39 protein-coding genes (2 of these 39 running past the window's edge) are annotated in these 57,671 nt (G+C 33.5%); 18 read left to right on the top strand and 21 right to left on the bottom strand.

The window, feature by feature from the left end:
* The 4 genes from PQO00_RS09880 to PQO00_RS09865 form a co-directional block, all read right to left on the bottom strand.
* A protein-coding gene (locus PQO00_RS09880) for an N-acetylglucosamine kinase (protein WP_274184683.1) crosses the window boundary here: on the bottom strand, nt 1–616 show its 5' portion. It extends 245 nt beyond the left edge of the window; the window shows 616 of its 861 coding nt (coding positions 1–616); its start codon is at nt 614–616; its stop codon lies off the left edge, out of view.
* A gap of 69 nt (nt 617–685) precedes the next feature.
* Nucleotides 686–1,687: a type I glyceraldehyde-3-phosphate dehydrogenase gene (gap, locus tag PQO00_RS09875; RefSeq protein ID WP_274184682.1), complete on the bottom strand. Its 1,002-nt coding sequence runs from the start codon at nt 1,685–1,687 to the stop codon at nt 686–688.
* Nucleotides 1,688–1,704: 17 nt separating this feature from the next.
* Complete coding sequence (gene pfkA / locus PQO00_RS09870; protein WP_274184681.1) at nt 1,705–2,691, bottom strand: 6-phosphofructokinase; 987 nt, start codon at nt 2,689–2,691, stop codon at nt 1,705–1,707.
* A gap of 158 nt (nt 2,692–2,849) precedes the next feature.
* The gene (locus PQO00_RS09865; protein ID WP_274184680.1) at nt 2,850–7,247 is read right to left on the bottom strand and encodes a translocation/assembly module TamB domain-containing protein; all 4,398 of its coding nucleotides are present in this window, start codon (nt 7,245–7,247) and stop codon (nt 2,850–2,852) included.
* A 164-nt stretch (nt 7,248–7,411) separates the two neighbouring features.
* Here PQO00_RS09865 and tsaD point away from each other — a divergent pair, with 164 nt between their 5' ends.
* From tsaD to PQO00_RS09830, 7 genes are all read left to right on the top strand, one after another.
* Complete coding sequence (gene tsaD, locus PQO00_RS09860) at nt 7,412–8,434, top strand: tRNA (adenosine(37)-N6)-threonylcarbamoyltransferase complex transferase subunit TsaD (protein ID WP_274184679.1); 1,023 nt, start codon at nt 7,412–7,414, stop codon at nt 8,432–8,434.
* 330 nt (nt 8,435–8,764) lie between these two features.
* Nucleotides 8,765–9,472 carry a 16S rRNA (uracil(1498)-N(3))-methyltransferase gene (locus PQO00_RS09855; protein WP_274184678.1) on the top strand — a complete coding sequence of 236 codons (708 nt, stop codon included), beginning with the start codon at nt 8,765–8,767 and terminating at the stop codon, nt 9,470–9,472.
* Nucleotides 9,473–9,542: 70 nt separating this feature from the next.
* Entirely contained in the window at nt 9,543–10,160 is a 618-nt protein-coding gene (locus PQO00_RS09850) for a DUF4159 domain-containing protein (RefSeq protein WP_274184711.1), read from the top strand.
* A 503-nt stretch (nt 10,161–10,663) separates the two neighbouring features.
* Nucleotides 10,664–11,164, top strand: coding sequence for a TrmH family RNA methyltransferase (locus PQO00_RS09845; protein ID WP_274184677.1), 501 nt, complete (start codon nt 10,664–10,666; stop codon nt 11,162–11,164).
* Between the two features lie 116 nt (nt 11,165–11,280).
* On the top strand, nt 11,281–12,369 hold the full coding sequence (locus PQO00_RS09840; RefSeq protein WP_274184676.1) for an AI-2E family transporter: 1,089 nt from the start codon (nt 11,281–11,283) through the stop codon (nt 12,367–12,369).
* A 93-nt stretch (nt 12,370–12,462) separates the two neighbouring features.
* The gene (locus tag PQO00_RS09835) at nt 12,463–13,557 is read left to right on the top strand and encodes a class I SAM-dependent methyltransferase (protein ID WP_337992833.1); all 1,095 of its coding nucleotides are present in this window, start codon (nt 12,463–12,465) and stop codon (nt 13,555–13,557) included.
* 55 nt (nt 13,558–13,612) lie between these two features.
* A complete protein-coding gene (locus PQO00_RS09830; RefSeq protein ID WP_274184674.1) occupies nt 13,613–14,224 on the top strand; it encodes a hypothetical protein in 612 nt (203 codons plus the stop codon).
* 205 nt (nt 14,225–14,429) lie between these two features.
* Here PQO00_RS09830 and PQO00_RS09825 read toward each other — a convergent pair whose 3' ends face one another.
* Both PQO00_RS09825 and PQO00_RS09820 read right to left on the bottom strand, forming a co-directional pair.
* Complete coding sequence (locus PQO00_RS09825) at nt 14,430–15,731, bottom strand: type II toxin-antitoxin system HipA family toxin (RefSeq protein WP_274184673.1); 1,302 nt, start codon at nt 15,729–15,731, stop codon at nt 14,430–14,432.
* Nucleotides 15,725–16,078, bottom strand: a complete 354-nt coding sequence (locus tag PQO00_RS09820) for a helix-turn-helix domain-containing protein (RefSeq protein WP_274184672.1) — start codon at nt 16,076–16,078, stop codon at nt 15,725–15,727. The genes PQO00_RS09825 and PQO00_RS09820 overlap by 7 nt, the downstream gene beginning before the upstream one ends.
* A 193-nt stretch (nt 16,079–16,271) precedes the next feature.
* Here PQO00_RS09820 and PQO00_RS09815 point away from each other — a divergent pair, with 193 nt between their 5' ends.
* Nucleotides 16,272–16,358 carry a sigma factor-like helix-turn-helix DNA-binding protein gene (locus tag PQO00_RS09815; RefSeq protein ID WP_274184710.1) on the top strand — a complete coding sequence of 29 codons (87 nt, stop codon included), beginning with the start codon at nt 16,272–16,274 and terminating at the stop codon, nt 16,356–16,358.
* A gap of 901 nt (nt 16,359–17,259) precedes the next feature.
* Here PQO00_RS09815 and PQO00_RS09810 read toward each other — a convergent pair.
* A complete protein-coding gene (locus tag PQO00_RS09810) occupies nt 17,260–18,417 on the bottom strand; it encodes a hypothetical protein (RefSeq protein WP_274184671.1) in 1,158 nt (385 codons plus the stop codon).
* 204 nt (nt 18,418–18,621) lie between these two features.
* On the opposite strand from PQO00_RS09810, the gene PQO00_RS09805 reads away from it, so the two are divergent.
* The 8 genes from PQO00_RS09805 (at nt 18,622) to pckA (ending at nt 31,672) form a co-directional block, all read left to right on the top strand.
* Complete coding sequence (locus PQO00_RS09805; RefSeq protein WP_274184670.1) at nt 18,622–21,870, top strand: SusC/RagA family TonB-linked outer membrane protein; 3,249 nt, start codon at nt 18,622–18,624, stop codon at nt 21,868–21,870.
* Nucleotides 21,871–21,874: 4 nt separating this feature from the next.
* Nucleotides 21,875–23,365, top strand: a complete 1,491-nt coding sequence (locus PQO00_RS09800; protein WP_274184669.1) for a SusD/RagB family nutrient-binding outer membrane lipoprotein — start codon at nt 21,875–21,877, stop codon at nt 23,363–23,365.
* A gap of 16 nt (nt 23,366–23,381) precedes the next feature.
* Nucleotides 23,382–24,164, top strand: a complete 783-nt coding sequence (locus PQO00_RS09795; RefSeq protein ID WP_274184668.1) for a hypothetical protein — start codon at nt 23,382–23,384, stop codon at nt 24,162–24,164.
* Entirely contained in the window at nt 24,161–25,642 is a 1,482-nt protein-coding gene (locus PQO00_RS09790) for a DASS family sodium-coupled anion symporter (protein WP_274184667.1), read from the top strand. Before PQO00_RS09795 ends, PQO00_RS09790 begins: the two co-directional genes overlap by 4 nt.
* A 40-nt stretch (nt 25,643–25,682) precedes the next feature.
* Nucleotides 25,683–27,458 carry an Ig-like domain-containing protein gene (locus PQO00_RS09785; RefSeq protein ID WP_274184666.1) on the top strand — a complete coding sequence of 592 codons (1,776 nt, stop codon included), beginning with the start codon at nt 25,683–25,685 and terminating at the stop codon, nt 27,456–27,458.
* 63 nt (nt 27,459–27,521) lie between these two features.
* The gene (locus PQO00_RS09780) at nt 27,522–28,898 is read left to right on the top strand and encodes an Ig-like domain-containing protein (RefSeq protein ID WP_274184665.1); all 1,377 of its coding nucleotides are present in this window, start codon (nt 27,522–27,524) and stop codon (nt 28,896–28,898) included.
* 91 nt (nt 28,899–28,989) lie between these two features.
* Nucleotides 28,990–29,877, top strand: a complete 888-nt coding sequence (locus tag PQO00_RS09775; protein ID WP_274184664.1) for a T9SS type A sorting domain-containing protein — start codon at nt 28,990–28,992, stop codon at nt 29,875–29,877.
* Nucleotides 29,878–30,109: 232 nt separating this feature from the next.
* Nucleotides 30,110–31,672, top strand: coding sequence for a phosphoenolpyruvate carboxykinase (ATP) (pckA, locus tag PQO00_RS09770; protein WP_274184663.1), 1,563 nt, complete (start codon nt 30,110–30,112; stop codon nt 31,670–31,672).
* A 297-nt stretch (nt 31,673–31,969) separates the two neighbouring features.
* On the opposite strand, the gene PQO00_RS09765 is transcribed toward pckA, so the two are convergent.
* The 7 genes from PQO00_RS09765 to PQO00_RS09735 all read right to left on the bottom strand — a co-directional run bounded on the left by PQO00_RS09765 (nt 31,970) and on the right by PQO00_RS09735 (nt 45,173).
* A complete protein-coding gene (locus PQO00_RS09765) occupies nt 31,970–33,061 on the bottom strand; it encodes a glycoside hydrolase family 2 TIM barrel-domain containing protein (RefSeq protein WP_274184662.1) in 1,092 nt (363 codons plus the stop codon).
* Nucleotides 33,062–33,230: 169 nt separating this feature from the next.
* Nucleotides 33,231–33,371, bottom strand: a complete 141-nt coding sequence (locus PQO00_RS09760; RefSeq protein WP_274184661.1) for a hypothetical protein — start codon at nt 33,369–33,371, stop codon at nt 33,231–33,233.
* Nucleotides 33,368–34,351 carry a glycoside hydrolase family 43 protein gene (locus tag PQO00_RS09755; RefSeq protein ID WP_274184660.1) on the bottom strand — a complete coding sequence of 328 codons (984 nt, stop codon included), beginning with the start codon at nt 34,349–34,351 and terminating at the stop codon, nt 33,368–33,370. Before PQO00_RS09755 ends, PQO00_RS09760 begins: the two co-directional genes overlap by 4 nt.
* A gap of 328 nt (nt 34,352–34,679) precedes the next feature.
* Nucleotides 34,680–35,696: a glycoside hydrolase family 43 protein gene (locus PQO00_RS09750; RefSeq protein WP_274184659.1), complete on the bottom strand. Its 1,017-nt coding sequence runs from the start codon at nt 35,694–35,696 to the stop codon at nt 34,680–34,682.
* Nucleotides 35,697–35,925: 229 nt separating this feature from the next.
* A complete protein-coding gene (locus tag PQO00_RS09745) occupies nt 35,926–37,464 on the bottom strand; it encodes a RagB/SusD family nutrient uptake outer membrane protein (RefSeq protein WP_274184658.1) in 1,539 nt (512 codons plus the stop codon).
* A gap of 11 nt (nt 37,465–37,475) precedes the next feature.
* On the bottom strand, nt 37,476–40,490 hold the full coding sequence (locus tag PQO00_RS09740; protein WP_274184657.1) for a TonB-dependent receptor: 3,015 nt from the start codon (nt 40,488–40,490) through the stop codon (nt 37,476–37,478).
* A gap of 714 nt (nt 40,491–41,204) precedes the next feature.
* The gene (locus tag PQO00_RS09735; protein WP_274184656.1) at nt 41,205–45,173 is read right to left on the bottom strand and encodes a hybrid sensor histidine kinase/response regulator transcription factor; all 3,969 of its coding nucleotides are present in this window, start codon (nt 45,171–45,173) and stop codon (nt 41,205–41,207) included.
* A gap of 261 nt (nt 45,174–45,434) precedes the next feature.
* Here PQO00_RS09735 and PQO00_RS09730 point away from each other — a divergent pair, with 261 nt between their 5' ends.
* Together PQO00_RS09730 and PQO00_RS09725 are read left to right on the top strand one after the other, a co-directional pair.
* Nucleotides 45,435–46,610 carry a cellulase family glycosylhydrolase gene (locus tag PQO00_RS09730; protein ID WP_274184655.1) on the top strand — a complete coding sequence of 392 codons (1,176 nt, stop codon included), beginning with the start codon at nt 45,435–45,437 and terminating at the stop codon, nt 46,608–46,610.
* Between the two features lie 359 nt (nt 46,611–46,969).
* Nucleotides 46,970–48,721: a sugar-binding protein gene (locus tag PQO00_RS09725; RefSeq protein ID WP_274184654.1), complete on the top strand. Its 1,752-nt coding sequence runs from the start codon at nt 46,970–46,972 to the stop codon at nt 48,719–48,721.
* A gap of 426 nt (nt 48,722–49,147) precedes the next feature.
* On the opposite strand, the gene PQO00_RS09720 is transcribed toward PQO00_RS09725, so the two are convergent.
* The 7 genes from PQO00_RS09720 to PQO00_RS09690 all read right to left on the bottom strand — a co-directional run.
* A complete protein-coding gene (locus PQO00_RS09720) occupies nt 49,148–50,731 on the bottom strand; it encodes a sialate O-acetylesterase (RefSeq protein WP_274184653.1) in 1,584 nt (527 codons plus the stop codon).
* An 89-nt stretch (nt 50,732–50,820) separates the two neighbouring features.
* Nucleotides 50,821–52,164 carry a thioredoxin family protein gene (locus PQO00_RS09715; RefSeq protein WP_274184652.1) on the bottom strand — a complete coding sequence of 448 codons (1,344 nt, stop codon included), beginning with the start codon at nt 52,162–52,164 and terminating at the stop codon, nt 50,821–50,823.
* A gap of 156 nt (nt 52,165–52,320) precedes the next feature.
* Entirely contained in the window at nt 52,321–53,229 is a 909-nt protein-coding gene (locus PQO00_RS09710; protein WP_274184651.1) for an FISUMP domain-containing protein, read from the bottom strand.
* 43 nt (nt 53,230–53,272) lie between these two features.
* On the bottom strand, nt 53,273–54,112 hold the full coding sequence (locus tag PQO00_RS09705; RefSeq protein WP_274184650.1) for a T9SS type A sorting domain-containing protein: 840 nt from the start codon (nt 54,110–54,112) through the stop codon (nt 53,273–53,275).
* A 67-nt stretch (nt 54,113–54,179) separates the two neighbouring features.
* Nucleotides 54,180–55,508 carry a sugar porter family MFS transporter gene (locus tag PQO00_RS09700; RefSeq protein WP_274184649.1) on the bottom strand — a complete coding sequence of 443 codons (1,329 nt, stop codon included), beginning with the start codon at nt 55,506–55,508 and terminating at the stop codon, nt 54,180–54,182.
* A gap of 18 nt (nt 55,509–55,526) precedes the next feature.
* Nucleotides 55,527–56,201 carry a GDSL-type esterase/lipase family protein gene (locus PQO00_RS09695; RefSeq protein ID WP_274184648.1) on the bottom strand — a complete coding sequence of 225 codons (675 nt, stop codon included), beginning with the start codon at nt 56,199–56,201 and terminating at the stop codon, nt 55,527–55,529.
* A 23-nt stretch (nt 56,202–56,224) separates the two neighbouring features.
* Nucleotides 56,225–57,671, bottom strand: partial view of an endonuclease/exonuclease/phosphatase family protein gene (locus PQO00_RS09690; protein ID WP_274184647.1) — the 3' portion only. It continues 1,355 nt past the right edge of the window; the window shows 1,447 of its 2,802 coding nt (coding positions 1,356–2,802); its start codon lies off the right edge, out of view; it ends in the stop codon at nt 56,225–56,227.

The following is a 57,671-nucleotide window of genomic DNA, read 5'->3' as shown; positions in this document are numbered from 1 at the left end:
ACATAAACTCAGCAAAATTGGCTAGATAGGCATTAGGGTTAGGTTGTTTATATAAATTATATTTTATATAATCGGACTCCATATTAAATTTACTGCCTATAGCGATTTTAATATCTTCTGGCATATGATTAAAATAATAATCTCTAATCAATTGACGGCCATAGTAATTACCAGAGGCATCATCCATAATAGAATATCCTAAAGAAACAACGCGCTGATCTAATTTCTCGCCATCATAATAACTACAATTAGATCCAGTTCCCAGGATACAAACTACCGCTGCTTCTTTATCATGGTTAATAGTGGAATAAATGGCAGCCATGGTATCTTCATTGACTTCAACATGGGCGTTAACAAATACCTCCTCTAATACTTCTTTTAAAAGTGCTACTGGTTTCACGGTACCACAACCAGCTCCATAAAAGAAAACATGTGTGACACTTTTCTTATGTTCTTTTAATAAACTATTGGATTTAATTATTTTTTTTAATTTCTTTTTTGGCAAAATAGCTGGATTAAGCCCTTTAGTACGCATTTTTTCCAGTAATTTATTCCCATTACTATCTACCGCTATCCAATCAGATTTTGTAGAACCACTATCAACAATTAAGATCATAAGTTTTCACATAAAAAGTCCACAGAGTTACTTTATTAATAAAGTAACTCTGTGGACTAAATTAATAATTTATATTGAACCGATATGTTGTGCTAAATCAACCAATTTAGTTGAATAACCAAATTCATTATCGTACCATGATACTAATTTAACAAAATTATCATTCAATGCCATACTTGCGTTTGCATCAAATGTACTTGTTTTTGGTTCTGATACAAAATCTTGAGATACCACACCTTCTTCAGTGTATCCTAAAATACCCTTTAATTCATTTTCTGAAGCTTCTTTTAAAGCGGCTTTTATCTCTTCGAAAGAAGCACTTTTTTCTAAGCGACATGTTAAATCTACAACAGATACATCAACTGTAGGAACTCTAAAGGCCATACCTGTTAATTTACCATTTAATTCTGGAATTACCTTGCCTACTGCTTTTGCTGCTCCTGTAGATGCTGGTACAATGTTATTTAAAGAAGCTCTACCTAATCTGTAATCTTTCCTTGATGGACCATCAACAGTAAACTGTGTTGCTGTAGCAGCGTGAACTGTGGTCATTAAACCTTCAACAATACCAAATTTATCGTTAATTACCTTTGCTAAAGGTGCTAAACAGTTTGTTGTACAAGATGCATTAGATACAATCGTGTTCTCTGCAGTAATTTCGTTGTGATTAACACCCATTACAAACATTGGGGCATCTGCAGATGGTGCAGAGATAGCTACTTTTTTAGCACCAGCAGTAATATGCTTTTGAGCACCTTCTAAAGTAGTGAAGATACCTGTACAATCTAAAACAACTTCAGCTCCAACCGCATCCCATTTTAAATCCTCTGGGTTACGTTCTGCCGTAATTCTTATTTCATTACCGTTAACGACTAAGTTACCGTTGTTTGTATCTATAGTTCCATCAAACTGTCCGTGAACAGAATCGTATTTTAATAAATATGCTAAATGATCTACATCCAGTAAATCGTTTATTCCAACTACTTCAATATCTGGTCTAGAAGCTGCTACTCTAAAAGCAATTCTTCCAATTCTCCCAAATCCGTTAATTCCTAATTTTAATTTTGACATAATCTTGTTTATAAATGTTAGGTGCTCATGATGTCTGATACACGCAATAATTCTAAGTTAATTTTTGACTTTCCTTTTATGGCCTTTTCTAATGGTGTTAATTCTATTTGGTTGTTCAACAAACCTACCATATAATTAGTTTCGCCTTCTAATAAAGACTCTACCGCACTTACGCCCATTCTACTGGCTAAAACACGATCGAAACATGATGGCGCTCCGCCCCGTTGCATATGTCCTAAAACAGATACTCGAACATCATAACCTTCCATGTTTTCATCTACATAATCTTTTAGCTCGAATATGTTTTTACCAATTTTATCACCTTCTGCAACTATAACAATACTTGAGGTTTTTCCAGATTTCCTACTTCTGTTCAATGACTCTACTAATCTATCTAATCCTAAATCTTCCTCGGGAATTAAAATCTCTTCAGCACCACCAGCTATACCTGTATTTAAAGCTATATGTCCTACATCTCGTCCCATAACTTCTATAAAGAACAACCTGTTATGAGAACTCGCTGTATCACGAATCTTATCTATGGCATCTACTACGGTATTTAGAGCGGTATCGAATCCTAATGTATGGGATGTTCCATAAATGTCATTATCTATAGTCCCAGGTATTCCCATAACTGGAAAATCAAATTCTTGATTAAAAATTAATGCCCCAGTAAAAGAACCATCGCCACCAATCACAACCAATCCATCTACATTAGCATCCGCTAATTGTTTAAATGCCTTTTGTCTGCCTTCTACTGTTCTGAATTCCTTAGAGCGTGCAGATTTTAATATCGTGCCTCCTTTATTTATAATTCCTTTTACGCTACGGGCGTCCATTAACTTAAAGTCGCCATCTATCAAGCCTTCATAACCACGATAAACACCTACGCATTCTACATCATGATAAGCACATGTTCTAACTACCGAGCGAATAGCAGCATTCATTCCTGGAGAATCTCCTCCAGAAGTTAAAACGGCCAGTTTTTTAATTGCTTTTGGCATAAAATTTTTATTATTTATAGGTAAAATTAGTAAACAAAAAGCACATATCTATAGCATTTATCTTATTTTAATTATAGTTGTTAAACTATAACGTTTGAGTTAATAAAAAAAAACATTTTATTATGAAAACAGCTATAAATAAAGCAAAAAAAGACTGTTTATTTTTGTGTGGAAGGCTTCATTTTAATGAAATTTGGCAATGAATTAGCGTCTTTTTCTTCAGTTTTTTCTTGAGGGCCTATCGCTTCTTTTTTAGATTTCTTAAAGAAATTTTGAAGTAATTCCTTAAAGGTATCAAAATCGACACTGTATGAAAGTCCAACACCTTGGGTATACCCTATCGCCTCGCCAAAATTTCTTATACTATTTTCTCTATTGAACACTTTGGCCGTTAGTGTGCCTTCTTCATTTAACAGAAAATTAATTTCCACGTCTCCAGCAATAACGGTTTCGGTTGCTCCAGCTCCACCTACTGGCACCCCTACTTTACCATTTATAAGTACGCGATCACTAATTTGTGTTTGTATGGTGGCAACAACCCTGTCGTCTGTTTGATAATCTGGTCTGTTCTGACCTGCCTCATAGTTCACACCAAGATTAAGTTTACTATCGCCATTTGTAAAAATACCACTAATAATACCATTAAGCCTTTCTGCTATAGTGCCTGAAAAATTCAGTTCATTTAATCCTCTGGAAAAAGATCCTGTGGATATTAAATACAAGGCTTGATTTTGCTTATCATCTTCAGATTCCAATCGGTATTGAAGTTCTGATTTAATTGTTGAGCTTACATTAGGAAACTCAAAACTGAAATCCGGATCGGGTTTTTCTAAATTTCCTTTTAAACTAATATTTAATTCAACAGGAATACTTCTGTTTATAGGATTATCTAATAATGGTGAAGGATTTGCTTGTGTCTTGTATATAGCGCTTATGTTCATGATAGCATCTAATGGATCACCATCCCATGATAATGTACCACCAGGTTGTACAATAAATTCTTTTTGGATTAAACCACCATAAGCAAAATTATAAACACCTTCAAATACAGAGAAGTCCCCCCACATTTTAAATTTACCATTCGTATTGATTTCGACCAATAGCCCCCCTCGACCACGCCCCTTTAACGAATGTCCTGTATTTTTATCAATAATAATTTCAACCTCGGCTTCTTCGGTAAGATCTAAATCAAAATCCAATTCCAATCCTTTAATCTCATTAAAAACAACTTCTTCTCCTTTTTTTCTGGCTTCTTTCTCTTCTTTTGTTATAAAATGAATAAAGGAATTGTCTCCAAAAGATTCTGCATCACTAAGTGGTATTTTAAATACGGTTCCGTGTTTGGTTTCTCCTACCACGTCAATCACTAATTCCTCTGTTGGCCCAACAATGCTTGCCCTTCCTCCTATAAAGCCTGTCCCGTAATATAGAACATCTTCGTCCTCTTTAGTATCAAGTACTAATAATCGAGACGTTCTCAAGTCTAAACCTAAACGCCATTTAGAAAGGTTAGCATGGCTCAATACGCCATTAAGTTGCCCTTTAGAGTTAAATTTTGTATCTGTTAACTGAATATTATTAAAAATAAAGCTTTGATTTTTTAGGGTTACTGAAGCATTTTCGTTGAAACTGTAATCTACATTTAAATAAGGGATACCAAAACCAGAATTCGTTAATCTTAAATCGCCATTTATACTTGGTCTCTTAAGATTTCCCAGAACCTTAGCCTCTCCATATACCAGGCCTCTAATATTGTTTAACACCCCATCCAATAATGGGTTTAAAGGTTGTAAATTGAATTCGTTAAAGATTAAATCAACATCTATTTCAGGTAGATCATTACCAACATAAATATTCCCCTCTGCACTAAAAGAACTAGATTTATCACTCTTAATTTTTGCGTCTACAATATAATTTGTAAGGTTTTCATTTGCTGTAATGGTAGCATCAAAATCTCCTAAAAGAAAGTTATTGACCTTAAAATCATTTATAATGATTGTAGAATTTGGTAAATAACTCCCTTTTTGCTGAAGGATATCCAGCTTGCCATTCACATTGCCCGCTAAAGCAATACTATCTATATCTGGCGTTATTTTTGCTAAATCAACATTTTTAAAGTTTAGCTTTAAATCCTTTTCCGTAGAATCCCTTATAAAGCCCGAAAGCTTAATTTCTTCATTTTTATGATTAATTTTAAACTTATCGATATCTACATTTGTTAAGTCTTTATTAAATGAAATTTTATTAAATCTGTCTTTGTCTTCGTTGATAAACCATTTATTGTTTTTAATGGTAAAATCGGATTTTTTAAAACCTATGACGGATTTATTTTCTTTATCAATGGTATGGTAAAAGCTTAAATTATAACTATCATTATTATGTGTACCCCCTTTAAACTCAGAGCGCATAAACAAAGTATCATTTACAGTGACATTAATTAAATTGAATTTAGAAACATTATAATACTTTGTATTTAAACTATCTACTTCTACATAAGTATTGAAAAGCGGATTACTATTATCTACTTGCAACTCAACATGATTAGCAAAATTATCCAGTAATCTTATTTTTGGGGATCTAAATGTGAGCTTGAAGTTTTTCTCATCACTTTCAACACGCCCTCGTATGTAGGTATTTTTACCTAATTCAATTTCAGGGTAGATCACCTCAATAATCTTATTATAAATCTTAAAGTTAAAATCTATTCTTTGATTTGCAGCTACTTTATGTGGAACATAATTGGTATAAATATACCCTAATGAATTTTCGAAGAGTTTTCTTAAATCTTTAAATACAAAGCGCCCTTTTAGATCACCTTCAATAATATCTGGGGAATTAAATTCAATGAATCGTGTTTTACCTTCAAATCGGGAAAACACATCAAACTTATCAAAGTAATAATTATCATTTTGATTTTTATAAGATGTTTCCCTAAAAGAAATTTTACCATAAGCGTCATCATAACCACTTGCATTCATATTCATTTTAACCCGGCTTCTAAAGATGGAAATACTGTCTTTCTTTACAAAGTTTAACACCTTTAAATTCGCATATTCAACATTCGCATCGAAATCATACTTCTTAATAGCTTCAGAAAAATCAATGAGCCCGGCAAAACTTAATCTCAAATTACTGTCATTCACAGCCAGGTTTCCATCAAAAATTTTGTTTCTAACGTTTCCTGCTACCTTCACGTCTTTATAGTTGTAATTGTTATAATCAACTTTAAAAACATCTCCTTTTACTTGTGTATTAATATTCTCTGCAATAAACCCTTTTCCATTTACATCAAAATTTAGAGAGGCGTTACCAACTGCTGGATCATTAAGGAACGTCCCAAAATCAAATTCTTCAAAGATCACATTTCCTTTGTAAGAAGCGTTATCGATATCATTAATTCTTGATATTTCTAAATTCGAATCAACAAATCCCAGCTCTGTAACTATTTCTATATCTGCAATAACTTTAGAGGAAGTGACTTGTGAATTTCCAACAATGATAAACATGCCCAATCGATCAAGGGACGAGGGTATGGATTTCCCTAAAACATTTGGTAATAAACTTTTTAAATCTTTATATGTAGAAGACAGATTTCTAAAATTTCCGTTCATATAAAAATTGTCTTCTTCTTTATTAAATAAGTTTTTAAAGTTAATATCGCCATACACCCTGGTATTTCTACTTGTATTCAATTTTAAGTTTGTTGCTTGCAAATTGTTTAAAGTACCAGATAAATCAACACTAAACTCAGCAGATTGGTTCACTCCAAACTCATTATAAAAGGTGTTGAGTTCATTTAAAAACACCTTAGACTCTCTAAAACGTGCCGAAACCAAAACCTTATCTGTAAAGAACTGCAAATCTTTTCTATCGTAAGAAAACTTTAAGTCGCCATTTAAAACAGAATGTGGGGTTTTTACTTGAAGATTGGCAAAGGTCATATCTTTTAACGTATATGCAAAATCTGTCATTAGATTTTCCATAACCAAACCACGCCTGTCTTTAAGGGACAGTGTATTAATCCTAGCACTTACGTCACTCCCTTTAATTAAAAAATTGGTAGCATTAATATTTAAATTATTAAAATTCAGGACGTTTGTGTTCTCTTTATTTTCATCAGACAACCTAAAAATACCATTATAAATAGACACGTCACTAGAGGATAGTAAAAAGCTGGCATCGCCTTTGGTTGGATTGTCTCCCTCTAACTTCGCAACAAAAATATCCAGATTGGTATCTTTTGCCCCTTTATAGGTCTTTACATTGAAAACCAAATCTATAATATCGATATCTCCAAATTCTAATTTGCCATTGGATAGATTACCGTAATTTAAAATAGAAGTGTTTAATTCTGCTATATTTATAAGGGTATCTTTTTTGTAATCTTCTATATATATATTTTTAAGCTCAACATCGCCATTAAACTGCAAGCCAATTTTAGCAATACTTATATTAGTTCCAAAATCTTCATTTATTCTTTTTGTAGCATAATTACCTAAACTCGTTTGAATTGCGGGAATAGAAAGTACTAGCACCAAAATGATGAAAAGCAGCAAGATAATGCCTACTATTTTTGATACTATTTTTAAGAATTTTTTGATGCCTTTTTAAATTATAATTTGAATTAAGAATACCTTATTTTTGTACTTACGAATAAAAACGATGTGTTAGATTTTTATTCTGTTTCAAAATTAACAATTATTGTGCCTAATATTTACTAATGTCCTCACAAAATATTTACATTCTGGGAATTGAGTCATCATGCGATGATACAGCTGCATCTATAATACACAACGGTAAAATTTTAAGCAATGTTGTTGCGAGTCAAAAAATACACGAAGAATTTGGTGGTGTCGTACCAGAATTGGCCTCCAGAGCGCACCAACAAAATATCGTTCCCGTAGTGCATCAGGCATTGAAAATAGCAGGTATCACTAAAGATCAACTGCATGCTGTTGCCTTTACTCGTGGTCCGGGATTAATGGGCTCTTTATTAGTGGGAACTTCTTTTGCAAAATCTTTAGCTTATGGCTTAAATATTCCGTTAATTGATGTTAACCATATGCAAGCACATATTTTAGCACACTTTATAGATGAAGCGGGTTTTAATAAACCATCGTTTCCTTTTATTGCCATGACCATTTCTGGCGGACACACACAAATTGTTAAAGTGAAAAGCTATTTTGACATGACGGTCATTGGTGAAACCATTGACGATGCTGTAGGGGAAGCTTATGATAAAAGTGGCAAAATTCTTGGTTTGGGATATCCTGCGGGACCTGAAATTGATAAAAGAGCACAAATGGGAAACCCGAAAGCTTATCCGTTTACCAAACCAAAAGTAGACGGTTTAAACTTTAGTTTTTCTGGTTTAAAAACGGCTATTCTCTATTTTATACAAAGAGAAGTAAAGACAAATCCCAATTTTATTGAGGAAAACCTAAATGATATTTGTGCTTCTATACAATATACCATCATTGGTATTTTAATTGATAAGCTAAAGCTAGCTTCCAAACAAACTGGTATTAAACAAATTGCTATTGGTGGTGGCGTTTCTGCAAATTCCGGTATACGTAAAGCCTTAAAAGATGGTGAACAAAAGTTTGGCTGGACTACATATGTTCCAAAATTTGAATTTACTACAGACAATGCCGCTATGATAGCGATAGTAGGCTATTTAAAATATTTAGAAGGTGATTTTGCCGAACAGCATGTTACGGCTTCTGCTAGGCTTAAAATATAGTTGGCGGTGTTCGGTATTCAGTGTTCGGTGTTCGGTGTTCGGTGTTTGGTGTTTGGTGTTTAGTGTTCAAAAATCGTCAATCGTTAATCGCCAATCAGTAATCAGTCGTAGTTGTCAGTGTTCGGTGTTCAGTATTCAGTGTTCAATTTCAACTTCATTCTTTAACATCTTTGAGCCTTTGCGTCTCCACGAGAAACATATTTTCAGTGTTCAGTGTTCAATTTCAGCTTCAACTTCGATTTCAGTTTCGATTTCAGCTTCAATTTCAATTTCAGTTCAAAAATCGCAAATCTATAATCATAAATCGTAAATCATTTTTATCTTCGCTTTATGCAGTTATTTTACAACCCGGACATTACAGAAAGTACAACACAATTTTCTTTTCCTAAAGAAGAAAGCAAGCATATCGTAAAAGTATTGCGAAAAAATATTGGGAATACCTTGTATATTACAAATGGTCTGGGCTGGTTATTTACCGCAGAAATCACCATACCTAATATTAATAAGTGTATGGCTACGGTGGTTTCTAAATCGTTACAACCTAAAAAAGACTATCATTTACATTTAGCGGTTGCACCAACAAAAATGAACGACCGCTACGAATGGTTTTTAGAAAAAGCTACCGAAATAGGCATTGATAGCATCACACCAATTATTTGTGACCATAGCGAACGTAAAATCATTAAACCGGAACGTTTCGAGCGTATTTTACAATCGGCCATGAAACAATCCCTAAATTGCTATTTACCAAAATTAAATAATGCTGTTTCTTTTAAGGATTTCATTAAACAAGATTTTAATGGCGATTTGTTTATCGCTCATTGTGAAGAAACCGATAGAACATCTTTAAAAGAAGTCCTAAAAGCAAAACAAGACATGACGATTTTAATTGGACCTGAAGGTGATTTTTCTGTTAAAGAAATTGAGCAAGCACTTCAAAATAACTTTACCCCCGTGACTTTAGGAGCAACCCGGTTACGCACAGAAACAGCTGCCATTGTCGCTTGTCATTCGGTGGCTTTTATAAATGAATTATAATCTTATTTTTGAATCTATGATAGTTAACAGGGTGAAAACAAAAAATCTTATAAGAGTTCTGGTTATAAGTATGTACTTGATCACAGGCAATTGCATGGCTCAAGAATTGGCCATTTTAAAATATAAAGGAGGTGGTGATTGGTACGGTAATCCGACAGCATTACCAAATTTGATCGCTTTTTGTAATCAAAATATAAACACCAAAATAACACCCAAACCACAAACCGTAGAGGTTGATAGTCCTGATATTTTTCAATTTCCTTTATTGCATATGACAGGGCATGGCAATGTCTTTTTTAGCGAAGCTGATGCCGAAAACCTAAGAAACTACCTCATATCTGGCGGCTTTTTACATATAGACGACAACTACGGTATGGAGCCTTTTATAATTAAAGAGCTAAAAAAAGTATTCCCGGACAAAGATTTGATTGAACTCTCTACAAGTCATAAAATATTTAATTCGCCTTATAAATTCCCAAATGGCTTGCCTAAAATTCATGAGCACGATGGCAAGCGTCCACAAGCTTTTGGGGTCTTTCAAGAAGACCGATTGGTCTTGTTGTTTACTTACGAAAGTGATTTAGGCGATGGTTGGGAAGATGCCGAAGTTCATAACGATCCTGCAAATGTTAGGGAGAAAGCACTTAAAATGGGTGCTAATATTGTTAAATATGTTTTTGAAAATTGAAGTTGAAGTTGAAATTGAAGCTGAAATCGAAACTGAATACCGAACACTGAACACTGAACACCGAACACTGACAACTACGACTGATTACTGATTGGCGATTAACGATTGACGATTTTTGAACACTGAACACCGAACACTGAACACTGAATACTGAACACTGAATACTGAATACTGACAACTACGACTGATTACTGATTGGCGATTAACGATTTTTGAACACTGAACACCAAACACTGAACACTGAACACTGAATACTGAACACTGAACACTGAATACTGAACACTGAATACTGAATACTGACAACTACGACTGATTACTGATTGGCGATTAACGATTGACGATTTTTGAACACTGAACACTGAACACCGAACACTGAACACTGAACACTGACAACTACGACTGATTACTGATTGGCGATTAACGATTGACGATTTTTGAACACTGAACACTGAACACTGAACACTGAACACTGAACACTGAACACTGAACACTGAACACTAAAGATGCAACTCACCCACTACAATACAAATTTTACCAAGCACTCCTTCCCTATCACTTTAGTTTGTGATCATGTTACAAATGCTCCAAACATTGGGAGTCTGTTTAGAATTTCTGATGCTTTTGGGGTTGAAAAACTTATCCTTTGTGGTGATCATATACCGTTAGGACGAAAAATGACGAAAACTTCCAGGGCTACCGAAAAAGTGGTTGATTTTGAGGTTTTTGAATCCGCTTCAAAAAAGGTTGAGGATTTAAAATACAAAGGTTATCAAATCATTTCATTGGAAATTACAGATTCTAGTCAACCTATTCATAATTTTAAATTTTCAACAGAAAAGCCTATTGCTTTGATTATTGGTGATGAAAATTTTGGAGTTTCTGAAGCTATTTTAAATATGTCTGATGCCGTTATCCATATAGATATGTTCGGGCAAAACAGTAGTATGAATGTGGTGCAGGCAACTAACATTGCACTATACGAAATAACAAAACAACGTCTTTAATCAACACGTAAAAGCCGTCTTAAAAAAGTTTGTCATTTCAGTTCATAAGATTATTTCATTCCTTACAATGGGTGCAATAACAAATAATATTATATTTACTAAATGAATATATTCCTATGAATTCTAACACAATTTCTAAAGGTATCTTAAAAGCTATTGCTGTTGTTTTAGGTATTGCTTTATTACTGTTTTTTTTATATCAAATACAATCGGTTATTGGTTACATAGCGATTGCAGCAGTTATTTCGTTAATTGGAAGACCCATCGTTCTGTTTTTAGAACACCGATTAAAGTTTAAAAACACGATGGCTGTTATAGTCTCTATGGTAGTTCTTCTAGGATTATTTTTGGGCTTAGTTGGTTTATTTATTCCTTTGGTTACAAAGCAGGGCCAAAATTTATCACTATTAAACATTGAGGAACTACAGGTAAATATTGAAAATTTATACGCAGAGATTATTGGTTATTTCGATATACATCAGATAGATTTGGAGCAGTCCATTAAAGAATCCAATCTTTTATCTAAAATAGATTATTCATTGATTCCAAACTTCTTAAATTCGGTAGTTAGTGGTTTAGGAAGCTTTAGCATTGGTCTGTTTTCCGTGCTTTTTATTTCCTTTTTCTTTTTAAAGGATAGCCGATTATTTGAAAATGGCCTCTTAACCTTTATACCGGATAACAAAGAATCGCGTTGGAAAAGCTCATCAAATAAAATTAAGGATTTACTTTCCAGATACTTTGTAGGGCTCATTTTGCAAATATTAATTCTATTTATTATCTATACCATCGGCTTGCTTATTATTGGTGTTGAGAACGCCATCGTTATAGCATTCTTATGCGCCTTGTTAAACCTTATCCCCTATGTTGGCCCTTTAGTGGGGGCCTTATTAATGATCACATTAACCATGACGAGTCATCTTGGTGAATCTTTTAGTGAGGTTATTTTACCAAAAACATTCTGGGTATTTATTGTGTTTGCTATCGGACAGTTAGTTGACAATTTTGGAAGTCAGCCCATTATATTTTCAAAGAGTGTAAAATCACATCCTTTAGAAATATTTTTAGTGATCTTAATCACTGGTATTTTATTTGGCGTTATTGGCTTAATAATAGCTGTTCCTGCATACACGGCTATAAAAGTGATTTTAAAAGAGTTTTTATCTGAAAATAAGATTGTAAAAAAGCTCACAAAAGACTTATAACATTATTTGAACACCTCTATTTTAAATACTGAAATACAAGAATTTATAAATACTCATTTAAATTCTGATATAACCTCATTACTTCTAAAAGGCGTGACTTTTCCATTAGTTGAAGCTAAAGAGGTTATTGAACAAATTGAAGCAAAAAAACGCTGCGAAAAGAAATTACCAACATGGTTTAGTTGCAAAAAAATCTATTACCCAAATAAATTAAATATTGAGCAAACATCTTCTGAAATAACGGCCCTATATAAAGCTGGCTTAATTAACGGTGCAACTATTATAGATTTAACTGGTGGTTTTGGGGTAGACTGTTTTTATTTTTCAAGAGTATTTAAAACAGTAACTCATTGTGAAATCAATGAAAATCTATCAAAAATTGTAACCCACAATTACAAACAATTGGGCATAGCTAATATAGCCCTCCAAAACACCGATGGTATAGACTACCTAAAAGCTTCTAAAAAACAATTTGATTGGATTTATATAGATCCTTCCAGAAGACATGATAGCAAAGGAAAAGTCTTTTTTTTAAACGATTGCCTTCCCAATGTCCCGGAACATATTGATTTGCTTTTTACGCATGCACAAAACATCATGGTCAAAACATCTCCTTTACTTGATCTATCTGTGGGGATCAATGAATTAAAACATGTAAAAACAATTCATATCGTCGCTGTAAACAATGAGGTTAAAGAATTGCTTTGGGTTTTGGAAAATGGTTTTAAGGGGGACATATGTATTGAAACTGTAAATATAAAAAGGGAAGCAAAAGTATGCTTTCATTTTTCAATAGCCGATGAAAAAAAATCAGAATCAAAATACCACAAGCCCCTTGCCTATCTATACGAGCCCAATAGTGCTATTTTAAAAGCTGGCGCGTTTCATACTGTAAGCAATCAACTAAACATTTATAAACTTCATAAGCATTCGCATTTATATACAAGTGATTCGTACATTGATTTTCCTGGTAGGTCTTTTAAGATTGAAAGCATAGTGCCCTATAATAAAAAGGCATTAAAAAAGCTTGGTATCTCCAAAGCGAACATAACAGTCCGCAATTTTCCTGAAACGGTTCAACAAATTCGAAAAAAATTCAATATCAAGGAAGGTGGTAATCTGTATTTATTTTTTACCACTGAGACCGATGACAACAAAATTATATTAATGGCTTCAAAATTGGATTAAAATATAAAATGTCATATTTCCAATATCTACGACAATCTTCGTGTGTCTAATAAAGATGATTAAATACACGTTAAAATCTGGAACCATAATCACAAAATCAATATCCACAGTACCTCTAGTTGATTTTATGTCTTGCTTAATTGAATACATACACTCACAAACAAAGTATAATATGGAACACATTAAAGAAAATATACCTACGACCAAACAGCTACTCTTCATGGTTTCTATTACCATATTAATGGCAAGCTGTAACAACAAAAAAACAAATGACACCTCTTATGATTATGTGCATACTAAAATCAAAGCCGTTTCATCGTTAATTGGCGAATGGAAACTGGATTCGGTGGTTTTTATGAATGATAAAATAAGAGGAAAGCAACAAATACCATTTAGTACAACCACATGGTCGTTTACCGACAAAGGAGAATACATGGTAAAAATTCAACAAAACCAATACGATGTTACCATATTAGAAGATAGTATTGAAAGAAAAACATCACTTACAACAGAAATTCCTTATTCAGAAATGAAAGGCAACTATAAGCATTCAAACCAAGAACTAATCACAAATATTTTGGGAGGAAATACGAAGTACACCATTGTAGAACAATCTGATAGCCAACTTCAATTAAGTTCTCAACGCATACATATACCTCCTAATTAGCAAAGAGGATGCAGGCAAGTTGGCTGAACATTACTTTACTATTATAAAAAAACAGTCTCTGTTTTTTTGGTTCGTTAATATTTTCTGCATTTTCATTGTTAATAAATAAAGTGTCCCTTATTCATTAAAAAATGTAATCAATAGTGAAGTTATTTTTAAACTGGTTTTTATTAAATTTTATCTAACCCTCTCTAAAAACCCATTCTTAAAGTGTATTCAAATTTTCACTAATTCTACCTTTTAGGTCACTTCTTATTTTAGCCTCCTTTGCATATTTATCCCATAATTTAACAACACTATTTATTTTATTGATAATTTTTTCACCTTTCTTGATATTGTTATCCTTTGCTATAGTCATTAGATCATCCTTGGATATGTTAAGACGCTTTCCATTTACACTTAATGTTTGCTTACTTACCCAATGATTGCTTTCATCAAAAGAAAAACACAAATCGTATGCAGGTGCCAAAGACCAATTTTCATTTTTCTTTAAAAGAAATGAAAAGTTTTTAGTATGATCGTCATAATTGGTAGCCAACACATTAAAAACCATTCTACGAAACATCTCTTCTGCATCAGGATATGTTAAACGCATTAATCGCATGGTTTGAAATACTTGTTCGTAACTATAACCGTACATATCATTAAAGTCATAGTGTTGTAAACCACATAAGGATTGAATATGATGTTTTCTATTACCTTCTCGATCAAAACGTTTAGTCATAAAATGTGCACGACCATTTTCTTCTAGTAATTGGCAGTCGCTCATATGTATCCCACAATCTTTTGCCATAAGGTAATAGGCGTATTCTACACGGCCCCATCCCGAACTTTCTCCAAATTGCTCACCACTTACACCATCCAGCTTTATAAGCCAATGTTCAAATCCTTTTGGTACATTTCCTTGTCCAGAACGAATATCCCTGGTTTTTGGATTATAAGCGATCACTGCTTTAGGTCTCGCTCCTCCTGCAGAAGTTCCAATTTTAAGGATGTCCTGCATCGCTTTTTCTTCTTCTTTATCTATATTTATCAAAAATTCTTCTCTTTGGCTTAACATTTTTTTTGCCACTTCCACCAAACTATCTAGCTCTAAAGAAAAACTATTTTTACCAGCTCTAATTTGTGCAGGTTCAAATTCCAATGCGCCCATACCTCGTATTCCTATAAAGCATAGTTTCTCCACTGGATTCATACTGTTTTCTGGTCGACCTTGCCGTGCTAACCAAATATTAATTAAACGATTACCATATTTATCTGGCAAAGCATCCGATAACAATCCTGGAAGCCCTTTAAATGTATCTTCTGTTTCACCTCTTCCTTTTCTCAACTCTGGAAAACTGTAAATAACTGAACCGTTATCAATTGGCATTTTAATGGGTGACAAGTCCCATCCCTTTTCAATAAAATTAGGATCGTACTGAAAATACCCTAACTGCTGGTCTTGATCCCAACGTACTGCTCCAACCAATTCTCCCCATATTTTAACTTCAGAAACATCTACCATCCTAAATCTTCTTTATCCTCTTTATCGGTTGTCTTATTTCTAACACGTTCTTTATATTGTTTCTTTTTAAGCTTAGCATACTCTAAAGGACTAATTTCTTCAGAAAAACTAAATGCTTCTAATATGTAAAGCTGATCTAGTGCTCTTAATATTTGGATTAAACTAGAAAGCGTTATAGATTCACCATTCTCTATCTGACTTAATGTCCAGCGGTTTAGTCCCGATGCTTTAGCTACTTGTGCCTGGGTTTTATTTTGTTTAACCCTAGTATGTTTCACAAAACGACCTATTTGCTCTACGATACTAGCGTCTGACATTATTGAAAAATCAATGTTAGTTTTTCTCATCTTTAACACTATATATTTATGTTAATGTTAGTATTTCCTAACAAATATACTAAAAATATTTAATATAAATATGCTTGTCTGTTGGTTTTTACTTGCATTAAATTAGTAAAACAACCTTAGTGTTGGTTTTTACAAACATTATTGAATCAACTTTTAGTGTTTCATTACACTGCCTACCTTGGGTTCGGCACGGGTGGTTAATAAATATAATGGCTTAAAGTACAAAGAGATAGCTGATGACTTAAATATATCTGTTAAAACCGTAGAGTCGCAAATGTGAATCGCTTATCAAAAAATACGGGAAAAATGGAATTAATGTTAGTCTTCTTTGCATAAAAAAAGATATAATACCAAATAAACTTCAAAATAACTGGTTAAATCCGTTTAGCTCACTATCTTTTATTTTTATAATTGGTGTTCGTGAATCTTCGATTTCTATTTCCTTTATATTTCAATAAAAAACATATCCATAATTAGGCTATGCTTATGCTTTTTATCTCATCTAAAGAAAATATATTTCAAATTTATTACCAATCATTTTTAAATTCATTTGGTATAATGTTATTATTTTTGATTGTCCGTAATTTATCATAAACCAAAAATATATTGATTTTGTCATCCCGAGGCAACGAGGGGTCTCGAGGGATCTCATTGATTATCAACAGATTCTTCACTATAGCCTGTACTGAGCGTAGTCGAAGTATTCTGAATGACAAAAATAGCATTATGTATGATTACGGACATTCAGTATTATTTATACATAAAGTACATTTCAAGAAAAGAATACAAATAGGCATCAATTATTTTAGACTATTTGCCTATACATAAAGTTCCTTTATAGTATCTACGAATCCTTATACTAATTAGGTACATATTTGATACCTATAATATGGTGGGTAGTTCTATGCGTAAAACTATATAGCTAAATCAATATAAAACAACATGAACCTTCAGAGTAAAAAACCGAATTTATTCGTTAAAAATACTCGCCGTAACTAGGCTATGCCTACGCTTTTTGCCTTGAACTTCAATTTTTTATTTCTAAATATAGTTTGCCATTTTATAGCGACTTAGCTATAAATGTCACTTCTTTTTGTCAAATCAAATATAGTAACCAATAATACTAGAGTATGAAAATAGGCCGTGTTTTGCTGAAGGAACCATAAGTTTAGCCCAGCAATTTATCTACAATAATTATTAATATACTGATCGCTAAAAACATACGTTTTTTTATAATTCACTATAAAATTACCAATACTAAAATGACAATTAAAACTCATTTCATCCCCTTCCTCAATGAGGTTAAAATTAACATCAGGTGCTAAAGCTGGGTTACAAGTAATTGGCTTAGAATAATCTTCCAAACGATTTATAGAAATTGCTTTAATTTCATTTTTAATACTGTTTAAAGAATTTTCATTATTTAATTGGTCATTTAACACTTTATCATTTACAAATTCAATATCTCTACCAAGTGCTTTTCCTGTTCGTTGTATAAAACTACTATCTATTTTGAATTCTGTTCTAAAGAATGTATGAACGTAGGCTATTTTCACAAAGTTGTCATCTTCATCTAAATTTGAAAAATTATATAGTTCTCTTATTTGGGTATTGGAACCTTTGGTCAAAAAAGAATCTATGGGAAACTCTCTTTTATCATACCAAATTTCATGTTTTTGATATTCATAACCTTCAAAAGATTCACCCCTATCCCCTCTTTCGTCCATACATCTGGCATACATTATAGCTTCTTTTGCTACATAATGAAATCCGTTTCTTTCTCTGTAGAATGGAATCTTATATTCATTTTTTAAAATCCATTTACCTTGATATTTATAACATGGGTAATAACAATCATCCGGCAATTCTTTTAGCTTAACATAAGGTTGAATAAAGTTATTCTCAAAACTCCATTTTAGCATATCATATTTCGAATCACTGACTATGACTTTAGCCATTTTTGTAGAAAAATATTCTTTAAAATATAAAAATGATACTATTGCTAAAGAAACAATAACACCAGTAGCAACGATTAAAAAACGACGCTTTATAACTATCTTTTTTTTAGTGCTTTTCAAATCACTAGGCTTACTTGTTTTTAGCTTATCTAAATCAAGTAAGCGTTCAATATTACCTAAAGCTCTTTTAAATTCCCCTTCTGATGCAGTGCCATTAATCAATCTTGAAAACTGAGAATCACTATAAAATAAATCCCTTGCTATAATAGAGTTACTGGTAGATTCAAATTGGTTTCTTAAACCATCAAATGCACCATATCTTATTGAGAGTTTATCAATAAAACTTCTGTGCAGTTCTTCGGTGTTTTTATGACTTTCCACTTAAAATTGTAAAGAATTAAATTTAGTTAAAACTAATTAAAATTGATAAAAATTGATAAAAATTGCTAAAACATCAATAATTAATCAAAAAAACTATATAATTGACAAAAAATTACCTTTACGATTAGTAATTCATCACTAAGCTTCACATTCGACTAAAGGGTAATTTTAGCAGTAAAACTAAACTTTTAAAACTAAAACAAGATGAAATGTATAATTAAAACAATATTTTTTCTATTCCTCTTTTCATTTCAAACATTATTATCCCAAAATGTTATTACGGGTGTCGTAACAGATGAAAAAGGATTCCCTTTGGCTGGTGTCAGTATTATAGAGAGCAACGTATCTAACGGAGCCATAACAGATTTTGATGGGCTTTATTCCATATCACCAAAAACAGAAAATCCTAGTTTAACATTTAGCTTTATAGGTTTTAAGCCAGTAACCATAGATGTAGGCACGAAAAATGTTATCGATGTTATCATGGTGGAAGCTATTGAAGATTTAGATGCTGTTATTGTAAATGCTATAGGGTTTACTAAGAAAAAAGATAATTTAGGTTATGCCAGTTCTACCGTAAAAGGAGGAGCTGTTTCAGAATCTGGAGAGGCCAATGTTTTAAATGCGCTTTCGGGTAAATCATCTGGAGTTCGAATATCCAGAAATTCTGGCGATCCTGGAGCTGGATCATTTATCCAAATTAGAGGACTTTCGTCAATAACTAGAAATAGTCAACCATTAATCATTTTAGATGGCATCCCCATAAGTAATGATGTTCGTGGAAATAGTGATAGAGGTGGTGTTAGTCAAGAGTCAAGACTTAACGATATTAATCCTAACGACATAGAATCCATTACGGTTTTAAAAGGTGCCGCCGCTGCTGCTTTATGGGGAACACAAGCCTTAGGTGGTGTTATTAATATTACAACAAAAAGCGGTAAATACAATAGTAAGCTTAATATAAGTTTAAAATCTACGTATTCTTTAGATCAGATTAATGTGAAATACCCAGTTCAAACAAAATATGGGCAAGGAGACAATGGCGTTTATGACCAAAGGGCAAGAGACTCTTGGGGAGATTTAATATCTGATCGTTCGGGTGGTCATGATGACTTTGATACTTCAGGAGAATTTTATTTAGATCAGAACGGAAGCATTTATTATCCTATTTTAAATAAAAACTCACAAGCCATATACAACGATTCTAACTTTGACCAAGTTTTTGGCAATGGGCATTTTTTAGAAAATAATTTGAGCTTAAGCGGGGGAACTGCAAAAAGTACCATGTTTTTTAGTTTGAGTGATTTGGACCAGAAAGGAATTATAAAAAATAATTCCGATTACCGAAGATCTACAGTTCGGTTTAATGCAAAACAAAATTTTACTGAAGCTACGAGTTTAAAAATAAGCTCAACCTATACAAGAACCTCATCAAACCGTATTAGGTTAGGTGCCAATTCATCTGGGCTGTATTTAGGACTGCTCAGAAATCCAGCAGATTTTGATATTTCTGGTTATCGAGGCGATTACTACGCATCAAGTGATAGTTCTCCAATTCCTAATAGGCAAAGGTCTTACAGAGAACCATTGGGCGCAGATGGGTCCGCTACTTACAATAATCCGCTTTGGACCATTAATGAACAAGAAAATAAAGCAAAGGTAGATCGCTTTATCACAAATTTTGAGTTTATGACATCGCCAAATAGTTGGCTAACATTCATAGCAAGAGCTGGTGTAGACCATTACAACGAAACAAGATCTGAATTTATAACACCAGGATCTGCAGCAGGAGATTTTACAGCAGGTTTTATAGATCAATCTACAGCTTCGAATACCATTTTTAATACTGATTTTATAGCAAAAACCACTTTTAATTTAGAAAACATTGTTGACGGTTCTTTTCTCTTAGGATTTAACTATAATAGTAAATCTAGAACCGTTAATGGTGTTGAAGGCAATGGTTTTATTCAATTTTTAGATGTAGATAGTGGTATCCGGGATATTGATAATACGCTTATCGAAAATACCGTTGTAAGCAGTACGTTTGGACAAGAGCGAACAGCAGGATTATACTCCTCATTATCGTTTTCACTTTATGATATGTTTTATATTGACAGTACCATTAGAATTGAAAACGCATCTACATTTGGAGACAATTCAGACACCCCCTTTTTGTTTCCATCCACATCTTTAGCATGGCAATTCTCTCAATTAGATATATTTAAGGAAAGCAATATATTGTCCTTTGGTAAAATAAGAGCTTCTTATGCAGAAGTAGGTGTTCAACCTGCACGCTATAATACCTCTAATATTTTTGTGTCACCAACATACAGTGATGCTTTAGGCGGCGGTTTAAATTCTGGATTGTTTGGTAATGGCGCATTTGTGCCAAGTACTAACAGAGGAAATTCATCACTTAGACCAGAACGAAAAAAAGAATTTGAAATTGGGACAGATTTAAGGTTTTTTAATAATAAACTATCTTTTGGTTTAACCTATTTTGAAAATGTAACTGAAGATGTTCTTTTGGATTTCCCTGTAGCGAACTCAACTGGGTATTCTGCCATCTACACAAATGGCGCAGAAATAGAAAATAAAGGTCTAGAATTGGATTTAGGTTATAAAATATTAAATACCAATGATTTTTCTTGGTCTATTGATGCCAACTTTACAAAAGTAAAAAATGAAGTTACAGATTTAGCTGGTGCAGAATCCTTAAATTTAGGAGGATTGGCAGCGATAAGCTCCAGAGCTGTTGAGGGTCAGCCTTTAGGTGTTTTATGGGGCTCAAGAACACTTAGAAATGATGATGGATCTATAGTTTACGATGAATTTGGTTTCCCAGAACAAGATCAATTAGAAGGCGTTATTGGTGACCCAAATCCAGATTGGCAAGGTGGTATCACAAGTACATTTAAATATAAAAATTTCAGGTTATCTGTTTTATTCGAAACCTATCAAGGTGCCGATATTTATGCAGGAACAAAATCCGTAATGAGAGATTTAGGTACTTGGTACGATACTGGCAATGAAGTAACTGCCACAAGAAATTATTTTGAATCCAATGGCAACATCATAAATATTGGCGAAACCTTTCGTGGTAATATAGCCGATTTTGGAGCAGGGCCTGTAGCATTAACAGAAACTTGGTATAATGGTGAAGGAGGTTTTTTTGGTGCTGGTAATGATGAACTATACATCGAAGATGGCTCTTGGACAAGATTAAGAGAGCTTGCCCTATCTTACTTATGGAAGTCCGATTGGTTAAAAAAATCAACAAGTTTAAAGTCTATAGAATTTACTGCAACAGGAAGAAATTTATTTTTATGGACTGATTTTGAAGGAAATGACCCAGATACCAATTTATCTGGAGTTAGTGCAGCAAGAGGGTTAGATTACTTTAACAACCCTGGCACAAAGTCTTTTCTTTTTAGTGTAACATTAAACCTTTAGTACTATGAAAGCGTTATCACAAATTTTTGTCGCAAACACAAATGAAGGTAAAGCGACTTCATATAAAAAAACACATAATAAATATTTACTTATGAAATCATTTATTTTATTATCCCTTATACTTATTCTAACACAGTCTTGTAGTAAACTGGTAGAAGACCTCAATAATGATCCTAATAACCAAACTCAAAGTGCTTATCAAAATATTTTAACTGGGGCCGAGGTTGGCAATATGCTTTTCCAAACTGGAGAAAATGCTAGAAGGGCCAGTATTTTTGCGGGACAATACACAGGAATAGATAGACAACATCTTGGTTTTAGTCAATACTCAGTAACCACAAGTGATTTTGATGGCCTTTGGAATGATGGATTTAATGATGCATTAAGAAATGCCATTGTAGCAGAACAAACAGCACAAGATGATAATGCCGGAGCCATAACCATTGGAATTACACAAGTTTTACAAGCTCAAACTTTTGGAACGCTAGCTTCACTTTATGGAGACATTCCATATGATGAGGCCGTTAATGTAGAAATTCAAAACCCTATGTTCGAAAATCAGTCCCAAGTCTATTCTAAAGTACAAACGCTATTAGATAGCGCCATTTCAAATTTACAGCAAGGTTCGGGAAGGCCCGCAACTGGTTCTGATATTTATTTTGACGGTAATGCGCAAGCTTGGATTGAATGTGCATATACCTTAAAAGCTAGATTCTATATGCACATAAAAGATTATGGAAGCGCTTATGCTGCTGCGCAAAATGGCATTAGTTCATTAAACAATAGCATGCTCGGGCCTCATGGTACAGCTGCTGAAGATTCGAATTTAAATTATCAATTTTTTGCTATTGAAGTAAGACAAAGCGACCTTGTTGTATCAGATTTCATGGCTGGTTTAACAGACCCAGCAAGCTCTACGTACAGAGGAAATTCTAAAACCAATGAATTAGGAAGACATCATTTCTACTTTACAACAAACGCTTTAGGTGTTCAACCTAACATTACTAACGGATATGCTGCTCAATCTGCATCAGCAGATTTAGTAACATATCAAGAAAATCTTTTAATTTTAGCCGAAGCTGGGTTTAGAACAAATGGTTTTAATAATGGCTTATCCCACTTAAATAATTTTAGAGCCTTTATGGCTAGTGGGGGTTATTTAACGAATGCCAATACTTCTGATATTTTGTATGACGCCTATATTGGAGCAGATTTTGCTTCTGGTGGCATTGAAAACCCAGATAGCATTAGTGCTGATAACGCGCTTCTAAGAGAGATCCTTCAAGAGCGTTACGTTACCTTATTTGGACAGATAGAAGTGTTTAATGATACTCGAAGAACAGAAAGCGAGTCGATAGTTCGAGTCCCTATTACACCTAACACAGGAAGTACTTTACCTCAACGTTTTATTTATCCACAATCAGAAATTGATAGAAATAGTAATATTCCTAATCCCATACCCGACTTTTTTGAAAAAACACCAATAAACCAATAGATCCCATTTTAAGAATATGACACCATTTATAATTATAAAAAAGAATTTCCTTTTAATTATTGCAATAGTTTTGCTATTACCCTATTCTGCATTCTCACAAGAGGAAGCCCCCCTTAGAATACTATTTGTAGGAAACAGTTTTACCTATTTTTGGAACATGCCCCAATTGGTAAAAGCCATGGGAGAAACTCAAGATGTTTTACTTGATATTCATCAATCTACAGTTGGGGGCAGTAATCTTAAACAACATTGGAACGAGGAAAAAGGCACTGTTACAAGAAAACTTTTAAAAGAAGGTCATTGGGACTATGTCATTCTAGGAGATCATAGCATAAGCACCATAGACACACCAGAACGTTTTGAAGCATATGCGAAGAAATTTTCAGAATTAGTTCGCTCGCTTGGAGCTGAACCAATCTTTTATTTAACATGGGCATATAAATCAAATCCTTTAATGCAGCCTACTATTACAAAAGAATATTTAAAGTTAGCAAATGCGTTGAATACCAACGTTATTCCTGTTGGACCTATTTGGATGAAAGCTAGAGAATTAAGACCTGATTTAAATTTATATTTTGATGATAAACACCCATCTTCTGATGGTAGCTATTTAATAGCACTCATTGTTTATAAAACGCTAACTGGAAAATCAGTATCCGATATACCAAATAGGGTAACAACCACAGATAAAGACGGTGAGAAACTATATCTCTCTTTTGTTTTACCTGAAAATGCGGCCTTTTACAAACAACTCGTAGAAGCATCCCATATTGAATCCATTAATACAGAAAAGAAATGAAGTCCATACAAAAAAGTTTATTTCTAATTTCTGGACCTTTACTGTTTATTCTTCTACAGTGTTTTGATCCACCCGTTGGAATGCCAGATGCAGCTTACAACTTACTTACAATAACATTGTGGATGGCACTATGGTGGGTAACAGAATCTGTTCCAATAGCTGTTACTGCTTTACTACCTATTATATTATTTCCAATGACAGGAGCTGTCGACTTACAAACAACAACAGCATCTTACGGTCATAAATATATTTTCTTATATATGGGTGGCTTCATACTTGCCATTGCTATTGAAAAATGGAACTTACATAAGCGTATTGCCTTAAATATTATTAAAATAATAGGCACTAATGTTTCCAAAATTATTTTAGGGTTTATGGTAGCCACAGCATTTCTTTCTATGTGGATATCTAATACAGCTACAGCAGTAATGATGCTTCCCATAGGAATGTCTATAGTGGCACAGCTTCAAGATAACCCCAACACCATTGAGGATGAAAATTTAATTTTTGGCAAAGCACTTATGCTCAGTATTGCTTATAGTGCTTCCATAGGAGGTATGGCAACACTTATTGGCACACCGCCAAATTTGGTTTTTGCGGGGTACGTAGAAGAAATTTATGGCATTGATATTACCTTTTTACAATGGTTAAAATTTGGTTTACCTATAGCAATTCCGCTATTGATCATAGCATGGTTATTTTTAACCAAAGTGGCATTTAAGTTTAAGCAAAATGAATTTCCGGGAGGGAAACAAGAGATTAGTAGGTTGTTATTAGTGCTTGGACCGATGAAGAAAGAAGAAAAAATAGTATCGGTCATTTTTGTATTAACAGCCTTTTGTTGGATAACTCGATCCTTTATTTTGCAGCGTTTTTTCCCTTTTATTGATGACACCATTATAGCTATGGCTGCTGGTGTATTATTGTTTGTAGTACCAGCTAGCGATTTTAAAAAACGCATAATTACTTGGGAAGATGCCGTGAAATTACCCTGGGGCATTATCCTTTTATTTGGGGGAGGCATGGCACTTGCTGCTGGGTTTGAAATTACAGGATTGGCATCATGGTTAGGCTCTCAAATGACCATGCTTCAAGGGTTATCGTTAATCTTACTGATACTTGTAATTATAGCTTTGGTAAACTTTTTTACAGAGTTTACTTCTAACTTAGCAACAACAGCCATGTTATTACCCATTTTGGCTCCCATTGCTATATCATTAAACATAAATCCATACATACTTATGGTTTCTTGTACCATAGCAGCGTCTTGTGCTTTTATGATGCCAGTCGCCACACCACCAAATGCGGTTGTATTCGGGTCAGGTTATTTAAGAATCCCAGATATGATAAAAAGTGGTGTTTGGATGAACATCATATCGATTTTATTTTTAACCATTATGGTCTATTATTTTTTACCTACAGTTTGGGGCTTTGATTCTAGTGATTTTACTGAATTTATAAAACCAAAAAGCCCTTAAATCGAAAAGAAATATTAAAAAAACTAAAACTAAACATATCATGAAATTCATTAAAAAAATTACTTTTTACTTTCTTATCCCTTTGGGATTACTTTCTACGTTAATTGTAGGGTGTGAAGACGATGATACTACTACTATTGTTGACAATACCATAGCAGCGATGGCTAAAACCATTAATGGTGTAAAGTTTGTTAATGGCATAGAAAATGTAAATATAAACGCTACCATAGAAATTATTTTTTCACATACACTAAAAACCGATTTACTCTCATCTTCCCTAACATTTAGCTCAACTTCTGGAGCAGTAGATTACACTTTGGATTTTTCTAATACAAATTCAACAATTACAATAATTCCAACCAGTTCTTTGGATTATGAAACAACTTATACCTTAATGCTACCAGCTGGTGATTATGGTTTAACAGGAGAATCTTTAGAAGCATCTTTATCGCTTAGTTTTACAACAGCTGCTTTTGTACCACCAGTATTAAGTCTTTCAAGCGACGTAACAGATTTAGAGGAAGATGGCAGTACAGCAATTATAACAGCTGGTCTTGATAAAGTATCTCAAGATGATGTCACAGCAACTATTGTGTTAGGAGGAACGGCATCAGAAGCTTTAGATTATAATGTTAATGGCAGTCTGGATATCACTATCCCCGCAGGAAGCACATCTGCAACTATTTCTTTAACCACAATAGTGGATGGTGAAAATGAAGGAGATGAAACTATATCCTTATCGCTGAGTAGTGTGGTAAACGCAAATAGTGACTCCCAAGAGTTAACAATCCTATTAAAAGAGCAATTACCGGCAATATCATTAAAGGGTATTATGGCTTTAACTTGGGATGGATCGGGTAGTAATGACGGAAAAGCTATTCATTTAATTGTAAATCAAGATATTGCAGATTTGAGCATATATGGTTTGGGCGTTGCCAATAATGGCGGTGGTACTAATGGTATAGAGTATACTTTTCCTGCGCAATCAGTTTCTGCTGGAGACGATATTCTTGTAGCTAGGGAGCCTACATTGATTTCAGCTTATTTTGGTGGTTGTAATAGCGAATTTGAACATATACTCCAGGCAAATACATCCATTAGTCAAAACGGAGATGATGCTATAGAATTGTTCAGTGGCACTACGGTTATTGAAACCTATGGAGATGCCGATATTGATGGAACCGGTGAGGTATGGGAATATAGTGGCTCATGGGCCTATAAGTTTAATGGCACTTGGACTTATGGAGGCATAGATTGTTCAATAGGCTCTACAACCTCGCAGGGTTCTGCTTGTGTATACCCCATTTGTTCACCTGCATTAACACTTCAAGGTATAATGGCAATTTCCTGGGATGGAAGTGGTACTAATGGTGGTAAGGCTGTGCATTTAAAAGCACAAAAAAATATTGCAGATTTAAGCTTGTACAGTATAGGTGTTGCCAATAATGGCGGTGGAACCGATGGCATAGAATTCACTTTTCCTGTGATGTCCGTATCAGAGGGAGATGATATTCTTTTAGCAAGAGAACAAGCCACAATTGCTGGTTATTTTGGATCATGTATCAATAGTTTTGAGCATATCATTGAGACTGGCTCAATGAATCAAAATGGTGACGATGCCATAGAACTTTTTCAAGGTAATGATGTTATTGAAACCTATGGTGATGCGAATGTAGATGGCACAGGACAAAGTTGGGATTATGAAGGTTCTTGGGGCTATAAACTAAATGGTAATTGGATAACAGGCGGTATAGATTGTGCAGCTGGTTCAACAAGCACACAAAGTTCAGCATGTGTCTATCCTGCTTGTAATTAATTTGAATTATAAACTTAAGTCATGGTAACTAAATAGGGTTACATCTTATAAATAAAATACTTTATGAATACAACAAGAAATATTTTTAATAGGGTTCGTGTATTTTCATTCATTTTCTGCTTATCATTTTTGGTTGGCTGTAATGATGATGACAATAATTTGCTCTCATTGTCCGTTTTGTCCATCACTGCAAATGGCAATCCCCTTGAAGACGGTGCCATAAACATCCCCGTAAATTCAATTATAGAGATCGCCTTTTCCTCACAAATTGAACCTTCTAAATTTGAAGGATTACTTTCAATAACAGATGGATCTGTAGCGCTTGATTATACAATTTCATATTCGAATGCTACCACAAAGGCAACAATAATGCTTGCTCAAATGGAAGTTAATGCAATATATAATTTATCAATACCATCAGGTGATTTAGGTCCAAATGGAGAATTTTTTCAAAGTGGCATAGCACTATCTTATGTAACCAACTTAGGAAAAACACCCTGTTTAAACGGAAGCGATGCTTGTATACAATCGATGCCGTTAACTAATGGTTCTGGAGCAGAATTCGATTTTGACATGTATAGTAATTATGATTTTATAGATGATTCAGCTTTTACTTACAATTCAATAAACCAGCTCGTTATTGTTGTACATGGTCTACAAAGAAATGCAAACGATTATTTCTCATATATGGCTTCTTCCTTAAAAAGTCTTGATATGGAGGAAAACACATTATTTATATCGCCATATTTTAAAGATAGTTCAGCAGCAACCGGCAATGATTTATATTGGGATAATGGATGGAGAGAAGGTGCAAATTCGAGTAATCCCAGTGCTTCTATAAGTTCGTTCACAGTTATAGATGCTATCATTGAAAAGATAGTTGCTTCAGGTAATTTCCCAAATTTAACAACCATATTTGTAACAGGACATTCTTCTGGAGCAGCGTTTGTACAACATTATGCTTTGGCCAATAGAGCCGAAAATACCTATGCAGATATTAATTTTGAATACAGCATCGCTAATAATCAATATTTTTATTATCCAGATGGGTTAAGATATGATGAAAACTCACAACAATTTATAACACCTACAGGTTGTTCGGGGTATGATTTTTGGCCTTATGGATATGCATTTTCAATACCATATCTCGATGGTATTGAGCAGTCTGTAATAACTGAGCAACAAGTAACCAGAAAAACAACGTATTTATTGGGCAGTAATGACACCTCGACCGAGGGCTCATTGAACACAACAGATTGTCAAGCCACACTTTTAGGAGAAAACCGATTAAAACGAGGCGAAAACATTTACTTATATATGCAAACTTTTTATGGGGCAACAAATAACCATGAAAAAATCATTGTTAATAATGTAGGGCATGATGCCAATGGTATGTATAACTCCTCTGAGTTTAAACAATACTTAATTGATCGTCAATAATTTTTGAAGCTATAATCTTGTGAAGATAGATTGAAAGACAGCCTAATGTCCCTTATTTTTTTATAACCTATTAAACTTAAATTCAATTATTATGAAAAAACTTTGTTTTTTACTTTTTTTAATGTCATTTACGAGTTTTGCTCAAAAAAATGTCACTATAACTAAAATTATTGAAGCTGATTGTTCAGACCCGTTTGTTAAATCTGTAGAACTATATGTTGATGGGACTGTTGATTTTAGCACGGAAGTGGTTTTAAATTACATGTTAAATGGAGGTTTGTGGTCTGATAATCAAATAGACGTTTCAGGCTTTGGGGTAATTTCCAATAAATTTGTTTACATTATTAGGGACTTAGGTTTAATGCAGGCAGAATTCCCAGGTGTGGTTTTTGAAACTAATAGTGCTATGGCGGGTTTCAATACTATTTTAACCAGCACTTCTACAAATGGCGATGATGGATATCAAGTAGTTTTAAACGGCAATGTGGTAAGTCAATTTGGCAAAACAGATACCGATGCCGATGATGATACCATATGGGAGCATGATGATTCAGTAGTATCAAGAAAATCAGGTATGGAAGATGGCACATGGAACGAGAATCATTGGGATTATAGTGGAAAAAACTCCCTTGATGGATTAACAGCATGCCAAGGAGGAGCTGGAATAGAAGCTTTTTTAAACGGTTTGGGAGGCACTTATCCTCTAGGTTCTGGTTCTGGTTGGACACTATCTACCGAAACCTTTTCTAAACCAGAATTGACCATATACCCTAACCCTATAAATAATGGCATTGTAAATATTAGCTCTACTTTGTCTACAGTTAAAAATGTAGAGCTATTTGATGTCATGGGAAGAAATGTTTTGAATACGCAATTAAACTCCGATGTGCTGAACGTTAGTTCTGTTGGTTCTGGGCTGTACATATTAAAAGTTTCAATAAGTGGTCGTTCTTCAACCAATAAAATAATAATCAGGTAAAATTATTATAAAAGAGCCATTCATTTACATGCTTTCTAGGTCTTCAATATAAATTCCAAAAGGAAATGAATCTGTCTAAATCAACTTCAGTACTTTAAGATTATCAACTTTTATAAAAAGATAATACTCTACAACAGCTATACTTTTCAATGCAACATTTAAAATCACCTTAAGCTATAAAAGGTGGTTTTATTCCTCAAGGATTATACTAATATTTATAAATATATTCAAAATGAGTTTTTCTAAAAAACACCATTACCAAGAATCAGAAACAAATTTGATTAACCATAGTGTCAATAAGTTAAACGAAGACCTAACATATAACGGTGTTCTGGCCATTAAAACGGGCAGCTTTACGGGTAGATCCCCAAAGGATCGCTATATAGTTAAAGACTCCTTAACAAAAGATAAGGTTTGGTGGGGCGCTGTTAATATTCCCTTTTCAAGTTTACACTTCCATAACCTTAAAGTAGACATGTTAGATTATTTTAATGATAAGGAGGTATTCATAAGAGATTCTTTTTTAGGAGCAGACGCCAATTACCAAGTTTCTATAAAAACGTATGCTGAATATAGCTGGAGCGATTTATTTATTCGAAATATGTTTATAGAACCTACGGCTTCAGAGTTAGAAAATTTTAAAGCTGAATGGGTCATATATAATGCCCCTGGGTTTAAAGCCATTCCCGAAAAGCATGGCACAAGCAATGAAAATTTTTCAATCATTAATTTTACTGAAAAAATAATTTTAATTGGAGGTACTGGATATACAGGTGAAATTAAAAAAGGCATGTTTTCTGTTTTTAATTTTATACTTCCTATCCAAAAAAATGTGCTACCGATGCACTGTAGTGCCAATGTAGGCAACAATGGTGAAACGGCTATATTTTTTGGTTTGAGTGGTACAGGTAAAACCACGCTATCTACCGATGCAAAACGAAAACTAATTGGTGATGATGAACATGGCTGGACTCCCGAAAATAAAATTTTTAACTTTGAAGGAGGATGCTATGCAAAAGTAATTAATCTTGAAGCATCTAAAGAACCTGAGATTTTTGGTGCTATAAAAAAAGGAGCTTTATTAGAAAATGTCATCATAGACAATGAAGGCCATGTTGATTATTCCAATAGTGCCATTACAAAAAATACGAGAGTTAGCTACCCAATTTCCCATATCGAGAATATCCAAATACCATCCATTGGCAATAACCCAAAATACATCTTTTTTTTGACAGCAGATGCTTTTGGCGTTCTCCCTCCCATGTCCCAATTGACCCCAGAGCAAGCGGCCTATCATTTTATATCGGGCTATACAGCTAAAATCTCAGGAACGGAAGAAGGCATACAAGAACCGCAACCAGAGTTTTCAGCCTGTTTTGGAGCTCCATTTATGCCTTTACACCCATCTGTTTATGCAAATATGCTAAATAATAAAATTAAAGAGACAGGAGTTAAAGTATGGTTAATTAATACAGGTTGGACTGGTGGACCTTATGGAGTTGGCAAACGCATGGAGTTAAAATACACGAGAGCAATGATTAATGCCGTTTTGAGCGGGTATTTCCCTGATATTAATCCTAAAGATTATCATACCCATAGTGTCTTTAAAGTAGCCCAACCAAGAAAGTGTCCAAATGTTCCAGATAGTGTATTAAGTCCAAGACAAACTTGGAACAATGATGAAGCTTATTACAAAAAGGCTTATGAACTTGCTGGCGAATTTCAAAATAACTTTAAAAATTTTGAGTCTGAAACAAACCAAGCAATCATAAATGCAGGGCCTATTCGACATTAATTCGTTTGGATATACCTCAGTCCAAATAAGGTAACATAACGATTTCCTCTTTATTTGAAATTGATTTAATTGGATGTAGTTTGTACTAGTTACTTTCTGATGCAATAAGTGATGCACCGATGGCCCTCCATGGCAAAGACTTGCTGTCCAAAGAATAATCTTCGGCGTTTTTTTTGATGTCTTTTTGTCTCTAGAACCCCATAACCCTACCCCTAAAAATTCATATATCAAAACTGATGATAATTAGTTTCTCTATTTTTATAATTTTAAAAACATTTATTTTTGATTAAAATGAACTTATTTTAGAGTTAAGCTTTTGATTAAATCAACTTCTTCCTGTTTATAAGGTGTTCCATCTGGATGAAAAATTTCATGAAACCAAAGTTCCGGTTCACTGCCATCTGGAATTGGTTCATCCCAAGCATATTTTGTGTTTGATTTTCCTGCAACCAAGCCCCAATTAATTGCTCCTACATTTTCTTTGGCAAGTATGGGCATAATATTTTGAAATAAACTATTATTTCTTCTTGCCATATACTCGGTACATACAAGGGGTCGATTGTACTTTTTTAAACTATCAATAGCCTCTTGATGAGCTTTAGGCCCTCTATAATTATGATAAGTTATGATATCCGAATTTTCTATTTGAAATTTATTTAATTCGGTCAAGTCCTTTCTCCATACACCTGCAGAGATTGGTTGTGATGGACGTACTTCCCATGCCCATTTAAAAACATTACGAAGCAAGGGCATTGAACTATTTTTTAGATTGTTGTTTCCTGGCTCATTGTATAAATCCCAAAGAACGATTCTCTTGTCGTCTTTAAAAGTCGTTAAAATATCCTTTACATATTCTTCTAAAAGAGGCATCAGGTTTTCATCTAAAAAAATTAATTCACCTGGATCCCTCACCCAACCTGAATTATGCACACCAGGCTTTGGATCTGGTTGTTTTCCCGATTGATATGTAGGGTTCCAACAATCATCGAAAAACACAAAAATTGTTTTTATTTTATGACTATCCGCAATTTCCAAATACTTATTTATTCGTTTTTTTAAACCTTCTTTATCTACTTCCCATGCAAGGTGGTGGAGATAAACCCGCATGCAATTCAAACCTATATCCTCTGCCCAACCTAACTCTCTATTAATGGTCTCTGGGTCGAATGTCTCAGCTTGCCATGTATCTAATTGGTTAATAGCCGTGCTGGGGTTAAAATTACTACCTCGCAGCCATCCGTTTTCATTGTTCCAAGTTTGAGCTTGTTCTAGTGTCCAGATTTTTGGCTTTTCCTCTATAATGGTTTCAGTTTTCTTAACTTCTTTATCGGTTTTTGTATTACAGCTAACAAGGCATAAAACGGCAAGTAAATAGTATAAATTTTTCATGTCTTTTTTTAAAGGTTTATTAATAAATTAATTGTGTAATGATGTATTTAGCATCATGGTTTTTATTTTTAACGGTTTTATATGTGCTATGATATCAAGGTATTATTTCAGTGAAATCCAATCAATTTTTACTGTTAGGTTATCAAATAATGCAGTAGTCAGATTAGACCTAAAACCTACCTCCTCCCATGAAGGGAAATACATCTTCATACTCCAAAATAGCGTTTTCCATATCATCATCAAAAACACGAATCTTATTACCAATGACTTTTACTTTGAGGTGGTACAAATCTTCTAACAACGGCATCATTTTTTTACCAGTGCGGGTTTAATGACCGCATTCGATTTCACATTGAATTTATAGATACCTGTTTTTGCATCCCACGCCTTGATTACAGGAACTATTCGTGTTCTTCTAGGGCTTACCTGGTTTTCACTAAAGTGAACGTGATATACATAATACCATTGACCATCTAAGCCTTCGAAAAAATCACCATGACCAGAACCGTTTTCTCCAACAATGGATCTGTGAATAATCGGGCTATTTTTTTGCTTAGCCCATGGCCCGTATGGAGAATCAGAAACTGCATAACCAACAGAGTAATCGATATTCTTGAAGTGGTTGGCTGAATAAAACAAATAATATTTACCTCTTAATTTGATTACGGTCGGACCTTCCATAATTGGTGATGATTCAAAATTAGGGGTAGCTTCCCATGGCTCAGTCTGATCAAAACACTTCTTTAGCGTTTCGGGCTTGATGGCCCCCTTTTTCTGGTCGAACTCAGCCACCCATAAGTAATTTCCTTTATTAAATCGAACATGGTAGAGGTAAAATTTACCATCATCGTCTTTGAAAACATATGAGTCGATATTTTTTGTAGACCCATCTATAGGGAAAATCTCTTTTTGTCTATAGGTCCCCAATACAGACTTTGACTGAGCCAAAACGGTTTGCTCATTGGCTGTATATGATAGATAATAGGTGTTATCTTCTTTGTATATTTGTGGTGCCCAAAAGCCTCTCTCACCATAGGTATGATCTCCCTTGGTTAAAATCATATAAACCGAGTCATTTGCCACTTCGGGCACAGTCCAAGTTTTAAGGTCTTTGGATTCCAAAACAGAAAAACCCGATGGCCCACCTCTCCTTCCTCCAGTACCCGTTAAATAATACTTACCTCCATCGATATATATAGTTGGATCTGCATAAAATATTTCCTCTCTTTCCTGCGCAGCTATATGAATTGTAGAAAGTAAAATAATGGCATAGATAATAATAGATTTCATTCTCTTATAATTTAAAGGTTAAAATTTTTAAAGCTCTTTACGTTGAGTTTCATAAAAACATGGTTTAGCACCAAAAAGTATTAAGAGAAAACTCAGTAGATATTTTTTCTTCATATTATTATTTTAAACATACTATCAATTACATTATTGATTGACCGTAATATATCATAAACCTAAAAATATATTATTTTTGTCATCCCGAGGCAACGAGGGATCTCATTGATTATCAACAGATTCTTCACTATAGCCTGTACTGAGCGTAGTCGAAGTATTCTGAATGACAAAAATATCATTATGTATGATTACGGACATTCAGATTACATTTAATTTATTCCGAAATTCCAAATTTTTGTATCAATTGGTCATATTCCTGTTTTGATATAGTAATCATACAACCGTGGCGCACCTTTGCGGGCATCGTGTATTTATCCCAATCTGAAAAAAAGGTATATCCAGAAATTTGATACCATGGCCCTTTTAATTGACCCGCTACCGATAACCCATAAGACACCCCAGGATATTGCTCGTAGTATAAGTACCAAGCTTTGTTATTTGGAGAAGGAATCAACATTGGTGCTTCCCGAAAATTTGGACTTATAGGATCTGATAAATTATCATAAGGACCTAATAACTTATCAGAACTTGCTATTCTAATGGTTTTTCCAGTTACCCAATCCAATGTTGGATAGGTTTCGTCTTTTATGATTGTCCAATATTTACCTTCCTCTTTTCGTATTAATACATCAATCGTCCCCATATCCCATTCAAGCAAGCGATTAGGTGTTTCTGAAAATGTCTTCAAATCTTTAGAGGTAACATAAAGTGTTCTCTGGCTAGCCCAATATCTTTCAGGGTCTTCTTTGGTTCCTGGCAGATGCGGTGTATGCCACGTCATCACATATTGTTTGCTGGCATCATCATAAAAAAGTTTAGGAGCTCCTATTCTTTGCAAAGGACTATAGTTAGGTGTTTTTTTTAAATCAGGAGTAAATACACTGTGTTTAGTCCAAGTAATTAAATCTGCTGATGCCCAAATATTTATATCTGGAGCCCCGTCATCTTGATTTCCTACAATATAATATCTCCCATCGTGGCCTTTAACAATGTCTGGATGGCCATGATAATTCTCAAACACACGCTTTCCTTTATTAAGTTGCTTCCAATGCAACCCATCTAAACTCACCGTATAGTAAAGTTCGCCATAATCACCATGCATCATATGCGCAAAGAGGTAAGCTTCATTTACAGGTTTCTCTCCATCTTTTAATTGCCCTGGAGGATTAGGTTGTTGGGCCATCAAACTCACGGATACAACAAAAAAAGCTGTTAAAAATATATTCTTCATTTTTTGTACATTTTTCATAATTATTAAATCTATGTTTTCTAATTCCCTTTATAATATTATGACTGGATTTTATTGATGTCACATTTTATAAATGCCTTTCTAATGCATATTTTTTAATATTTAAAGTTTATCATTTTATTTAATTAAAAAATTTGGCAAACCACATGATATGATTTGCCAAATAAACCAAACTAACTCAAATAATTATTTAAAAATCGTTTGTAAATCATCAATATTCAGGATGTTGATCTAGGTTAGGATTGTTTTGCACTTCATCCTGCGGTATAGGTAATCTATGATGCTTGCCAACTACAAAATTGTTAAAATCAGGATCCCTTTGGGCTATTACGTTAACACTGGCTTGATTATCCAAATCCCCCCATCGTTTTAAGTCAGCCCAACGACCACTTTCTCCACAAAGCTCTAAAACTCTTTCCATTTTTAATCGATCTCTAAATGCTGTTTTATCATTGCCAATTGCTGGATAAGCACTTTGTAATGTTGCCATATTAGCTCTCGCTCTCACCCTGTTCACGTATTGATATGCATCTGATGTCATATCAAGTTCATTAAGTACTTCTGCATACATCAACAAAACATCGGCATATCTTATTAACCGATTATTTACCTCAGACCAGTTGCTTTCACTATCTCTATAATAGTCTCTTTGGTATTTTCTAAACCAAGCTTCTCCATCTTCCCATTGCCAAGTTCTACCATAAGTTAATAGTCCCCAATCTGCTTGCATATCATCGTAAATTAAGGAATAACGTAAACGCATATCCAAACCTCCATCTAAATTAGCTTCTTTTTTAAATTCATCAACTAACCAATAACGTGCTTGACCATCAGACCATCCAATACCACGTGGAGCAAAAAACTGTGATCTTTGTGTAGATACACTGGCTACGGCTGCTTCTCCCTGATCGCCTTGACGGTTAGGATCATCTGCGAATTGTATTTCAAAAACAGATTCTAAATTGTTCTCATTATCTCCTCTAAAATTATCTTGGAAATTTGCTACAAGATCATAATTACTGCTCCCAGCACCTGTAACCAACCAATCCAATGCTTGTTTAGCTTCAGTCCATTTGTGTTGTTGCATATATACTTTACCTAGCAATGCGTACGCTGCTCCTTTGGTTGCTCTTCCTTTATTATCAGCATCCCATTGAACTGGTAAATCGATAATGGCTTCAGTTAAATCTTTCTCGACTTGAGCAAAAATCTCTTGTTGGGTTCTTTGTTCTGGGATATCATTTGGTGAAGATGGTTCTAAAACCAGTGGTATATTTTCCCATAATATAGCGGCATAATAATAATGTAAAGCTCTAAAAAATTTAGCCTGAGACAGAATTTGATTTTTCTTTTCTTGACTAGTAAACTCAATATTTGGAACATTCGCTAAAACTTGATTACAACGAAATACGGCTTTATAAGTATCCCTCCATGTCTCACCATTACCCTCAAAGAAATTGTAGTTGATATAATTGAAACGCGTCCAATCAGCAAGCTCAATCCATGGACTTTTACTAAATCCCTCATCAGAGGTAAGGTCTAATCTAAAGTAAATCCATCGCGTCCATAATCCTGCTTTATAAAACATCGCATAAACAGAATTAATACCTAATTCAGCATCGTTTTCACTTACCCAAAATTCTTCTGTAGCTAACTGGTTTGGGTTTTTTTGAACCAATTCTTCCTCTGAACATGATACAAGTATTTGCATTATGAAAGGGAGTATTAATAATAAAACTATTTTTTTCATTTTTATTTTTTTTAGAAATTAAATTCAACTCCAAATGAGTAGGTCTTAAGATTAGGAAAAGCAAAACCATCGACGCCTCTTTCAAAAATATTCGGTCCACTAAACTCAGGATCTAACCCTTGGTAATCTGTTATAGTGATAATGTTTTGAGCTGACAATGTAAATCTTACACTATCAATACCAAATTTTTCAACAGCGTTAGAGTTTAAATTATATCCTAAACCTATATATTTTAACCTAATAAAATCACCATTCTCTAACCATCTATCTGTATCTCCTCTAGTATTCAATGTGGTTGATTTAACTATTCTTGGAAAATTTGTATTAGGATTTTCAGGTGTCCATGGTTGTACACCAGATCTGTAATTTGTATCATCGTCAAATCGATCTACAACACTTCTATAGCTATTAAATACAGTGGCTCCAAATGATCCAATCCAGTTCATTGAAAACTCAAAACCCTTATAAGAAGCACTTGAATTTAATCCCAAAGTAAAATCTGGCCATGGACTTCCCACTACCTCCTTATCTACATTATTTATTTGCCCATCATCATTGATGTCTTTAAATCTAATATCACCTGGTTGAGCCCCTGGCATTATTACCGTACCATCTGAACTTGTATAATTTTGAACCTCGGCATCAGATTGAAATAAACCATCTGTTTGCAAGACATACCACATACCAACCGGTTCTCCTACGGTTGTTATGGTATTTCCTGAAAAGAACTCATTCAAACCAGTACCTAATGAAATTAATTCATTACTTAAAGTTGTTACATTTATGGAACCATTAAATTTAAACTCATTCCAACTTTTATTATAGCCTAAAGATAATTCAAAGCCTTTGTTCTCTACTGTTGCAGCGTTAGATATTGGGTTCCCACCATCGTTTCCTGTAGATAATAATATGGGAGTTCCAAATAATACGTCTTCTGTTTTTGCTACAAAATACTCTGCTGTTATATTTACGGCATTATCAAATAAACTTAAATCAACACCTATATTTTTTTGAATAAGTCTTTCCCAACGTAATGTAGAATTAGCTAAACTGACTTGAGTAGCCGATGGATATGTTGTTTGATTAGTTCCAAAAACAGCTCCTCCAAATGTATTAATCACTCCCTGATAGTCATAAGGTCCAATATTTCCACTACCCAACTCACCATAACTAGCCCTTATTTTTAAATCACTAATAGCTTCTACATTGAAGAAAGATTCATTGCTTAATCTCCAACCCAATGATAAAGATGGAAAATTCCCCCATTTATTTAAATCATCAAATCTTGAAGATCCATCTCTACGAAAAACAGCATTCAATAAATACCTATTATCGTATTGATATTCTAAACGTCCGAGATAAGAAATAAGTGTTGTTGCATTTTTAAAGCCTCCAACAACCCCATCACCAGCTTGATCCAATACTTCGAAATATTCTCCCGTTGATGAATTAATACTAATATTAGTTTTACTACCATTTATTTGTGCATAATCACCCGATTGATACGTCTGTCCTACAAGTAACTTAACTTCATGTTTACCAAATTCTTTATCAAAACTTAGTGTGTTTTCAATAAGTTTCGATTGAGATCTTGCCCTATTTTCATTATAGTAAGGAAGGGCTATTGGTTGATTAAGTGTCCAACTACCTGCTTTTCTAAGTTCTGTTCTATTATCAAAACTTGTTTCATAACCAACGTTTAAACGATATTTTAAAGATGATATTGGATTAATTTCTGCCCAAAAATTCCCTCGGATTCTGAAGTTATTATTTCTTACATCTATTAAATTGTTTATAGCTACTGGGTTTGTACCAAAAGTATTTGCCACACCTTGCTCTCCATACCCATAACCTCCTGGATTATTTGGATTTAAAACAGGTATAGTTGGTAGCATACGGACAACATCTAGTATTGGATTACCAGAATATTCATCGACTTCAGCAAAAGTTAGAGCTATGTTTTCACCTACACTAAAAATACCTCGCTTTCCACTTGTATTTATACGAAATGATGTTCTATTAAATTCTGAGTCTATAACTGTTCCTTTATTACCAAAATAATTAGCGGACACAAAAAAGGTTGAATTATCTCCACCGCCAGAAAAACTCACATTATGATTCTGAATAAAACCAGTCCGGAACATTTCTTCTTGCCAATTTGTATTATTTTCCAACTGCAAATTAGGAGGTGTTTCTCCTGCATTTACATATGCCATAGTATTTAAAGCTGCAAATTCTTCTGTTTGTGCTAAATCATAACGTGGCAACTCAGTAATACTGGTATTGGAAGAAACTTCAATTTTCAATGGCCCTTTCTTACCTTTTTTAGTGGTCACTATAATAACTCCATTTGCGGCTCGTGACCCATATATTGCGGCGGCAGCTGCATCCTTGAGGATTTGAATGGATTCAATATCATTTGGATTAAAATCTCTATTAGCAGTTGTTATCAAACCATCAATAACATACAATGGATTTGCACTTTGTAAGTTTTTAAGCCCCCTTATTTCTATAGTAGCTTCTTGCCCCGGACGTCCACCACCTCTAACATTAACACCAGTTGCTAAACCTTGTAAGCTTTCAGCAAGCGTTGTTACTTGTCGCTTTTGAATTTCTTCAGATTTCACTACGGAAATGGCACTTGTTAAATTTTGTTTTCTTTGGGTTCCGTAACCCACAACAACAATTTCGTCCAGTTGGGCTAAATCTTCAGCCATTTGAATATTAATTGTAGATTGTCCATTTACCGAAATTTCTTTAGTAATAAAGCCTACATAGCTAAACACTAAAGTTGCATTAGCAGGAACACTTAAAGTGTAGATTCCATCAAAATCGGTTGCCGTACCATTGGTTGTACCTTTTTCTAATATAGTAACACCGGCCAAAGGGATATTGCCTTCAGTCGATTTCACTACTCCGGTAATATTCGTTTTGTTTTGCCCAATGATTTGATATGGACTCATAAAAACCATTAGCATTGGTAAAACGATATACCAATTGCCCAGTTTTTTTAGGAATTTTTTCATAAATTTTTAGTTTAATTGTTATTTAGTTATTTGACGATTTCAATTTGATATTTATCAAATAATGATGTCTTATTTTGATAAATATTCATTTTAGATGTATGAATATCTTCAAAGTGTTAAGATTCAAATGTAAATTGCTTAACACATGCGCAGCTTGAATATCGTTTCTTTTTTTCTTCAAAACATTTCAACTTGTCTCTTTTTTAGCTTTGATGCTTTTTTTGATGCTTTTTTAAAACAATATGTATAACCATGAACCAAATTGGTAAAATCAATTCAACTTACTTTTCAATGTTGCACGTAAATTTTATATTGAAAAAATCACTTTAAATATCAGTGACTTTGTTGTATTTAACATCTGCGATATTGAATCATGTAGCTTTGGTTCAAACTCAGAGTTGCGTGCTATTGCCAAAGTATATGCTTGTGATGGTATAAGAAGTTTGAGTCATCCTAAAATAGGTTAACAGTTAATATTAGAATAAATTAAGAGGTTATCTGAAAAGTAATATATTTTGTCATTCAGAGTACTTCGACTACGCTCAGTACAGGCTATAGCAAACAAACTTATTGTTTTATAAATCAATATATTATGTTTTCAAGAGATTCTTTACAGCTTCGCTGTTACCTTCTGAATGAACTTTTCAGACCTCTTTTGTTTTTGTAAATAGGCGCACTGTTTAGCTTGATATTATTGGATTCTAAGTTAGAACCTCATTCACTAATATGGAATGAATTCATGTACTCGGTAGGAGTCATCTTAAATTGCTTGCTAAAGCTTCTTCCAAAACTACTTTGAGATTTAAAACCAACACTTTCTGCAACCTCATATATTTTAAATTCTCCCGTAGAAAGCAATTCTGCCGCTTTTTTAAGTCTGGCTATGTTTATAAGATCATTTGGGCTTAAGTTTGATAGATCATTGATTTTTCGATAGAGGGTAGAACGACTCATGTTCATTATTTCTGCCAAAATATCAACGCTTAAATTATAATTTCCAATATTTTCAAAAATAACATCATCTAATTTTTTAATAAAGATCTCATCCGTTTTTGTATGTGCTATACTTCTAATGTGAGCCAAGGGCGAACTAGAATAATATTCCATAATATTTTTTCTGTTTTCCAATAAATTACCTATTTGTATTCTTAGGTATTCGACTGAAAAAGGTTTTTCAATATAAGCATCTGCTCCAGATTCCAACCCTTCAATTTTGGCATTCATTGTATTTTTTGCTGTTAATAGAATGATTGGGATATGGCTAGACTCTAATTTTGTTTTTATTGTTTTACACAATTCAAACCCATCCATTCCAGGCATCATAATATCACTTATAACAAGTTGTATTTTTTCTTCTGCAATTATTTGTAATGCTTTTTCTGCATTTATTGCCTTAAAAACAATATACTGCTCCTTTAAGTCTTTTGCAACAAAATCTAATAAATCAAGATTATCCTCTACCAACAATATAGTGTTTTTTTGACTTTCATCTTCTAAATTAAATACATCAGTATCTTTATCATTTGGCTCTAATATATCTATGGAATTGTTTTTGTAAAATTTAAATTCTTTTTCTTGATGTAGGGGCAGAGTTAAAATGAAGTTATTCATTTTCCCATCACTGGTATCAAGCTTTAAACTACCCTTATGCAGTTCAGCAAGAGAATATGCCAAAGACAATCCAATTCCGGTACCTGCTTGGTTTTCCATTTCAGGAGCTCTATAAAAGGGTTCGAATATCTTTTCTTTAATTGATGACGGAATAAGTGCTCCATCATTTTTAAAGCTAAGCTCTATTGATTCTTGATGGCTAACTAAATTTATAATAAATTGCTTATCTGAATATTTAATAGCATTATTAAATAAGTTACTCAGTATTTTCTTAATGGCTTCTAGGTCCACAAAAGCATAAACATCCTCTTGTCCTAAATTTAAACTAAAATTAAGATTCTTTTCTTTTATGGATTGGCTAAATCTGATAAATGTATTTCTAGTTAATTCTGAAATATTAACCTCGGTAAAAGTTAGGGAAATACTTTCCATTTCTGTTTTTCTAAAATCTAATAATTGATTTACCAAATCCAAAAGTCGTGAAGTATTCTTTTCCATTATAGAAAGATTATCATGAAGACCTGTGATATGATTGAACTTATTTATGATTTTTTCTAAAGGACTTATTATTAAAGTTAAAGGTGTTCTTACTTCATGGGCCACATTGGTAAAAAACTCTATTTTAGCTTGATATATTTCTTTTTCTTTTTGATTGTTTAGTTGCTTTATGGTTTGATTGTTTTTTTCTTCGTTTTTTAAGTGGTAATATTTCAATCCAAAGAAAACCAGCAAAACACATAACGCACAATATATAAAATAAGCCGTATTAGTTGCCCAAAAACCTGGTAGTACTTCAATTTCCAATGAGGCTTCCTCGCTCCAAACATCATTACTGTTTAAAGATTTAACTTTAAAATTATAATTTCCAGGTGGCAGCTCGGTAAAATATACTTTATGGTTTTTTCTTAAATTTATCCAGTTATCATTTAACCCTTCTAATTTATACCAATATTCGATCATCTTGGGAGCACTAAAACTTAAGGCAGCAAAATCTAAATTAAACGAGGATTCTTGATTTGATAATTTAATCTTATCTGCTAAAATTATAGATTTCTTTAAGGGAGATTTTTCCTTATTTACTAGAACTTCTTGATTGTTTATTTGCAACCCAGTAATCAACATGGGAGCTTTGAATGTGTTTTTTTTAAAATTCTCTGGGTTAAAACTAATCATTCCCTTTGTGCTTCCAAAATACATATTGCCAATAGAATCCTTATAAGCCGAATTGTAGTTAAATTGGTCACTTAAAATGCCATTAGCTTTTGTATAAACTTTAATTTTTTTTGAGTTTGGATGAAATTCAACTAATCCTTTTGAAGTGCTGATCCATAAATAATTTTGCTTATCTTCTAATATGGAGTACGTTACGTTACTTGGGAAACCATCATTGGTTGAAAAGGATTGAAATCCATTATTTTGCTTGTCATATAGGTTAAAACCGTTCTCTGTTGTAACCCATATGTTTTTGTTGGCGTCTTGAAATATACCATTAATAGAGCTACTACTAATGCTAAGCGTATCTTGAAGGTTTTCTTTGAAAACTAGTTTTTCTTTTGTCTTTGGGTTATAAAAATACAAACCGTCCCTGTAAGTTCCAGCCCATAAATTACAATTAGTATCTTCAAGAAATGCTGTGTAGTGATAATTTTTTGGAAAGCCCTCTAAAAACTTAAAATTATTATGTTCAGCATCATAATACTGAATGCCACGGGTAGTAAGAATTATAATTTTTTTGGACACGGTCTCGTGCAAAGCATAAATAAAATTGCTGCTCAATGACCCCTCTCTTTCATTTGTACTAAAGTGCTTTGCAATTTTACCAGTCTTTATATCCATTATATCAAGACCTCGTTCAAAGGTCCCAATCCATAATTCATTACCTTTTGGTAATAAGGCATGTATATTATAATGAGAGAGTGACCCCGAAGATTTATTAGGTTGGTAATTTGTAAATACTCCGGTCTTTATGTTGAATTTATTAAGCCCAGCATCTTCTGTGCCTATCCATAAATTCTCAAATTTTCCTTTTTGAATCTCTCTTACAGCGTTTCCGCTAATAGAATTTTCACCTATTTTTTGATAGTATTTTTTAAATGGTGTATATTTTTTGGCCAGGTAATTAACGCCTCCAAAATATGTGCCTATCCATACACCTTCATCACTGTCTACAGCAATAGAATATACTGCGTTGTCTGAAAGTGAATACGGATCATTATGTTTTTTTTCCAGCACTTGATATTTTCCACTTTTTATGTTGTACGTATATACTCCAGATTCTGTTGCAATCCAAATTTCATTTTCTGATTTCTTAACAAAATTTCTTACAAAAACAGGCTGTGTTTTATTGGCAAAAACTTTTGTGGATTTTTGACTTTCAATATTATAAGATATAACGCCAAGATTTTGTGTTCCAATTAAAAGCGTGGTATTATTTACAATAAATATTTTGTTAATTAATAATGATTTTTCATCAATAGACTCAAGGTTTAATTCAAATTTCTTAAATGAATTACTTTTAGGTAAATATCTATAAATTTGATTTGAGGAAGATACCCAAACCATTTTATTGCTTGCAGAAATTGAGTTGGCTTCAAAAAAATGAGCTTGTTCGTAGGTATTAATTTCTTTTGTCTCTACCTTATATTTGGAAAGTGTTGCTCTTGCTATAAACCACAGGTTGCCCACTTCATCACTTTCTATTTCTGTAACTGGAGCTTCATTTCCAAAAGTATTATTAAAGTTTTCATATTTAGCATCATAGCTGTAAAGCCCTCTATCTGTTCCTACCCACATCACACCATCATATTCGTGAAGGGCGTGTATAAAGTTATTACCTATACTCGTGGAGTCTTTTGGATTATTTTGAAAGAGTTTAAAATTATAACCATCAAAACGATTTAATCCATCTTTAGTGCCAAACCACATAAACCCAAAATTATCCTGTAAAATACTAGACACCGTGTTGTGCGATAACCCATTTTCAACTTGATAGTGCTCAAAATAGTAATCTTGTGCAAAGGTCATGTTTAAGGAACAAACAAATAAAACAAGTGCAACTAAATAATTTCTCAAAATCTCAATATTTAATTTTTAAAATTAACAATTATACTTTGACAAAATAAGTTATCATTCGACAAATAGGTTCAATAGTTGCCAACTATCAAACTCCATTGGGAAATTTGAACAATTAAAACCAATTAAAGGAACAAATTGCCAAGTTGGTATTTGGGGTAATTCTAGAAATTTGCGATGGTAGCGTTTGATACTATTTTATCACTTGAATCAGACTCACCAGTTTAAATTCAAGATTTTTTTAAACAAAATAAATTCACAATGAACAAGACACCACTAAAAATAGTTTTTTTGATGCTTAGCGTTTTTATGCTAAACTGCAATAATGCACCTAAAAAAGATGCCGTTTCTAAAACAGAGACACCAAATTTAAGTGAAGAAAGAAAAGTTTGGAGCGTAGAACGAGCCAACGATTGGTATGACAATCAACCTTGGTTAATAGGTGCCAATTTTAATCCAAGTACAAGCATCAACCAACTAGAAATGTGGCAAGCAACAACCTTTGATGTTGAAACAATTGATAAAGAATTAGGATGGGCAGAAGCTATTGGCATGAACTCTATGCGTGTTTATCTTCATGACCTATTATTTATGCAGGATGCAGAAGGTTTTTTTAAAAGGATGGATACTTTCTTAGGGATAGCTGAGAAGCATCGCATGAAAATTTTATTTGTATTATTTGATTCTTGTTGGGACCCTTTTCCAGAATTAGGCAAACAACGTGCTCCTAAACCACATGTACACAACTCAGGATGGGTGCAAAGCCCAGGGCAAAAAGTGTTACAAGATACAACACAATATAATAGACTTGAAGATTATACAAAAGAAACAGTAAAAAGGTTTGCAAACGATTCCAGGGTATTAGGATGGGATGTTTGGAATGAACCAGATAATATGACCGGGCCATCTTACGAAAAAATTGAAATCTCCAATAAAGTTGAATTAGTTGAAAAATTACTTGCAAGTGTCTTTGAATGGGCAAGATCATCTAATCCATCACAACCATTAACATCTGGTATTTGGCTAGGAGATTGGTCTACTCATGAAAAATTGGCAACCATACAACAATTACAAATAGAGCAATCTGACGTTATTTCATTTCACAATTACGATGACAGGAACTCCTTTGAAGAACGCATCAATTGGCTATTGCGCTATAATAAGCCTTTACTATGTACTGAATATATGGCGAGACCAAACGGAAGTACTTTTCAAGATTTTTTACCAATTGCCAAAAAACATAAAGTAGCTATGTATAATTGGGGCTTAGTGGATGGAAAAACTCAAACTAAGTATCCGTGGGATAGTTGGACAAAAACTTATACCGCTGAACCAGAAGTTTGGTTTCATGAGGTGTTTCAAAACGATGGTACGCCCTATAGAAATGAAGAGACAGCATTCATCAAACAAATATCATCTATAGAAAAGTCAATCTAAACAATAACAACTATAACTAAATTTTAAAATTAAATGTTGTGAAAAAAACTACAAATATTTGCATTATTAGTTATTATTGATAATCCTTTCAGGATGGTCTCAAAACACAACTGTAGCCATACCAGATGATGCTTTTAAAGCCTATTTAGAAGGCGCATTCGCTGCAAATATAACTCCATGGCAGTACAACAAATAATGGAAATAACCGCTGCCGGGTTTAACAATGTGAAAGCCGAAAATGGTATGGAATATTCAGAAAAACCTGTTAAAAACCAGTATTGAATTTATACAGACAGAAAAGCTTCTTGTTTCCCAAAGAGGATTTTGCCATATAAGCTACAATTATTTAAAAAAATGTTATGAAGAAAATTAAATTTTTATTAAAAGCAACTGCATTAATTATTTTGTGCTTTTATTTGAGTTCTTGCTCAGGAGGAAGTAATGATGACCCCAATCCTAATCCGGATCCAGATCCAGATCCAGTGATAGAAAATATCGAATCTAAACCTTCCATATCTGGTATTCGCCTTGATTGGGATTTTAGTTCACAGACAAAAATTTCTAACGGTATTTACTCTAGAGTTATTCAGCTTAAAGATAATTCTTTAATGGCCGTATATGAAACTGCTGGCAACATAGCTGTTAGAAAAAGTACAGACATGGGAACCAATTGGTCTTCAGAAACCATCATTTTTAACAAGATTAATGGCATTAATATGGCAACACCAGATATCTTGCAGCTAAATGATGATAGTATTTTAGTCTGTTACAACCCAAGACCACCACAAAGCAACACGGATACGAGTAAAAAATACGCCATAAAAACCATTAAAAGTTATGATGGAGGGGCAACATGGACGGATGATAGACTGCTGTACGAGGCTGGCCATACTTTTGAAGATGGTTGCTGGGAACCATCTGCGCTTCAACTACCCAGCGGAGAAGTGCAATTATACTTTTCTAATGAAGGGATTTATACAACATCTAATGAACAAAACATTTCATTGTTTCGGTCACTAGACAATGGCTTAACTTGGACAACAAGTCCACAACCAATTAGCTTCAGAATAGGAAAACGTGACGGCATGCCGTCCCCAATTCTATTAAAAAATGGGGTCGACATCGTATTTTCAATTGAAGATAATTTTGTTCAAAAATTTAAACCTTTTACAATTAGAAGTACTGTTTCAGAAAACTGGGCTAGTATTGTTGATGGATTTAGTAACAAAAGAGATTATGCTTTACTAGAAACCTTAGATAATGCTATTTATGCAGGAGCACCATATTTAAGACAATTGAGCACCGGTGAAACTATTTTATCTTATCAAGGTACTGAAAATCGTAATGGAAACGACCTGTCCAATAGTGTCATGAAAGTTACAATAGGTGATGATAAAGCCTATGATTTTACTAAAAAAACGGAGCCATTTAATATCCCTTTAAATGCATCTGGGTTATGGAATAGTATTGCTGTAACTAATAATGATACTGTAATAGCCGTAACTTCAACAAGCGCATTCTCACCTACAAGCTCGAGCGAGGTTTGGATGACCAAAGGTTATGTTATTCCAGAAATTGAAGCCACTAATTCTACAATTACTGTTGATGGCAATACAAACGAAAGTGTATGGAATGATAATTTTCCAATTTTTATAGGACATAAGGGATTAACCAATATGACGTCAAATGTTTTCTACGATAACAATAATTTGTATTTGATCTCTAAAGTTAAAGATGTTAATGTTACAGACAATGATGGTATAACCATTTATATAGACACCAAAAACAGGTCGCTGGTAGCGCCAGGAAAAAATATTTATAAAATTTTCTTGTCCGCTAATAATAATATTGTTTTTTATGAAGGAAACAATAAGGTTTGGAATATTATTAATGAGACGAGCGGTATAAGTTTAAACGCTAAAAACATTACTTCAGGCTACCAAATTGAGACAGCTATACCTTGGTCTTTACTTGGTGAAAAACCCGCTTTAAATACACGTATTGGCTTTACGGTTGAACTTTCTGAAAAAGGCAATGCAGATTATAAAGATATTATTTCCAATACGGATGCTAATATGTCTTACACTTGGAGTACGTTAAAATTAAAATAAATTAAATACAGATTAATACTAAAAAAACCCTGGGTACATTTATTATGCTCAGGGTTTTTAATGAAATGATTTAATTCGCTTTTGAAATATTATATTAAAAATCGATTGCAAAAGTTAACAGACAATTTAATCTCGTTTGATAAGCTTGGTATAATTCCGTTTTGTTTTTTCATTAAGGTATAGGGCATTGATAAGTGACAGCACCTTATCTTTATGAGTCGTCATATTTTTAATTGTTTTCTTTATCTGATTTTCTGGAATACCGGCTAATTCCCCTAGTCTAAAAAATTGCTCTTTATTTTTTCCTTTGGGTTCCCTTGGTGGCAGTAGTCCATCATCCAATGCAAAAATCCTTATCTTCTATATGGATGCTCTTTATTATATAAATCCTCAAAGATTGAAACAATAGTTAATGTCAATTTTGCATTAAAAATCACTAATTGCAATACCTTTAAAACTCAACATCCCTATATTATTTTGATTAAAAATATAAAGGGTGTCACTCAGTATTTCACCCAAATATGTAAGCTCAGGATTAGATGTACCAACAGTACCAGATAGTGTTAACGTAACTTCATTACCACTTATACTAACATTAGTAACCGTTATGCTGCTGTTTTCTATTAAAAAGTCGTCGTTAATATTACCTCCAAGCGTGTAAGTATCTGTTGCTGGTAACAAATCAAATTTAATGGTATTTTTTGAAGCGCTTCCAAACCTAACATTAGTTACATCTGGTGATAATATACCAGCAGTACCCGTAGCATTGTAATACCTATAATCCATAAGGTTATAAATACGCTCAGCAATAGTTTCGTAACCATCAGTGCCATAATAATGACATTGGTCTGATCCTTGTAAAGCACCATTACTCGACACGACAGTAATATCTGGATAAGTCAACCCTAATTGTCTATGTGCTTCTGGTATTTCTGATGTAATATCAATACCACAACCCACTTTATGCACTTGAACTACATAATAATGATCAGGATTAAAATCTTCTTCCCAATCATTGTACAGTTCATTAAATAAACTATTATAATCTATTAGTGTTGTATCCGTTCCATTGGATTCTCCCTGATACCAAATAAAGGAAGTAACGTCTGTTGGTAAATATCCTGCATTAACAAAACGCGTTAGTAACAGACCATAATTTGTAGATGAGTCATATTTATCGGCATCATTTCTTTGAAAAAATTGAATAGGCCTACCACTTCTACCTCCATTAAATACCAACACAGGTATACCTTCGTTATTAACAATACGATCTGCTACATGAAATCCAATATCACCAATACCCTTTGTACTTAAAATATTTAAATTGTTTGTAAAAATATTTGGACTACCAAAGGTTTTTACATAACTATTTGAGTTACTAGTTGGGTTGTTTTTTGTGCCTATAGAATTAGATTGACCAGTTACGATATATATATCTCCAGCCATGACATCAGATGCTTCTCTTAATACTAAATCTGTATTTGTTTTTAGCACAAATTTGTACGATGCTAATTCTGCGGTAATAGTAGTACTAAAGGAAAACGAATATTTATTATTTGAATCCAAGCCCGTTAGTGTTTCCGTTTGGGTGGACTGAAGGACATTATTTCTATAAATCTCTAATATTACACTACTAGCACCATAATTATAATGTATTTTACCTGCAATATTTATAGGTGCTATATTAGTTATCTTATCTCTTTTATAGATTTTTCCTTGTACCGGAAAATCAGACAATTCAAAAGTAGGTTCTTCTGAAACGCCTATAAAAGTATTATCCATGTAAACATTAATCCCTTTAGGGTTACAATCTGTACAATATACCATTAAACCTTCTGTGGGATTGCTTATATTATTTATCTGTGATTTAGTCATTCTTGGAATAAGAAAACCTTTTGTTGTAGAATTTACCTCTAAAACAGCAGATGGATCCGGATTTATTGTTCCAATACTTATTTGTGCATAAGACATTTGGGCTGTAACTAATAAAATTGCTAATATTTTCTTCATTGTATTTATAGTATTTTATGTCTAGTATTTAAGAAATAGTTTAAATATCTCAATTAAAAATCTTGTTTAACTTTTTTATGTTTCCAAAATCACATTTTATACTTAAGCCAAGTATCTACTTGTTCTAATGATATTGGTTTAACTAATATTTTTTGTTCTTTATCCAACAAAAAGTAACTCGGTGTACCTGTTATATGATAATCTTTAACTGCTTGACTTTCCCAACCTTTATAATCACAGTAAGTTTGCCAAGGAGCATCTTTATACGCTGTCTGGAAAAGTTCTTTATTACTATCCATTGATATATATATAATCTCCAGACCTTTAGATTTCCAACCATCAAAATAATTAAGAAGTTTCCATGCATCTTCCTTACAAGAAGGACACCAACTAGCCCCAAATACCAACAAAGTATTTTTATTATAGTTACTTAATTTTGTGCTGTCTGGAAAAATAATTTCCGGGGCTGTATTTCCTACCTTTAATTTACGGTAAGCTTCAAATTTATTTATTAGGCCGTCTGTTAAATCACATTGGTTTTTTGACAGCATGGATCCCGCTAAATGCTTAGATGCGTTAAACATACTTCGCTTTTCAAAATAGTTAAACAATTGATTTGCAATATTATTTAACAAAGCTTTATTGCCTTCTAAGTTTTTAATTAAATAATCTGTGCTTAAATTCATTTGAGAAGCAACACTATCTAAAGGTTGCCCCATGTTTTCTATCAACATATAATGCCCCTCTATTAATTCCTTTAGCAACCCAGAAGTTTTAAATTTAGGATTATTGAAATCTATTTCCCTAAATTGTTGTATGTTCTGTGAAATTCTTTCGTTATAATTAAACACAGTTTTTGGCATATCATTAATTAGGTTACGTAATGGCGCAAACCAACGCAAATAGCTTTCTTTTGGTAATTCATCTATAATTTCTTTATCTACCGTTTCTATACGCCTAAGCTCTTGCTCAACAAGTCCCAAAACCTCTTGTTGTTGATGTAATAGCTCATTATTTTTATAAATTGGCTGTAAATACCTCCATGCTTTATATATATTTGAGTTGAGATTGTAACGGTTTGCTAAATCTATAAGTTGATTATTTTCAAAACTGTTTAAAAAGTTTATACTATCTCTCTCTCTAAGATGTGTTCCATTTAAAATTATGTTTGGTTCGGTTAAAGACACCACTAAACTGTTGTTGTCCTGCGTGGTTAAAATAGCCATCCCCTTATAATCTTTTGGATACATTAAATTAAAATACCCTTTACTATCTATAGTATCTTTTGATAGTATATAACTTTCGTAATAATTAAACCCCGTTAAAGTGACTTCTTGATTAGTATGATGCTTTAAATTACCTGAAAAAGTTTTATCAGGTAAGCCATACGATGATAATGTAACTATTAATGATATTATAAAATGAAACTCCATATACTTATTGCTTTGCTATTTATATTTTATAGTATTTAATAACAATTCCAACACATCATATTTTAATTAACTCCATTATAACTATAAGGTTCATTATTATTTTGATTGAATAATGGTATACCTGATTTCATTTCATGAAATCATATAAAAATTGATTTATTCATCTTTAATACAACGTACAGAAAAACCAGCTGCACGAGAATAACTAGAGGTATACGCATCATTAATTGTAATACGTAAATTACGCGATGAAACGCCATCAACAGTACTGCTCCAATAACGACCAGTAACACCAACATTGTTAAGTAATCCATCATTGTATATGCGAGCTCCTGCTGTAGGCAATTTTAAAGGGCTGTTAAAAGCTCCAGCAGCATCATTAGTTGAAAACTGTAATCTTTCATTTCCTAATTCTGCTTCTGTTGGTAGTCTATAACCTGTAGGACACGGGTCGTTAGCTCCATTTTGCCATAAATTATCTTCACTTGCATAATCTGTCCAGTTATTATCTGTAGCAGTTGTTGTAAGAATGTAATCTCCATGACCAGGGTTTGAACTAGTTGCTGTCGTGGTAGTTGTACCTGAAGACCCAGCAGCAGGTGTAGAATCATTTGGCAATACAGAAGTATCTCTTACCACCACTTGATGGCCATCAGCAGATCTACCCCATTGGTACAAATCACCATACGCATTATAATCTGTACTAGATGTAGCTACTTGTATTGCGCCTAAATTTTTATCCAGCCATATTTTACCTGTGGTGCTTAATACTTCACCTGAAGCCAAACCGGTTGGAGAACCTGTATTTGAAATACTTTTAAAGCTTGTTCCATCATAAAAATAGATGCCTTTTGGGGAACAGTCTGAACAAAATACTATTAATCCTTCTGCTGGGGAAACAATGCCATTCATTTGTGTTTCTGTTAAACGTGGTGGCAAAAAACCTTTATTTGTTGAACTTACGTCTAGTGCTGCCGAAGCATGTGGAGTTTCTGTGCCTATTCCCACTTGGGTAAAGGCTGTTAACGTTGTTGCCATAAACATGGCTGCAATTACTTTATTCATTATCCTTGTTTTTTTAATTTAAAAACCTCTTAAGTTATTAATATTATTCTATTAATATTTTTTTAATAATCTGTTGTTGTCCTTTATTGAAATTAAATCGTATTAAATACATTCCTTGATCAACTTTAGGTTTCACTAAAGAGTTAACCCCCATATTTACAGGCACATTGTAATAGGTTTGTATTTTTTTACCTCTAACATCATAGATATCTATACTTAATTGTTCTATACCATTGGGCAACTGGTAGTTCAGGGTATTAGTCAAACTATTTACTGGATTGGGGTACAACACAAAATCTTTTACATTAAAGTCTTCAGTACCTAAAGATGCTGTTTGAGCCGCAAAACTTGCAACACCAGAAAGGGTATCATTCCATTCGCTTCCAGACCAATATACTATTACAGGCGAAGAAACACTTGGTTCACTATTATACTGTGTTCCAGATAAAGGTGTTGCAGTAAATGTCGATACATCTCCTGTAAAAGTATAAACTTCATTATCTGCCAATATTCTAAGAACACCAAGATTTACCGTTTCATTACGTCCTGTGGCCGGGTCTGTAGTCGCACTGTAAAATATTGTTGCTGCTCCTGTAGTGACTACATTAGGAACCCTCGATTCCGCAGATGGCCCAATTGAAATGTTATAAGTTCCCCCTTCTGTAATTGCTACTGGTCCATTTACATAATTTCCATCATCATGCACAAAATTCTCACTAATAGAGAATGTCCCCCCATTATTATTATTAATAACACCAGACACAAAAGTACCTCCAGAATAGTGTATTTCAGCTCCACTAGCTACGTACACTTGGGCTATAAGCCCACTTGGTATTACAATAAACAACAAGCACATATACTTGTTCATAATTGTTTTTTTCATATACAAATCGTTTTTAACATTTTATAATAAACTTAAAACCAACAAGGGTTTTATTAATAATAGCTCTCTAGAATTTCTTATCTTTCAACAAGACACCCTGAAGTTCTTCTAGGGTCTTTCCTTTGGTTTCAGGCATCATAAAAATCACAAAAATCAATTGTAAAACCATCATACATGCAAAAAATGCAAATACAGCTCCGGCTCCTATTGTAGAAAACAATACTGGAACCAATGATGGCACTATAGCAGCTAAAACCCAATGTACAGAACTTCCAAATGACTGCCCAGAACCTCTTAGGTGATTTGGAAAAATCTCAGAAATAAATACCCAAATAACAGTACCTTGTCCTATGGCATGTGCCGCAATGAAAAGAAATAAAAATATTGGAATATAATTAGCTTCCCAATTAAATAAAAATGCCAAAGAGACTAACGATAACGAGATAATGTACGCTATGGATCCCATGTACATTAACTGCTTTCTTCCTAATTTATCTATTAAATAAACTCCTAAGAGGGTAAAGATTAAATTTGTGACACCAACTCCTATACTGCTCAATAAGGCTGAACTCTCCTCTAGACCTGCTTCTGTAAAAATTCGTGGAGCATAATACAACAAAGCGTTAATACCTGATAATTGGTTGAAAAATGAAATCAAAAAAGCAAGAAGTACAGGGAATTTATATTTTTTTATAAAAATGGATTCATTGGGTACGGTCTTATCCATTTCGTTCTTTATCTCTTTAATCAGTTTATCCGAATCTTCATTAGGGTTGGTTATTTTCAAAACCTCTTGAGCCTCTACTACCCTATATTTGGTCAGTAACCATCTTGGGCTTTTTGGTAATTTTAAAGCCAATAGCGTATAAACTACTGCAGGAAATGCTTCCACTCCTACCATCCACCTCCAATCGTTATCCCCAACTCCATTTAATAAGTAATTAGACCCAAATGCTACTAGAATTCCAAATACAATATTGAATTGGTATAAGCTTACTAATTTCCCCCTATCTTTCGCAGGAGCGATTTCTGAAATATATGCGGGAGCAGCTATAGTTGAGGCTCCAACCCCTAACCCACCTATAAATCTAAATATCGCAAAAGTGATAGGATCATTTGCCAAACCAGACCCAATAGCTGATATGGCATATAGAACCCCAATCCAAACCAAAGTTTTTTTCCGTCCCAATTTATCAGTTGGTATGCCTCCAAAAAAAGCGCCTACAACAGTTCCCCATAATGCCATTCCAATAACAACAACACCATGAAACATATCGCCAGATTCCCATAAAGTTTGTAATTTTTTTTCAGCTCCAGAAATTACCACAGTATCAAATCCAAACAAAAAACCGGCTAGTGCTGCTGTTATGGACCACAATAATATTTTTTTATTCATATTATATTTTTTTATATTTCAATCAATATAACCACTAAGCACATAGGCCCAATGCTTGTATCCTTCAGCAGTTAAATGCAATCCATCATATGTATATTTTTCTTCTAACTTCCCTTCTTCGTCCAAAAAATTAGAATACAAATCGATGAGATATACATTTTCTTCCTTTGCTATCTGTTTTAATTTTTCATTTATACGAAGTATTTTTTCATCTTTGTTATAATGTGCTTTATGCCTGTCAAAATCTTTGTTTACAGGTAAAAGCGTTTGTAAATATATCTTGGTATTAGGTGCATGTGTTTTTAGGTATCTCACGATTTTTAAATGGTTTGTAGAGGTTATGGAATCTGGTATGTTCCTTGCTACATCATTAATTCCAATAAGTAAAAAAACTTTTGCAGGGTTCCCTTCTGCTATCTCTTCTATTCTCTCCAAAACACCAAATGTAATATCACCCGATATACCCCTGTTTTGAACCTTTGAATTCCCCAAAAGTTCCTTCCATTCTACACCTGCCGTAATACTATTTCCTAAAAAAATAATATCATCATTAGAATTTGGAAACATGTTAAACTGTGCCACACGAAGTTTATAACTACGCGGTCTGTATGTACTATCCCATTCTACATTTTGTGTTTGGGCCATACATAGACCACAGAACATAAATAAAATAATTGAGTTTATAATTTTCATTCTTTCTTCTTTTTATAAATACCTTATTTCTTGATAAATTTCACCGTCTCAGTTTTGTTTAAATACTGAAACTTTGCAATGTATAAACCAGGTGATAATGACTTACGGATAGGGTACATGTTAGATCCTGAAAACACTTCTATATTTTGCTTAAATTTTAAAAGACCTGACAAATCATATATGTATACAGTAGCTTTATTGTTTGCATTAGCCTCAAACAAAAGACTTGTTTGTTCGTCATTCGACAAGACTTTAAAACTTTCAACATTACTTGTTTCTTGCATTTCGGTTGTTTGACTTGCACAACAGCCTAAAGTTGTCTCACTTCTAAAAATGGATATATCGTCAATACTAAGGCGCCCAATAGTTGTAGCCTCAAGTCCTACTTTATTTATCCTAAAACGAACATTGCCTTGAATGTCTGTTAAAAATACGGCTTGCTTTTTTGTTTTCTCTATAGCCGAAATTGTATCCCCTATTTGGCTCCATGTACTTCCTTGATCTGTAGAATACTCAAGTATCCATTCACTAGGTACATCACCAGAAGCTCCGTAAGAGCTATACCAAACCACTACTTTGGATGCCCCATGTGGTACATCAAAAAGCATCTCGAGATAAGAGGGTGCTGTATTTGAACCACGCATTCTGCCAGCATAAACACCACTTGATGGCCTATCATTGGCTGTGTTCTGCAATACAGTCTCTTCAAATAACCATGCTCCAGTTTGTAATGTTACGTTGCCTGCCGCATAAAGTGTTTTTGGAGCTGTCGCATTTTCAAAATCCTCGGGAAACTCCCAATATAGTTCTCCTTTATCTGTCTGTCTAGCTTGTACATTTGTATTCACTGCAAAGTGATCGGACGGAAAATGGTCTCCATTGTATGTGTCGGTATAAACCTCATACGTATTCGCCTTAAAATGATTGGTTAGAAAGATATGATCGATACGTTCAACGTCATCAAGTTTATTCACATTAAAACTATTAAAAGTGCCTTGATAAGGGTTTATTTGATTATGGGCCAAATCATAGGCATTTTTAACAATGCCATTATTGTTTATATCAATGTAAAGCGAGTCGAACTGATCAATATTTAAATCTCCTGTAAAAATTACCGGATCGTCACATGCCATAGTATTCATTTTATTGAATATCAAATTAACCCCTTCCTCTCTTGCAACTACACCAACATGATCCAAATGTGTATTAAAAAAGTAAAAATGCAGCCCAGAAATATTATCCGTAAATTCTCCCCAAGTACAAATCCTTATGTGTTGTGCATCCCAACCATAACTGATTACGTCTGGGGTTTCAGAAAGCCAAAAGGTACCTGTATCGTGCAATGTAAACCGTTCCACATTATATACAATAGGTGAATAATATCCATCTGTTCCTCCTTCTGTTGTTTCTCCAATCAAAGTATGCTCAGGAAGCAGAGGCATAAGCTCATTAGACATGTTATAAGATATC

The sequence above is a fragment of the Flavivirga sp. 57AJ16 genome, from assembly GCF_028736925.1.
Lineage (GTDB): Bacteria > Bacteroidota > Bacteroidia > Flavobacteriales > Flavobacteriaceae > Flavivirga.
Note: the sequence above shows the minus strand (reverse complement) of the source record. Positions and strands in the feature narration are given on the sequence as shown.

Bases quoted from the DNA above. Each gene is read 5' to 3' on its own strand.
- PQO00_RS09730 (WP_274184655.1), top strand. From the start codon at position 45,435: ATGAACAAGACACCACTAAAAATAGTTTTTTTGATGCTTAGCGTTTTT.
- PQO00_RS09830 (WP_274184674.1), top strand. From the start codon at position 13,613: ATGATTAAATACACGTTAAAATCTGGAACCATAATCACAAAATCAATA.
- PQO00_RS09780 (WP_274184665.1), top strand. From the start codon at position 27,522: ATGAATACAACAAGAAATATTTTTAATAGGGTTCGTGTATTTTCATTC.
- pckA (WP_274184663.1), top strand. From the start codon at position 30,110: ATGAGTTTTTCTAAAAAACACCATTACCAAGAATCAGAAACAAATTTG.
- PQO00_RS09820 (WP_274184672.1), bottom strand. From the start codon at position 16,078: ATGAGAAAAACTAACATTGATTTTTCAATAATGTCAGACGCTAGTATC.
- PQO00_RS09750 (WP_274184659.1), bottom strand. From the start codon at position 35,696: ATGAAGAATATATTTTTAACAGCTTTTTTTGTTGTATCCGTGAGTTTG.
- PQO00_RS09850 (WP_274184711.1), top strand. From the start codon at position 9,543: ATGTACTTGATCACAGGCAATTGCATGGCTCAAGAATTGGCCATTTTA.
- PQO00_RS09855 (WP_274184678.1), top strand. From the start codon at position 8,765: ATGCAGTTATTTTACAACCCGGACATTACAGAAAGTACAACACAATTT.
- PQO00_RS09700 (WP_274184649.1), bottom strand. From the start codon at position 55,508: ATGAATAAAAAAATATTATTGTGGTCCATAACAGCAGCACTAGCCGGT.
- PQO00_RS09775 (WP_274184664.1), top strand. From the start codon at position 28,990: ATGAAAAAACTTTGTTTTTTACTTTTTTTAATGTCATTTACGAGTTTT.
- PQO00_RS09795 (WP_274184668.1), top strand. From the start codon at position 23,382: ATGACACCATTTATAATTATAAAAAAGAATTTCCTTTTAATTATTGCA.
- PQO00_RS09705 (WP_274184650.1), bottom strand. From the start codon at position 54,112: ATGAAAAAAACAATTATGAACAAGTATATGTGCTTGTTGTTTATTGTA.
- PQO00_RS09805 (WP_274184670.1), top strand. From the start codon at position 18,622: ATGAAATGTATAATTAAAACAATATTTTTTCTATTCCTCTTTTCATTT.
- PQO00_RS09695 (WP_274184648.1), bottom strand. From the start codon at position 56,201: ATGAAAATTATAAACTCAATTATTTTATTTATGTTCTGTGGTCTATGT.
- PQO00_RS09715 (WP_274184652.1), bottom strand. From the start codon at position 52,164: ATGGAGTTTCATTTTATAATATCATTAATAGTTACATTATCATCGTAT.
- PQO00_RS09760 (WP_274184661.1), bottom strand. From the start codon at position 33,371: ATGATGCCGTTGTTAGAAGATTTGTACCACCTCAAAGTAAAAGTCATT.
- PQO00_RS09725 (WP_274184654.1), top strand. From the start codon at position 46,970: ATGAAGAAAATTAAATTTTTATTAAAAGCAACTGCATTAATTATTTTG.
- PQO00_RS09785 (WP_274184666.1), top strand. From the start codon at position 25,683: ATGAAATTCATTAAAAAAATTACTTTTTACTTTCTTATCCCTTTGGGA.
- PQO00_RS09765 (WP_274184662.1), bottom strand. From the start codon at position 33,061: ATGAAAAATTTATACTATTTACTTGCCGTTTTATGCCTTGTTAGCTGT.
- tsaD (WP_274184679.1), top strand. From the start codon at position 7,412: ATGTCCTCACAAAATATTTACATTCTGGGAATTGAGTCATCATGCGAT.
- PQO00_RS09755 (WP_274184660.1), bottom strand. From the start codon at position 34,351: ATGAAATCTATTATTATCTATGCCATTATTTTACTTTCTACAATTCAT.
- PQO00_RS09720 (WP_274184653.1), bottom strand. From the start codon at position 50,731: ATGAAGAAAATATTAGCAATTTTATTAGTTACAGCCCAAATGTCTTAT.
- PQO00_RS09710 (WP_274184651.1), bottom strand. From the start codon at position 53,229: ATGAATAAAGTAATTGCAGCCATGTTTATGGCAACAACGTTAACAGCC.
- PQO00_RS09745 (WP_274184658.1), bottom strand. From the start codon at position 37,464: ATGAAAAAAATAGTTTTATTATTAATACTCCCTTTCATAATGCAAATA.
- PQO00_RS09790 (WP_274184667.1), top strand. From the start codon at position 24,161: ATGAAGTCCATACAAAAAAGTTTATTTCTAATTTCTGGACCTTTACTG.
- PQO00_RS09800 (WP_274184669.1), top strand. From the start codon at position 21,875: ATGAAAGCGTTATCACAAATTTTTGTCGCAAACACAAATGAAGGTAAA.
- gap (WP_274184682.1), bottom strand. From the start codon at position 1,687: ATGTCAAAATTAAAATTAGGAATTAACGGATTTGGGAGAATTGGAAGA.
- PQO00_RS09840 (WP_274184676.1), top strand. From the start codon at position 11,281: ATGAATTCTAACACAATTTCTAAAGGTATCTTAAAAGCTATTGCTGTT.
- PQO00_RS09825 (WP_274184673.1), bottom strand. From the start codon at position 15,731: ATGGTAGATGTTTCTGAAGTTAAAATATGGGGAGAATTGGTTGGAGCA.
- PQO00_RS09845 (WP_274184677.1), top strand. From the start codon at position 10,664: ATGCAACTCACCCACTACAATACAAATTTTACCAAGCACTCCTTCCCT.
- pfkA (WP_274184681.1), bottom strand. From the start codon at position 2,691: ATGCCAAAAGCAATTAAAAAACTGGCCGTTTTAACTTCTGGAGGAGAT.
- PQO00_RS09740 (WP_274184657.1), bottom strand. From the start codon at position 40,490: ATGAAAAAATTCCTAAAAAAACTGGGCAATTGGTATATCGTTTTACCA.